Annotated in this window: 55 protein-coding genes and 1 pseudogene (1 of these 56 cut by a window edge); 25 read left to right on the top strand and 31 right to left on the bottom strand. The window is 66.2% G+C overall.

Annotated elements, in window-relative coordinates; translation table 11 throughout:
• The 3 genes in view from IEX33_RS01745 to IEX33_RS01735 are tightly spaced (at most 54 nt apart) and all read right to left on the bottom strand, a layout consistent with a single transcriptional unit that may run on beyond the window.
• Window positions 1-491 carry the 5' portion of a phosphoadenylyl-sulfate reductase gene (locus IEX33_RS01745; protein WP_377090012.1) on the bottom strand. Its footprint begins 268 nt before the window's first position, so only the first 491 of its 759 coding nucleotides appear in the window; its start codon is at window positions 489-491; its stop codon lies beyond the left edge, outside the window.
• A gap of 29 nt (window positions 492-520) precedes the next feature.
• Window positions 521-2266 carry a nitrite/sulfite reductase gene (locus IEX33_RS01740; RefSeq protein WP_188727228.1) on the bottom strand — a complete coding sequence of 582 codons (1746 nt, stop codon included), beginning with the start codon at window positions 2264-2266 and terminating at the stop codon, window positions 521-523.
• 54 nt (window positions 2267-2320) lie between these two features.
• Window positions 2321-3190: a sirohydrochlorin chelatase gene (locus tag IEX33_RS01735; protein ID WP_188727226.1), complete on the bottom strand. Its 870-nt coding sequence runs from the start codon at window positions 3188-3190 to the stop codon at window positions 2321-2323.
• 61 nt (window positions 3191-3251) lie between these two features.
• On the opposite strand from IEX33_RS01735, the gene IEX33_RS01730 reads away from it, so the two are divergent.
• Both IEX33_RS01730 and IEX33_RS01725 read left to right on the top strand, forming a co-directional pair.
• Complete coding sequence (locus IEX33_RS01730; protein WP_188727224.1) at window positions 3252-3908, top strand: trimeric intracellular cation channel family protein; 657 nt, start codon at window positions 3252-3254, stop codon at window positions 3906-3908.
• 63 nt (window positions 3909-3971) lie between these two features.
• Complete coding sequence (locus tag IEX33_RS01725; protein ID WP_066278208.1) at window positions 3972-4397, top strand: hypothetical protein; 426 nt, start codon at window positions 3972-3974, stop codon at window positions 4395-4397.
• Between the two features lie 138 nt (window positions 4398-4535).
• Here the strand turns inward: IEX33_RS01725 and IEX33_RS01720 are convergent, their stop codons facing one another.
• From IEX33_RS01720 to IEX33_RS01705, 4 genes are all read right to left on the bottom strand, one after another.
• Window positions 4536-5357, bottom strand: coding sequence for an endonuclease domain-containing protein (locus tag IEX33_RS01720; protein ID WP_188727223.1), 822 nt, complete (start codon window positions 5355-5357; stop codon window positions 4536-4538).
• A gap of 410 nt (window positions 5358-5767) precedes the next feature.
• Window positions 5768-6868: a polyprenyl synthetase family protein gene (locus IEX33_RS01715; RefSeq protein WP_188727221.1), complete on the bottom strand. Its 1101-nt coding sequence runs from the start codon at window positions 6866-6868 to the stop codon at window positions 5768-5770.
• Window positions 6865-8196 carry a geranylgeranyl reductase family protein gene (locus IEX33_RS01710; protein WP_188727219.1) on the bottom strand — a complete coding sequence of 444 codons (1332 nt, stop codon included), beginning with the start codon at window positions 8194-8196 and terminating at the stop codon, window positions 6865-6867. Before IEX33_RS01710 ends, IEX33_RS01715 begins: the two co-directional genes overlap by 4 nt.
• Window positions 8197-8199: 3 nt before the next feature.
• Window positions 8200-8976, bottom strand: coding sequence for a demethylmenaquinone methyltransferase (locus tag IEX33_RS01705; RefSeq protein WP_229675234.1), 777 nt, complete (start codon window positions 8974-8976; stop codon window positions 8200-8202).
• 115 nt (window positions 8977-9091) lie between these two features.
• Here IEX33_RS01705 and IEX33_RS01700 point away from each other — a divergent pair, with 115 nt between their 5' ends.
• The 5 genes from IEX33_RS01700 to IEX33_RS01680 all read left to right on the top strand — a co-directional run bounded on the left by IEX33_RS01700 (window position 9092) and on the right by IEX33_RS01680 (window position 14717).
• The gene (locus IEX33_RS01700; RefSeq protein WP_188727216.1) at window positions 9092-10495 is read left to right on the top strand and encodes an isochorismate synthase; all 1404 of its coding nucleotides are present in this window, start codon (window positions 9092-9094) and stop codon (window positions 10493-10495) included.
• Window positions 10496-10676: 181 nt separating this feature from the next.
• Window positions 10677-11477, top strand: coding sequence for an ABC transporter substrate-binding protein (locus IEX33_RS01695; RefSeq protein WP_188727214.1), 801 nt, complete (start codon window positions 10677-10679; stop codon window positions 11475-11477).
• A 150-nt stretch (window positions 11478-11627) separates the two neighbouring features.
• A complete protein-coding gene (locus IEX33_RS01690; protein ID WP_104184452.1) occupies window positions 11628-12419 on the top strand; it encodes an amino acid ABC transporter permease in 792 nt (263 codons plus the stop codon).
• A gap of 12 nt (window positions 12420-12431) precedes the next feature.
• Window positions 12432-13235, top strand: a complete 804-nt coding sequence (locus IEX33_RS01685; protein WP_104184453.1) for an amino acid ABC transporter ATP-binding protein — start codon at window positions 12432-12434, stop codon at window positions 13233-13235.
• Between the two features lie 249 nt (window positions 13236-13484).
• Window positions 13485-14717: an aminotransferase class I/II-fold pyridoxal phosphate-dependent enzyme gene (locus IEX33_RS01680; RefSeq protein WP_188727212.1), complete on the top strand. Its 1233-nt coding sequence runs from the start codon at window positions 13485-13487 to the stop codon at window positions 14715-14717.
• 35 nt (window positions 14718-14752) lie between these two features.
• Here IEX33_RS01680 and IEX33_RS01675 read toward each other — a convergent pair whose 3' ends face one another.
• Window positions 14753-15295 carry a YceI family protein gene (locus IEX33_RS01675; RefSeq protein ID WP_188727210.1) on the bottom strand — a complete coding sequence of 181 codons (543 nt, stop codon included), beginning with the start codon at window positions 15293-15295 and terminating at the stop codon, window positions 14753-14755.
• Window positions 15296-15412: 117 nt separating this feature from the next.
• Here IEX33_RS01675 and IEX33_RS01670 point away from each other — a divergent pair, with 117 nt between their 5' ends.
• Window positions 15413-15880 carry a MarR family winged helix-turn-helix transcriptional regulator gene (locus IEX33_RS01670; protein ID WP_188727208.1) on the top strand — a complete coding sequence of 156 codons (468 nt, stop codon included), beginning with the start codon at window positions 15413-15415 and terminating at the stop codon, window positions 15878-15880.
• Here the strand turns inward: IEX33_RS01670 and menD are convergent.
• The 3 genes from menD to IEX33_RS01655 form a co-directional block, all read right to left on the bottom strand.
• Window positions 15877-17655, bottom strand: a complete 1779-nt coding sequence (gene menD, locus IEX33_RS01665) for a 2-succinyl-5-enolpyruvyl-6-hydroxy-3-cyclohexene-1-carboxylic-acid synthase (protein WP_377089716.1) — start codon at window positions 17653-17655, stop codon at window positions 15877-15879. The genes IEX33_RS01670 and menD overlap by 4 nt on opposite strands.
• Before the next feature lie 242 nt (window positions 17656-17897).
• Window positions 17898-19973 (bottom strand): PhoX family protein, encoded by a 2076-nt coding sequence (locus IEX33_RS01660; protein ID WP_188727203.1) that lies wholly within the window; start codon window positions 19971-19973, stop codon window positions 17898-17900.
• Window positions 19974-20193: 220 nt separating this feature from the next.
• Window positions 20194-21195 (bottom strand): o-succinylbenzoate synthase, encoded by a 1002-nt coding sequence (locus IEX33_RS01655; protein WP_188727201.1) that lies wholly within the window; start codon window positions 21193-21195, stop codon window positions 20194-20196.
• A 134-nt stretch (window positions 21196-21329) separates the two neighbouring features.
• Here IEX33_RS01655 and IEX33_RS01650 point away from each other — a divergent pair, with 134 nt between their 5' ends.
• The 3 genes from IEX33_RS01650 to IEX33_RS01640 all read left to right on the top strand — a co-directional run bounded on the left by IEX33_RS01650 (window position 21330) and on the right by IEX33_RS01640 (window position 23160).
• Window positions 21330-21683, top strand: coding sequence for an ArsR/SmtB family transcription factor (locus IEX33_RS01650; protein ID WP_188727199.1), 354 nt, complete (start codon window positions 21330-21332; stop codon window positions 21681-21683).
• The gene (locus IEX33_RS01645) at window positions 21680-22180 is read left to right on the top strand and encodes an SRPBCC family protein (RefSeq protein ID WP_229675191.1); all 501 of its coding nucleotides are present in this window, start codon (window positions 21680-21682) and stop codon (window positions 22178-22180) included. The genes IEX33_RS01650 and IEX33_RS01645 overlap by 4 nt, the downstream gene beginning before the upstream one ends.
• 74 nt (window positions 22181-22254) lie before the next feature.
• Complete coding sequence (locus IEX33_RS01640; protein ID WP_188727196.1) at window positions 22255-23160, top strand: phosphatase PAP2 family protein; 906 nt, start codon at window positions 22255-22257, stop codon at window positions 23158-23160.
• 339 nt (window positions 23161-23499) lie between these two features.
• Here IEX33_RS01640 and IEX33_RS01635 read toward each other — a convergent pair whose 3' ends face one another.
• From IEX33_RS01635 to IEX33_RS01590, 10 genes are all read right to left on the bottom strand, one after another.
• The gene (locus tag IEX33_RS01635; protein WP_188727195.1) at window positions 23500-24192 is read right to left on the bottom strand and encodes a class I SAM-dependent methyltransferase; all 693 of its coding nucleotides are present in this window, start codon (window positions 24190-24192) and stop codon (window positions 23500-23502) included.
• Between the two features lie 5 nt (window positions 24193-24197).
• The gene (locus IEX33_RS01630; protein WP_188727193.1) at window positions 24198-24641 is read right to left on the bottom strand and encodes a DUF302 domain-containing protein; all 444 of its coding nucleotides are present in this window, start codon (window positions 24639-24641) and stop codon (window positions 24198-24200) included.
• Window positions 24642-24746: 105 nt separating this feature from the next.
• Entirely contained in the window at window positions 24747-25232 is a 486-nt protein-coding gene (locus IEX33_RS01625; RefSeq protein ID WP_188727191.1) for a hypothetical protein, read from the bottom strand.
• The gene (locus IEX33_RS01620; RefSeq protein WP_229675190.1) at window positions 25232-25876 is read right to left on the bottom strand and encodes a signal peptidase I; all 645 of its coding nucleotides are present in this window, start codon (window positions 25874-25876) and stop codon (window positions 25232-25234) included. Before IEX33_RS01620 ends, IEX33_RS01625 begins: the two co-directional genes overlap by 1 nt.
• Entirely contained in the window at window positions 25866-26474 is a 609-nt protein-coding gene (locus IEX33_RS01615; protein WP_188727189.1) for a hypothetical protein, read from the bottom strand. The genes IEX33_RS01620 and IEX33_RS01615 overlap by 11 nt, the downstream gene beginning before the upstream one ends.
• Before the next feature lie 88 nt (window positions 26475-26562).
• A complete protein-coding gene (locus IEX33_RS01610) occupies window positions 26563-27102 on the bottom strand; it encodes an alternate-type signal peptide domain-containing protein (protein ID WP_188727187.1) in 540 nt (179 codons plus the stop codon).
• Window positions 27103-27321: 219 nt separating this feature from the next.
• The gene (locus tag IEX33_RS01605; protein ID WP_229675189.1) at window positions 27322-28194 is read right to left on the bottom strand and encodes an LssY C-terminal domain-containing protein; all 873 of its coding nucleotides are present in this window, start codon (window positions 28192-28194) and stop codon (window positions 27322-27324) included.
• A gap of 128 nt (window positions 28195-28322) precedes the next feature.
• Complete coding sequence (locus IEX33_RS01600; RefSeq protein ID WP_188727183.1) at window positions 28323-29027, bottom strand: esterase/lipase family protein; 705 nt, start codon at window positions 29025-29027, stop codon at window positions 28323-28325.
• Window positions 29028-29042: 15 nt separating this feature from the next.
• On the bottom strand, window positions 29043-30260 hold the full coding sequence (locus tag IEX33_RS01595; RefSeq protein ID WP_188727181.1) for an MFS transporter: 1218 nt from the start codon (window positions 30258-30260) through the stop codon (window positions 29043-29045).
• Window positions 30261-30330: 70 nt separating this feature from the next.
• A complete protein-coding gene (locus tag IEX33_RS01590) occupies window positions 30331-30765 on the bottom strand; it encodes a hypothetical protein (protein WP_188727180.1) in 435 nt (144 codons plus the stop codon).
• Window positions 30766-30962: 197 nt separating this feature from the next.
• On the opposite strand from IEX33_RS01590, the gene IEX33_RS01585 reads away from it, so the two are divergent.
• Complete coding sequence (locus tag IEX33_RS01585) at window positions 30963-31307, top strand: hypothetical protein (protein ID WP_104184467.1); 345 nt, start codon at window positions 30963-30965, stop codon at window positions 31305-31307.
• Here IEX33_RS01585 and IEX33_RS01580 read toward each other — a convergent pair.
• Window positions 31229-33175 (bottom strand): hypothetical protein, encoded by a 1947-nt coding sequence (locus IEX33_RS01580; protein WP_188727178.1) that lies wholly within the window; start codon window positions 33173-33175, stop codon window positions 31229-31231. The two genes, IEX33_RS01585 and IEX33_RS01580, sit on opposite strands and share 79 nt — an antisense overlap.
• Before the next feature lie 93 nt (window positions 33176-33268).
• On the opposite strand from IEX33_RS01580, the gene IEX33_RS01575 reads away from it, so the two are divergent.
• From IEX33_RS01575 to IEX33_RS01565, 3 genes and pseudogenes are all read left to right on the top strand, one after another.
• A complete protein-coding gene (locus IEX33_RS01575; RefSeq protein ID WP_308421942.1) occupies window positions 33269-33685 on the top strand; it encodes a hypothetical protein in 417 nt (138 codons plus the stop codon).
• Between the two features lie 155 nt (window positions 33686-33840).
• Complete coding sequence (locus IEX33_RS01570; RefSeq protein ID WP_377089707.1) at window positions 33841-34110, top strand: helix-turn-helix domain-containing protein; 270 nt, start codon at window positions 33841-33843, stop codon at window positions 34108-34110.
• A pseudogene (locus IEX33_RS01565) lies at window positions 34098-34849 on the top strand (cation transporter). The gene IEX33_RS01570 and the pseudogene IEX33_RS01565 overlap by 13 nt, the downstream one beginning before the upstream one ends.
• Before the next feature lie 350 nt (window positions 34850-35199).
• Here IEX33_RS01565 and IEX33_RS01560 read toward each other — a convergent pair.
• The 4 genes from IEX33_RS01560 to IEX33_RS01545 all read right to left on the bottom strand — a co-directional run bounded on the left by IEX33_RS01560 (window position 35200) and on the right by IEX33_RS01545 (window position 37358).
• A complete protein-coding gene (locus IEX33_RS01560; protein ID WP_188727175.1) occupies window positions 35200-35412 on the bottom strand; it encodes a helix-turn-helix domain-containing protein in 213 nt (70 codons plus the stop codon).
• The gene (locus IEX33_RS01555) at window positions 35412-35891 is read right to left on the bottom strand and encodes a DUF2975 domain-containing protein (RefSeq protein ID WP_188727174.1); all 480 of its coding nucleotides are present in this window, start codon (window positions 35889-35891) and stop codon (window positions 35412-35414) included. The genes IEX33_RS01560 and IEX33_RS01555 overlap by 1 nt, the downstream gene beginning before the upstream one ends.
• A 77-nt stretch (window positions 35892-35968) precedes the next feature.
• A complete protein-coding gene (locus IEX33_RS01550) occupies window positions 35969-37159 on the bottom strand; it encodes a type II toxin-antitoxin system HipA family toxin (RefSeq protein WP_188727172.1) in 1191 nt (396 codons plus the stop codon).
• Window positions 37152-37358: a helix-turn-helix transcriptional regulator gene (locus IEX33_RS01545; RefSeq protein ID WP_407681605.1), complete on the bottom strand. Its 207-nt coding sequence runs from the start codon at window positions 37356-37358 to the stop codon at window positions 37152-37154. The genes IEX33_RS01550 and IEX33_RS01545 overlap by 8 nt, the downstream gene beginning before the upstream one ends.
• Window positions 37359-37870: 512 nt before the next feature.
• Between IEX33_RS01545 and IEX33_RS01540 the strand changes: the two genes are divergently transcribed.
• From IEX33_RS01540 to IEX33_RS01525, 4 genes are read left to right on the top strand one after another with little or no spacing between them, the layout of a single operon-like run.
• Entirely contained in the window at window positions 37871-38806 is a 936-nt protein-coding gene (locus IEX33_RS01540; RefSeq protein WP_188727169.1) for an ABC transporter ATP-binding protein, read from the top strand.
• Between the two features lie 5 nt (window positions 38807-38811).
• Window positions 38812-40065, top strand: coding sequence for an ABC transporter permease (locus tag IEX33_RS01535; RefSeq protein ID WP_188727166.1), 1254 nt, complete (start codon window positions 38812-38814; stop codon window positions 40063-40065).
• 34 nt (window positions 40066-40099) lie between these two features.
• Window positions 40100-40864, top strand: a complete 765-nt coding sequence (locus tag IEX33_RS01530; RefSeq protein ID WP_188727165.1) for an SDR family oxidoreductase — start codon at window positions 40100-40102, stop codon at window positions 40862-40864.
• Window positions 40865-40907: 43 nt separating this feature from the next.
• Window positions 40908-42572: a sensor histidine kinase gene (locus tag IEX33_RS01525; protein ID WP_188727163.1), complete on the top strand. Its 1665-nt coding sequence runs from the start codon at window positions 40908-40910 to the stop codon at window positions 42570-42572.
• A gap of 60 nt (window positions 42573-42632) precedes the next feature.
• Here the strand turns inward: IEX33_RS01525 and IEX33_RS01520 are convergent, their stop codons facing one another.
• Complete coding sequence (locus IEX33_RS01520) at window positions 42633-42872, bottom strand: hypothetical protein (RefSeq protein ID WP_188727161.1); 240 nt, start codon at window positions 42870-42872, stop codon at window positions 42633-42635.
• A gap of 234 nt (window positions 42873-43106) precedes the next feature.
• On the opposite strand from IEX33_RS01520, the gene IEX33_RS01515 reads away from it, so the two are divergent.
• Complete coding sequence (locus tag IEX33_RS01515; protein WP_188727159.1) at window positions 43107-43520, top strand: hypothetical protein; 414 nt, start codon at window positions 43107-43109, stop codon at window positions 43518-43520.
• Window positions 43521-43543: 23 nt separating this feature from the next.
• Here the strand turns inward: IEX33_RS01515 and IEX33_RS01510 are convergent, their stop codons facing one another.
• Both IEX33_RS01510 and IEX33_RS01505 read right to left on the bottom strand, forming a co-directional pair.
• Window positions 43544-44335 (bottom strand): TIM barrel protein, encoded by a 792-nt coding sequence (locus IEX33_RS01510; protein ID WP_188727157.1) that lies wholly within the window; start codon window positions 44333-44335, stop codon window positions 43544-43546.
• Window positions 44332-45453: a Gfo/Idh/MocA family oxidoreductase gene (locus IEX33_RS01505; RefSeq protein ID WP_188727155.1), complete on the bottom strand. Its 1122-nt coding sequence runs from the start codon at window positions 45451-45453 to the stop codon at window positions 44332-44334. The genes IEX33_RS01510 and IEX33_RS01505 overlap by 4 nt, the downstream gene beginning before the upstream one ends.
• A 106-nt stretch (window positions 45454-45559) precedes the next feature.
• On the opposite strand from IEX33_RS01505, the gene IEX33_RS01500 reads away from it, so the two are divergent.
• From IEX33_RS01500 to IEX33_RS01490, 3 genes are all read left to right on the top strand, one after another.
• Window positions 45560-46570, top strand: a complete 1011-nt coding sequence (locus tag IEX33_RS01500) for a LacI family DNA-binding transcriptional regulator (protein ID WP_188727153.1) — start codon at window positions 45560-45562, stop codon at window positions 46568-46570.
• A gap of 155 nt (window positions 46571-46725) precedes the next feature.
• Window positions 46726-47982: a glycoside hydrolase family 26 protein gene (locus IEX33_RS01495; protein WP_229675232.1), complete on the top strand. Its 1257-nt coding sequence runs from the start codon at window positions 46726-46728 to the stop codon at window positions 47980-47982.
• A 137-nt stretch (window positions 47983-48119) separates the two neighbouring features.
• Window positions 48120-48866: an ANTAR domain-containing protein gene (locus IEX33_RS01490; RefSeq protein ID WP_229675187.1), complete on the top strand. Its 747-nt coding sequence runs from the start codon at window positions 48120-48122 to the stop codon at window positions 48864-48866.
• Window position 48867: 1 nt separating this feature from the next.
• Here IEX33_RS01490 and IEX33_RS01485 read toward each other — a convergent pair whose 3' ends face one another.
• Window positions 48868-50562, bottom strand: coding sequence for a S8 family peptidase (locus tag IEX33_RS01485; protein WP_188727151.1), 1695 nt, complete (start codon window positions 50560-50562; stop codon window positions 48868-48870).
• A gap of 792 nt (window positions 50563-51354) precedes the next feature.
• Here IEX33_RS01485 and IEX33_RS01480 point away from each other — a divergent pair.
• Together IEX33_RS01480 and IEX33_RS19270 are read left to right on the top strand one after the other, a co-directional pair.
• Window positions 51355-53154, top strand: coding sequence for an S-layer homology domain-containing protein (locus tag IEX33_RS01480; protein ID WP_229675186.1), 1800 nt, complete (start codon window positions 51355-51357; stop codon window positions 53152-53154).
• 202 nt (window positions 53155-53356) lie between these two features.
• Complete coding sequence (locus tag IEX33_RS19270; RefSeq protein ID WP_188727149.1) at window positions 53357-55894, top strand: polysaccharide pyruvyl transferase family protein; 2538 nt, start codon at window positions 53357-53359, stop codon at window positions 55892-55894.
• A gap of 17 nt (window positions 55895-55911) precedes the next feature.
• Here IEX33_RS19270 and IEX33_RS19265 read toward each other — a convergent pair.
• Window positions 55912-56147 (bottom strand): S-layer homology domain-containing protein (locus IEX33_RS19265; RefSeq protein WP_229675185.1); only part of this gene is annotated, 236 nt, incomplete at its 5' end.

Genomic DNA, 56147 nt, shown 5'->3' with positions numbered 1-56147 from the left:
CGGCGTACACCGGTGAACCACAGTTCGTAGCCGGACAGGGTGCGGCGCAGCGGTGCCACCTTGCGGAGGGCGCAGCACTGGGCGGCGTCGCGGGCAAAGAGATCCTTGCCCAGGAGCCGGTCCTGCTGTTCCACGGTGTTCTCTGGAAGCACGTCCACCACGTTGACGCGGAGGTTCGCGGCCACTTCGTCGCGCGTGGCGTAGGTTTCCGGGAAGTGGTAGCCGGTCTCCAGGAACAGGACGTCGACGCCGGGCATCTGGTCTGCCACCAGGGCCGGGAGGACGGCGTCGGCCATGGAGCAGGCGACGGCGACGGCGGGCAGCTCAAAGTTGCGCTCCACCCAGGCGATGACATCGCGGGCGGGGGCGTCCCAGCCAAGCTCGGCGGCACCGGCTTCGGCGATGGCCTTGAGCTCTTCCTTGCTGCGGAGCTTGGGAGCGGCGGTCGCCACCGTGGCCTCAACCTGCGCGGAAGCCTCAGCCGGTGCCACCACGGCGTCTACCCCAAGTGCGTGCTTGCTCACTGGAGTGCCTCCTCATCTGCTGCGTGGGCCCATTCGGCGAAAGTCTGGCCCTCGGCGCGCTGGGCCACGAAGGTGCGGACAACGCGCTCCACGTAATCGGGGAGGTCGTCGACGTAGACCTTGAGGCCGCGGACGGTGCGGCCCAGGCCTGCTTCCTCGCGCTCGTTGGAAGCCAGCCCGCCGCCCAGGTGGACCTGGAAACCCGGGGAGGGGTCGCCGTCGGGCGTTGGCAGCATCATGCCCTTGAGGCCGATGTCCGCGGTCTGGATGCGGGCGCAGGAGTTGGGGCAGCCGTTGATGTGCAGGGACAGCGCGTGGGGCAGCTGGCCGCTGTCAGCGAGGTCGGCCAGGCGGCGTTCCAGCTCTGCCACTGCCGTGGCTGCGGTGTACTTGGTCTCCACGATGGCCAGCTTGCAGTACTCGATGCCGGTGCAGGCGATGGTGCCGCGGCGGAACACGGACGGGCGGGCGGACAGGCCCAGCTCGTCCAGCTCGGCCACGAGGGGCTCCACCTGGTCCTTCTCAACGTCCAGGACAACGAGCTTCTGGTGCGGGGTGGTGCGCAGCCGGAAGGAGCCGCGGGCCTCGAGGGTGTCCGCGAGCATGACCAGCGCGGCACCGGACAGGCGGCCGGCCAGCGGGGTGGCGCCGATGAAGAACTTGCCGTCCTTCTGCTCGTGCACGCCGATGTGGTCTCCCGGGGTGGTGGGCTTGGGCGCGGCGGGGCCGTCAGCCAGCTTGTAGCCGAGGTATTCGTCTTCGAGGATCTGGCGGAACTTCTCCGGACCCCAGTCGGCCATCAGGAACTTCAGGCGGGCCTTGGTGCGCATGCGCCGGTAGCCGTAGTCGCGGAAGATGCTGGTCACGCCGAGCCAGACGTCGGCGGCCTGCTCCGGCGTCACGAACGCACCGAGGCGCTTGCCGAGCATCGGGTTGGTGGACAGCGCGCCGCCGGCCCAGAGGTCGTAGCCGACGCCGAGTTCCGGGTGGCGGACACCCACCAGGGCGAAGTCGTTGATTTCGTGGACCACGTCCTGGCTGGGGTGCCCGGTGATGGCGGTCTTGTACTTGCGCGGCAGGTTGGACAGCAGTGGGTTGCCGATGAACCGCTCCCCCAGCTCCTCGATGAGCGGGGTGGGGTCGATGATCTCGTCCTTGGCGATGCCGGCCACGGGCGAGCCCAGGATCACGCGGGGAACGTCGCCGCAGGCCTCGGTGGTGGACAGGCCAACACCCTCCAGGCGGGTCCAGATCTCGGGGATGTCCTCCACGCGGATCCAGTGCAGCTGGATGTTCTGGCGGTCGGTCAGGTCGGCGGAGTCGCGGGCGAAATCCACGGAGATCTGCCCGATGACGCGCAGCTGTTCGGTGGTGAGGGCGCCGCCGTCGATTCGGACGCGGAGCATGAAGTACTTGTCCTCGAGCTCGTGCGGCTCAAGCGTGGCCGTCTTGCCGCCGTCGATCCCGGGCTTGCGCTGGGTGTACAGGCCCCACCAGCGGAACCGGCCGTGGAGGTCCTGGCCGGGGATGGCGTCAAAGCCTTCCTTGGAGTAGATGGTCTCGATACGCTCGCGCACGTTCAGGCCGTCGTCTTCCTGTTTCCAGGTTTCGTTGGCGTTCAGCGGCGTTTTGCCGTCCACTTTCCACTGACCGTGCGGCTTCGCGGCGGGACGGGACGTGCGGGCCGGGCGCTTTGCGGCAGCGGAATCCGCCGACGCTCCGGCTAGAGCTGTATCAGTCATGCATCGACTGTAGGTCCCGCCCGAAGAGCGTCACAAAGGCCCGGAAACGCTAAGTCACCTAGGGAAATATTTCGTCACGAAACGCCGGACAGCCTTGAAGAAGCCACCCTGCTGTGCATTTGCGGCCGGTTCCGCGGGGGCCTTTTGGGGGGCCTGTGCTGTTGTTTCAGTTGGCGCGTGGGCGGCGGCTTGACGGGCTTTTTCGACGGCGGCGTCATACCTGTCCAGCGCAATCTCGGCGAGCACCGGGGAGGGCAGCAGCGGTTCGGTCACGACGTCGGCCCCGGCCTTGGCCAGCTGGTCGTGGAAGAAGCCCGGCGCCAGGAGGTAGGAGGCAATCACCACGCGGCCGCCGACGTCGACCGCCCCGGCGGACTCACCCGCCCCGGCACCGCCTTCCAGCTCCTCGCGAAGCATGGCGACGGCGTCGGGCACGGAAGGTTTCGCAGAGGCACCATAGGCGGCCACCATCCGGTTGGACCGCAGCTCCCGGAGCTGGCCCAGCAGTTCCTCGACGCTGATGGCGGCGTTGGGGTTGGAGGAGCCTGCCGCGGCGAGCACAATCACGTCGTTATCCGTCACGCCGGCTTCACGCAGCCGCTGGTCCAGCAATGCGGCCAGGCGCGGATCAGGCCCCAGCGGCGCGGCTGCGGCACTGCCCGGGCGGCTCTTCACGGCCCGCGCAATGTCCACCTTCACGTGGTAGCCCACGCTGAGCAGCAGCGGCACCACCACGGCGGCCTCCCCCTCGGGCAGGCCCGCAACCACGTCCACCAGATCAGGCTGCTGGACGTCCACATAGGCCTCCCGGACGTCAAGGCCGGGGCGGAGTTCGGCGATGGCGGCGCGCAGGGCGTTGACCTCCGCGGCTCCCTGTGTGTTGGACGTCCCATGGGCGCAGGCGATCATGATGGGGCTGTTCATACGGGCTAGCGTAACGTTGGAGCCGCCCTGTCCGCCCTCTTTTGAATTGCCGGGACGCTCCATGACATTCGCCTTTGACAACGCGCCGGTGTGGCTGGACCTGCTGGGCGTCTTCTTCTTCGCGGTGTCGGGCTCCCTGCTGGCGGCCCGGAAGCACATCGACATTGTGGGGTCCCTGCTGCTGGCTTCCCTGGTGGGACTGGGCGGCGGCGTGATCCGGGACATCATCCTCAACAGCGGGCCGCCCGCGGCCTTCACCAACCCGGCCTACCTTGTACCGCCGCTGCTGGCCACGGCCCTGGTGTACTTCCTGTTCCCCAGCGTGCAGCGGTACACGTCGCTGCTGACCCTGTTCGACGCAGGCGGGCTTGCCCTGTTCTGCATGACCGGCACGCTCAAGGCACTGGCTGCCGGCATGAACCCGGTGGCGTCGGTCCTGCTGGGAGTCACAACGGCGGTGGGCGGCGGGCTGCTGCGCGACATCACCGCCAACGAGGTTCCTGAACTCTTCAACCCCAAGGACATTTACGCGCTGCCGGCCTTCGTGGGTGCCGCCATGACCGCCGGGCTGTGGGTCCTGGGCGTCTTCAACGTGCTGACGGCCACCGCCATCGCAGCCGTGGTTTTCACTTTCCGCATCCTGGCATGGCGGCGCTCCTGGCAGGCGCCGCTGGCCGTTCACGGGTGGCACCGGCGGGGCAGCAATCCCGCGGCCTGACAAGCCCATCGGTGGCACTCCCGCGTCACTTTGCAGGGCCCGGGATTAGCTAGGATATGAAGCATGACTGACATGTTCCTCGAGAAATTCCGTGCGCTTGTTCCGAAGTATCTCGAAGACGAATGGCAGGCAGAGGACGGGCTGGATCCGGACGAGCTGGACAAGGCCCTGGCCGACCACCAATTCCAGATACCCCTGGTGCTCCGCGAGTTCTACCTGGCTGTCGGTGGCTGCGAGGACCTGATGGAGGCGTACCACTACTTCTGGGATCCCGACGAGCTCGAGGTTGACGACGAAGGCTTCCTGATGTTCCTCGAGGACGAGGAAGAGGAATACACGTGGGGCTTCCGGGTGGGCGACCTCAGCGTCCCCGACCCCATTGTGTACCGGCGCAACAACGCCCGCGGGCAGTGGAAGTCCGAAGAAGGCACGTTCTCCGAGTTCGTGTTCGACATGTTCGAGTGGGCCTTCGAGGACGACGACAACTAGGCTCCCTCTCTTCCGTTACAGCGCGGCGTCGAGATCCTCCGGTGCCCGCTGGGTTTCCTCACCTTTTGGGGTGTGCGACGGTGTGTCCTCCTCCGATGACGGTGTTTCCCCCGGTTCGCCAGCAAAACCTTAGGAATCTCAGCGGATAACCCGGCCCCGGAGGACCTGCCACACCTCTGCCATGATTCTTTCCGGGTGATGCACCACGTCGGCGTACCCGTAACGCAGTACCGCATATCCGGTGAGGGTGCTGGCGTTGTTCCTGGCACGGTCCTTCTTTACCTGCCGGGGCTCAAGGTGGGTGGCGCCGTCAAGCTCGACGATCAGGAATCCTTCCAGCAGGAAGTCCACGATGCCGATGCCGGGGAGCTCCACCTGTGTCTCCGTGAAAATGCCCGCCGCGCGGAAAAGGATCCGGGCAACCACCTCGATGGGCGAATCTGCGGTACCGTCAACGAGTTCCAGCACGCGCCTGGCTGCACCGTTCCGCTTACCGGGTAGCCGCCCGCGCAGGTAGCCGAGGGTGGTTATCCCCTGCCGGGCTGCGCTCTCCACCATGACGGCAGCTTCCATGGCCGGAAGGCAGCGCAGGCTGTGGATCAACACGTCAGTAGTGCTCGCCACGGGTTTTGGTGAATCCGGAGGAATCAGGGTCCCGCGGTGCACGACGGCGTCCGCCGGCCCACGGTGCCGGCACAGGAGGTGAACACTTGACGGTTCCCTCAACAGCCAAAGACGGCGATGTACTGCGGCGGAAGCACAGGTCAGCAGGCCATTGCCCAGGACAGCCGCAGTCATGTCCGCCGGGGCCCCGGGCAGCGCCACCACCCCGTGCCGGAGCCGGCGGATGTCACCCAGCGCCACCGCATTGCGAATGCTCCGGTCTGTGAATCCAGCCTGCAGGAGCGTGGAGGTGCGCGCCACTGAGCCTGCGTACGTGAGAAATCGGGTGAGGTCCATGGAGCCAGCAGACCCAATCTTCGACGGGGAATGCAGTGCCGGGGAGGCCTATGTGGACAAAGCTCCTGCTGATCTTCCCCGGCTTTCGAGCTGCCTGTCGGCGGGTCCCTGCAACTCGCCGGGCTTCCTACCCGGTGCCGGCAGAAAGGTGGGGAAACTCAGCGCCAACAAGTCCGTGACACCACCAGTAAATTAGTAGTTGCATCTTGTGACAAAGCTGTCATAGACTATTCACGGATCCGCTAAACGCCTCCGGCGGGTCTGATGCGAACGGAGAGATAGCCTCGGTTCACAGCGACGTATGACTCGTATCGTTGCTGCGGACCGGGGCTGTCCCGTTTAAGCAACGTTGCTCCGGGGCCGCACACAGCGAAGCCCGGCCCCTGCAGGGAGCCGGGCTTCATGTTGGGTCAGCTGGCGCGGTCCACCACAGCCAGCGCGAAGCTGGACAGCGAATCCTTGACGACGCCCTCGGGCAGCGGCGCGAGGGCGTCGATCGCCTCGTCAGCCCACCGGCGTGCCACCACCCAGGATTCTGCCGTGACGGGATGCTCGCGCAGGCCGGCGACGGCCTCGGCAAGGGCCTCGTCGGAGGTCAGGTCGCCGTCAATAAGCCGGAGAAGCTCGACGGCGGACTGGTCACCGTCAGCAGCGGCCTTGCGCAGGAGCAGCACCGGCAGGGTGGGAACCCCTTCGCGCAGGTCCGTGCCGGGTGACTTGCCGGACTTGACCTTGATGCCCGTGACATCGATGACGTCGTCGGCAAGCTGGAAGGCGACGCCCACCTTTTCGCCGTATTCCACCAGCACGGATTCGTACGCGGGATCGGCACCTGCGAAGATGGCGCCGAGCTGGCCGGAGGCAGCCACGAGCGAACCCGTCTTGTCCGCAATCACCGAAAGATAGTGCTCCACGGGATCCTCATCCGGACGGGGACCCACGGTTTCGTGGAGCTGGCCCAGGCACAGCCGCTCGAATGTGCGTGCCTGGATGCCGAGCGCCCGGGAACCGAGTTCGGACACCAGGATTGAGGCGCGGGCGAAAATCAGGTCGCCGGTAAGGACCGCCACGGAGTTGCCCCAGACCTCGTGGGCGGTAGGTGCACCGCGGCGGAACGGGGCCGAGTCCATGACGTCATCGTGGTAGAGCGTTGCGAGGTGCGTCAGTTCCACCACGACGGCGGCCTGCACCACGGCGGGCAGCGACGCGTCGCCAAGGTGTGCACAGAGCAGGGTCAGCAGCGGCCGGATGCGCTTGCCGCCGGCTTCCACCAGGTGGCGCGACGTGGCGTCAGCGAGCGGATCCGAGTTGGCGATGGCTTCGCGGAGTTTCTTCTCCACCCGGGCCAGGTTGTTGGTGATGGCCGGCCCCAGTTCAGCGTCTCCGGCGATGGCCGCGAAACCCGCGGGCAGCTGCAGGCCCGTTGCGATGGCGGTGGTATTGAGGCTGGGTTCGGAGTCCGGCAGGCCGTGTCCGGCGTGCGTCCAGCTGTGGTCTGCGGGGTTGGTCACGGGTTAACCCTAACTTTTTGTTGCGGATACCGCTGATTCGAGGCCGCCAGCGTATTGGATGTGGCCGGAACCAGCGATTCCAGGACACGGATCACCCGGTCCTCAAAGCCCTCCGCGGACGGGTCCGTGAGGTTGGCCAGGAGCCGGACCACGAACCGCATCAGCACCGGGATGGGCATGCCGGTCCGGAGTGCGAGCTTCATGACCGCAGGCTTGCCGATCAGCACGGCGAACGCGCGGCCCAGGGTGAAGTGGGAGCCCCACTGTTCGCGCACATAGTCCGCGTACCGCGCCAGGTGCGCATCGGCGTCGTACGTTCCGCCGGCCGCCACTGAGCGGGAGGTGGCGTCAATGATGAACTCGGCAGCGAACCGCGCGGACTCCATGGCGTAGGAGATGCCCTCGCCGTTGAACGGGGAGACCATGCCGCCGGCGTCGCCCAGCAGCAGCAGGCCCGGAGAGTAGTGCGGCGTGCGGTTGAAGCCCATGGGCAGCGCCGCGCCGCGGATCTCGCCCACTTGGTTTTCCGGGGTGAAGCCCCATTCGGCGGGCATGCCGCCGGTCCATTCGCGCAGGACCTGCTTGTAGTCGAGCTTGCCGAACTCCTTGGACGAGTTCAGGATGCCCAGGCCCACGTTGGAGGTGCCGTCGCCCACACCGAACACCCAGCCGTAGCCGGGCAGGAGCTTGCCGTCGCGTCCGGGGAGCTCCAGCCAGCCTTCCATCCAGTCGTCGTCCGTGCGGGGCGAGGTGAAGTAGGAGCGGACGGCGACGCCGAGCGGGCGGTCGTCGCGTTTATGCATTCCGAGGGATACAGCGGTGCGCGTGGAATTGCCGTCGGCGGCGAGGACGACGTCGGCGCTGAACTCGCGCGTCTCCCCCGTCTTGCGTCCGGACTCGTCAAGGAGCGCTGCGCGGACACCGGTGACGCGGCCGTCGTCGTTGCGAATGGCATCCGTGACACTGTGCCGCTCAAGGATGGCGGCACCCGCGGATTGGGCGTGCCGGGCCAGTTCCTCGTCGAAGCCAAGCCGGGTGCGGATCAGCCCGTACTGGGGAAAGTCGGAAACCTCGGGCCAGGGCAGTTCGATGGTGCGCCCGCCGGCGATCAGGCGCAGGCCCTTGTTCCGGCGCCAGCCGTCGCCTTCGGGATGGGGCAGGCCGAGCTTCTGGATCTCGCGGACAGCGCGGGGAGTGAGCCCGTCACCGCAGACCTTTTCGCGCGGGAAGCTGGTCTTCTCCAGAACGGTCACGTCCAGCCCGGCCCTGGCAAGGTAGTACGCGGCGGTGGATCCGGCGGGACCGGCGCCGACAATCAGTACCTTCACAGGTCAGCGGACGATGTTGCGGCGCAGCTTGGCTACGGGGCCCTTGTGCGCCGCGATGGCGGCAGCGGCGCTGTCCGGCTTTGATTCTTCGGCTTTGAACGCGCGGTGCACGGCCACGATTCCACCGGTGAGGTTGCGGTAAGTGACCTTCTCCCAACCGGACTCCTGCAGCCAGGCGGCAAGGTGGTCCTGGTCCGGCCACGCGCGGATGGACTCGGCGAGGTAGACGTATGCGTCGGGGTTGGACGCAACCTTCGTGGCAATGGCCGGCAGGGCCCGCATGAGGTATTCGGTGTACATGGTGCGCCAGAGCGGAACCACGGGCTGGGAGAACTCGGCAATGACCAGCCGGCCGCCGGGCTTGGTGACGCGGAGCATCTCCTGCAGTGCCTTCTTGGGTTCGTTGACGTTCCGCAGTCCGAAGGAAATGGTGGTGGCGTCGAAGGAGTTGTCAGCAAACGGCAGGTTGGTGGCATCGCCGGCAACAAAGTTGATGTCCGGGCGGCGGCGCTTGCCCACCTTGAGCATCCCGAGGGAGAAGTCGCAGGCCACAACGTCTATGCCCGCATCGGCATACGGTTCGCTGGAGGTGCCGGTGCCCGCTGCCAGGTCCAGGACACGCTGGCCCTTGCTGGCCTCCATGGCATCCACCACAACCTTGCGCCAGCGGCGCGTCTGCCACAGGGACAGGACGTCATTGACGACGTCGTACTTCGGTGCGACGTCGTCAAACATCGTGGCTACTTCGTCCGGACGCTTATCCAAGGATGCTCGGTTCACCATGTCATTGTCTCAAATGTTCAGGAGCGTCCCGACCAGCCACGATTTGCCCCATTCCGGCTCCGCCCCGGACCGGGGAAGGCCATCGTGTACGCGGGAGTAGTGTTGTCTCATCATGACGAGCACGTTCCGCACCCTCACAGTCCCCCTGGATGGAAAAGATTTCCCCGGGGGGCTTCCTGCGTTTTTGGTACGGGACGATGTCCTCTGCTGGACCCGGAGGGAAGCCGGACTGGCCGGTTTCGGCGAGATTGCGCGTTTCACCGCCACCGGCCCCGAGCGCTTCCTCGAGGCCGACATCTGGTGGCGGCACCTTGTCCTTGAGGCCGAGGTCACCGATTCCGTTGAGCTCCCCGGGACGGGCCCCGTGGCCTTTGGCTCCTTCGCGTTCTCCAAGACTTCCGCCCACGAGTCGCGGCTGATCGTGCCGGAGATCGCGGTGGGCGTGCGGGACGGGCAGGTCTGGCTGACCCAGCTGACGTTCGACGACGGCCCCCTCACCGAGGACACCGCCCGCGCCGCGCTGGACCGCTGGCTCCGGAGCGATGCGGCTCCTGCGGCGGTGCCACCAGGAAGCACGACGGCGGCAGCGGACCCTGCCGGGGACGGCACCTTGGGTGCCGTGGCCACCAAGGGGGGCGGCGCCGTCGTACGCCCCCTCCCCCTCGCCGCAGGGGCAACCCTGCATACAGGATCGCTGAGCGAAGAAGCCTGGATGGCGGCCGTCGAGGCGGGCGTGGCCGAGATCCGGACCGGCGCGCTGGAGAAGCTGGTGCTGGCCCGGGATGTGGTGGCGACTATTCCATCTGGCGTACATGCCGCAGAGGTACTGCGCGAGCTCGCCGCCCGCTACCGCGAGTGCTGGACGTACGGGGTGGACGGGCTGGTGGGGGCCACGCCGGAGATGCTGATCCAGGTGGAAGGACGCACCGCCCAGGCGCGCGTGCTGGCTGGAACGCTGGACCGCCGGGACGCCCACGGCGCGGACGGCCTCCCAATGGATTACGCCACCCGGGTGCTGGCCGGCTCGGAAAAGCAGCGGCACGAGCACGAGATCGCCATCCAGTCCCTGACCACGCAGCTGGCGCCTTTCTCGGAAGCGATGAATGCGCACGACGAGCCGTTCATCCTGGAACTCCCGAATGTGTGGCACCTGGCTTCGGACGTCAAGGCTGAGCTGGCCGAAATCGAGGGCCACGTGCCCACCTGCCTCGCGCTCATCAACGCCCTGCACCCTACGGCCGCCGTCTGCGGAACCCCCACCCAGGTTGCCGGGGCCCTGATCCGGAAGCTGGAACACCTGGACCGGGGGCCATATGCAGGCCCCGTGGGCTGGCTGGACGCAGCGGGCAACGGCGAGTGGGGCATCGCACTTCGTGGAGCGGTCATCGAGTCCCGGGATACTGTCCGACTGTATGCCGGCTGCGGAATAGTTGACGGCTCACAACCCGAGGCCGAGCTCGCGGAAACCTGGGCCAAGTTCCGGCCGATGCTGGAGTCGCTGGGAATCAGCAGCTGACTCCCTCTCTCCCCGGCAGTCCGGGATGGGAGACATCGCCTGCCCGTGCGGGCTTGCTTTCCCCTGTGATTTAGTTATCCAATAGTGAAACTTAGTTTCCTGTGATGCACATCTCATAATCGGCGCTACACTATGAACCGATTTAGTACCGCATACTCCCCGCAACAAAAGGTAAGAAAACATGCAGCTCAAGTCCCTGGCCACGGCCAAAATGACCGCCAAGGCAGCAGCAGTCTTCGCCGCCGGCGCCCTCACCCTCACGGCCTGCGGCGGCAGTTCCACCCCCGCAGCCTCCGAAGGCGGCATCCAGCTCATCAATGCCGGCAAGCTCACGGTCTGCTCGGACATCCCTTACGAGCCGTTCGAGTTCGAGAAGGACGGCGAGACGGTCGGTTTCGACGTGGACATCGCCAAGGAACTCGCCAAGGACTTCGGCGCCGAACTGAGCATCGTTGACAGCTCCTTCGAAGCGATCGAGACCGGCACCGCCCTGACCCAGTGCGACCTGGGCATCTCCTCGATCTCCATCACGGACACCCGCAAGTCCGTTATGGACTTCTCCACCCCGTACCTCGACGACGACCTGGCCCTGGTGGCCAGCGAGGACTCCGGCATCACCGGCCTGGAGGACGCCAAGGGCAAGAAGGTTGGCGTGCAGCAGGCCACCACCGGCGCCGACTACGCCCAGGAGCAGGGCATCGACGCGCAGCAGTTCGAGGACACCGGCCTCCTGGTGCAGGCTCTTGAAGCCGGCACCATCGACGCCGCCCTGGGCAACCAGTCCGTCCTTGGCTACGCCATCAAGGACCAGCCCAAGTTCAAGAGCGTTGAGGACTTCGCAACCGGCGAGCAGCTGGGCATCTCCATCAAGAAGGGCAATACCGCAATGCTGGAGAAGGTCAACGGCACGCTTGAGCGCCTGACCGAGGACGGCTCCTTGGAGAAGTTCAAGACCACCTGGTTCGGCGAGACCGCCAAGTAGCCAACAACCGCCAAGTAGTCGCCGTGCAGGCCCGGGGCTCCCCCGCCCCGGCCCCGCCACGGCCCTGAGAACTACGCAGCCGGGGCCCCGGACGAGCTGTACCGCAGTCCGTCCGGGGCCTCTGCCACGCACAACGAATGTGAGCAACCCATGGCAATGACCGCACGTCAGCGAGCCAGAGTAAGCCTGTATGTCCAGGCCGGAATCTTTGTGGTGGCCATCGCCGCGCTGATCCTGGCCACCGACTGGGAGACCATCGGCAACAGCGTCTTCAACTTCGGCAAGATCGGGCCCATGTTCCCGGGCATCTTCGTCACCGGCCTGACGAACACCCTGATCTACACGTTCCTCGGCTTCATCGTGGGCCTCTCCGGCGGCCTGCTTTTGGCCCTGATGAAGCTCTCCAGCTTCCCCCTGTACCGCTGGATCGCCTCCGGGTACATCGAGTTCTTCCGCGGCATCCCGGCACTGCTGGTGTTCATCGCCTTCGGCTACGGCGTGCCGCTGGCCTTCGGCGTTTCCTGGAACATCACCGTGATCGTCATGGTTTCCCTGGGCATGGTGGCCTCGGCCTACATCGCCGAAACCCTCCGCGCAGGCCTGCAGGCCGTGCCCAAGGGCCAGCTGGAAGCCGCCCGTTCGCTGGGCATGCCGCAGTGGCGGGCGATGATCACCATCGTCATCCCCCAGGCCTTCAAGATCGTCCTGCCGCCCCTGACCAACGAGGTCATCCTGCTCACCAAGGACTCCTCGCTGATCTACGTCCTGGGCCTCACCGCCTCGCAGTACGAGCTCACTAAGTTCGGCCGCGACGGTATCTCGAGCCTGGGCGCAGGCCTCACGCCCCTTCTGGTGGCCGGCGCCTTCTACCTGGTGATCACCATCCCCCTGAGCTTCCTGGCCCGGAAGTTCGAAAGCCGCACTGCGCGGAACAATCGATAGGCAGGGAAGACCATGAACGACGTCGTAAACAACTCCCGCGGCGGAGCTGCCACCATCCAGGCCGCCGGCGTGGCCATCAAGGACCTGCGCAAGTCCTACGGTTCCAACGAGGTCCTCAAGGGCATCAGCCTGGACGTGGCGCCCGGCGAAGTGGTGTGCCTGATCGGACCGTCCGGTTCCGGCAAGTCCACCCTGCTGCGCTGCGTCAACCTGCTGGAGCAGCCCAACCAGGGCAGCATCCACGTGGGCGGCTTCGAGGCCACCGATCCCGATGTGGACATCGACAAGATGCGCCGCAAAGTGGGCATGGTGTTCCAGCAGTTCAACCTGTTCCCGCACCTGGACGCCAAGCGCAACTGCTCCATCGCCCAGACCAAGGTCCTCAAGCGTTCGCAGGCCGAGGCGGACAAGGTGTCCATGCACAATCTGGAACGTGTGGGGCTCGGACACCTCGCGGACCGGTTCCCGGACCAGCTCTCCGGCGGCCAGCAGCAGCGCGTGGCCATCGCCCGCGCGCTCAGCATGGACCCCGAGCTGATGCTCTTCGACGAGCCCACCTCCGCGCTTGACCCCGAGACCGTGGGCGACGTCCTCTCCGTCATGCGGAACCTCGCCAAGGAGGGCATGACCATGCTGGTGGTCACCCACGAGATGGGCTTCGCCCGCGAAGTGGCGGACCGCGTGGTGTTCATGGACGGCGGCGTTGTGGTGGAGGAAGGCGTGGCCGAGCAGGTCATCTCCTCCCCCACGCAGCCCCGCACCAAGGAGTTCCTGCGCCGCGTCCTGGATCCCACGCACATCGACATCGAGGAGTAGGTCTCTTCGCTTTCACTACGCACAATCCCCGGCGCTAGAGATTCTCCGCAGCGCCGGGGATTTTGTGCGTCACGGGGCCATCAGCGCCTCGCTTTTGAACGAGGCGGACGACGGCGGCACGCGCCTCCTGTGCGGGCATTTACTTCCGCGGTGCCTGGGCACAGAATAGGTCACATCACAGCCCTGGCTCAGCAGCGCGCTGCCCGTCCGGCCGCCGTCCCGCGCGGTGGCGCACCCAGGAGCGCAGAGATGAATTTCCAAGCCCCACCACCGCAGGCGGCAGTATCCGAACGCGCCGCGCGGCTGGCATCAGTGCCCTCGTTCCAGCGGGTTGACTCCTTCATCCGGCGGTACCTCAACCGGGGACAGGACCAGCGCACCGTGTGCGACTTCACGTTCGGCAACCCCCACCAGATGCCGCCAGACCGCTACGTCACCACTTTGCGGGATGCCCTGGTTCCCCGTGATGACCAGTGGTTTGCCTACAAGACCAACGTCGAGACGGCGCAGGATGCGGCCGCACAGTCCCTGGAACGGCTGCTGGACATACCCTTCAGGACAGAGGACATCTTCCTCACCACCGGCGGGTTCGCTGCGATCGCCCTGGCGCTGAAGACCGTGGCGGACCCCGGCGACGAGGTGGTCTACAGCCTGCCGCCGTGGTTCCTGTACGAGCCGCTGATCCTCGAAGCCGGCCTGGTCCCGGTCAAGGTGAAGGTCCACACCGCCACGTTCGATCTGGACCTCGCCGCAATCGACGCTGCCATCACGGAGCGGACGCGGGTTGTGATCGTCAATTCGCCCAACAACCCCACCGGTCGGATCTATCCCCAGGAGCTGCTGCTCCGGCTCGCCGGCCTGCTGGAAACTGCGTCTGCAAGGATTGGACGGCGCATCTACCTCATCTCGGACGAGGCCTACAACCGCATTGTGTTCGACGGCGTGCGGTTCCACAGCCCGGCGGAGTTCTACCCGTACACGCTGCTGGCTTACTCCTACGGCAAGACCCATCTTTCCCCGGGCCAGCGGGTGGGGTATCTGGCCCTGCCGCCGGCCATGCCCCGCCGGGAGGAGATGGCGCCGGCCATCAGCGGCCTGCAGGTGGCGATGGGCTGGGTGTACCCCAATGCGCTACTGCAGCACGCGCTTCCCGAGCTGGAGAAGTTCTCCATCGACGTCGGCCAGCTGGAGCGGCGCAGGGACCGCCTGGTGGACGCGCTCGGCAGCATGGGTTACCGGATGCAGCCGCCGGAGGGCACGTTCTACCTGTTCGTCAGCACGCCCGGTCCGGACGACGAAGCCTTCACCGAGTCCCTCGCCCGCCGCGACGTCTTCGTTTTCCCGGGCACGCTGTTCGAGACGCCCGGGTTCTTCCGGATTTCCCTGACAGCCAACGAGGACATGATCGAGCGGAGCCTGCCAACCTTCGAAGCAGCGATCAAGGACAAAGGAGCAGTCGCAGATGCGGTACCCGGGGGCTGATCGTCCGTGGAAGCAGGCTGGCTGCCCGGCGCCGCTTACGTTTCGCTCCGTACGGCGACGATCCGGAAGGCCAGGTCAAAGTAGCGGCCCACCAATCCCCGTGAGCCGGTAATGCCGAACGAATAGCGGTCCAGGTGGGTGGCCTGCGCCGTTACGTGAACCCAACCAGGGGCGGGGGCTTCCCAAGACAGGATCTTGACCTGCACAGCCGTTGCTACATCGTGCATGGCCACGATCCCGGCCAGAACTATTGCGTCCGTCTCCTCGCTGACGCCAGTAGAAGAGAACCGGATCCCCGGGAAGGCTGCCACGTTGAGCAGGCTCCGCCCTTTGACATCCCGGTCGCGGCGTCCACTGGCGGACGTGAAGCTTGCCGCATCGATCGTGGCACTGGCTCTGCACTTTGCCAGTGTTGAAGAGACGTACAAGAGCCCCGAGGAAACGCGGAATGCGGCGCGCACCGTGCCCAGGCCGAACATATGCCGGGAGACGTAGGTGACACCCGAGCGTTCAGGGTCGATACGGTACGCACCCGCGTCTGGTAACTCGCGGATCTGCAGGGCTGGTTCGGCGGTCATGGCGTTTTTCCTTGGGCTTGGCCGGAATCCCCCGCACCGGCAGTTGCTGATGTATCAGCAACATTGCTCCTGTTATGCTGACGTGTCAACAACAATTTGTCGTCTGGAAGGTGGTTTATGGCTCCGAAGACGCGCGGCCTGACGAAGGACGAGGAAGAAGTGTGGTTCGCCTACATCCTCTTCACCCGCCAGTTGGCAGCCGGGATGGAGAGGCAGCTGGCGGGCAGCGGCGTATCGGGCGCCGATTACCAGATGCTCGCCCCACTTGCCGAAGCCGGGCCCTCCGGAATGCGCGCCCGGGACCTGGGGCGCAGTGCCGGTTGGGACCGCAGCAGGCTTGCGCACCAGCTTCGGCGAATGGAGGAACGCGGCCTGATCAACCGGGAACCGGCGGACAATGATGCCCGCGGCGTCATGGTTCATCTCACCGAAGTGGGGCGGGCTGCATTGCGCACGGCATCCCCGGGCCACCTCGCATGGGTCCGGGCAAACTTTCTTGACTTGTTGACGCCTGCGGAACGCCAGCTGTTGATAGGGCTTTCCAGGCGCGTCATGGACAAGTTAGAGCCGGAATCCCGGTCCTAGCGCGTCAGCACTCCCCCAACGGCGGCCGCCACGGCGTCCTTGATCCGCGTATGGAGCTGCCGCAGGGAATGACGGTCGGTGCGGACTTCAATGATGCTGCGCCCCTCAACCGGCTGGGCGAGCGCCTCGGCGAGTGCCGCCGTCGTACTTACCGAGCAATGCCCGACGCCGTACGCCGCGGCGAGTGCCGCGATGTCCACGGAGTGCGGCGTGCCAAAGAGGCGTTCGACGGCGTCGCCGTACGTTCCGGCCTCACGCACCGCGCCGTGTTCCAGCAGGTCGAAGATGGCCCCGCCGGCGTCGTTGAGGACGACGATCCGCAGCGAAGGCTGCTCCTCCCCGGCGCCGAGGAGCAGGCCGCCGACGTCGTGGAGGAACGTGACGTCGCCCAGCAGGACTGTGGTGTCCTGCCGGCCGCCGATGGCGATGCCCGTGGCGGTGGAAATAGTGCCGTCGATCCCGGCGAGGCCGCGGTTGGCGTACACGGTGGCGGCGGGTTCCGGGGCGGGCAGGCCGGCGAGGTCCACGTCGCGGATGCCGTTCGATGAACCTAGGAGGAGCTGGCCGCGGGCATGCTTCCACACCAGCGAGCCCACTGCCGGCCCGCTCGCGGGAGCCTCCGCTGAAAGTATTCCATCCAGGGCATGCTGCGCTGCCGATCCTGCGAGCAGCCAGGTATCCAGCCATTCTGTGGTCCCGCGGCCGGCAAAGCCGGCCAGGTCGCCGAGGTTTTCCAGCGGCAGCTCGGTACGGCGGCCGGGCTCATACCAGGCCACCGGCACGGGCTGGTAGAGCGCAGCCTGGACATCAGCCCTGGCCAGAAGCGCGGCGACCGGGCGGGACAGCGTGGGCCGGCCGAAGAGCACAACACGTTCAATCGGCATGTCCGCGCCGGGGCCGAAGTGCTCCAGCAGCAGCCGGTATGGACCTACCGCGTTGGGCCCGAAGCGGGCGTTGGAGGACGGCTCGGCCAGCAGCGGCAGGCCATGGGCGCGCGCGAACGCCTCGGCGACGGGCCCGGCGTCATGCCCGGCGAGTACGACGGTGCGCCGCTCCGGCAGGTCGGTTGACGCCGGCGGCAGGTTCATGATGAGCGGCTCGGTGCCGATTCGGTAGCGCTGCCGTTCGGCCGCGGGCGGCAGTTCCTCCCCCTTGGACGGAACCAGCGGATCGCGGAATGCGAGGTTCAGCTGGACGGGGCCGGGCGGCAGGTCGGGGAACGCGCCGGTGGCGGCGGACAAGCCTGTCTGGATGGCGCGCCGGGGGTCGGTGCCGGCGGCTATGTCGACGGCGAAGCGCACCTGCTCGCCGAAAAGGTCAGGCTGGACGGTGGTCTGGTTGGCGCCGGTTCCGCGGAGCTCGTCTGGGCGGTCGGCGGACAGCACCACCAGGGGAACCGCAGCATGGTTGGCCTCCATCACGGCTGGCATCAGGTTCCCGACGGCGGTCCCGGACGTTGTGAGGACGGCGGCGGGCGATCCCGTGGCCAAGGCCAGGCCCAGGGCCGTGAACCCGGCTGAGCGCTCGTCGATCCGGACCAGCAGGTCCACCCGGCCCTCGGCTGACGCCTCGGCAAGGGCATACGCCATGGGGGCCGAGCGGGATCCCGGCGAGACAACCACGTGCTGCACGCCGCCGTCGACCAACACCCCGACGGCGATCCGCGCCGCCGCCAAAGCACTCAGCCCAGCCCCGCCGTCAGGCGTGGCGTCCGGAGTAGTGCCGGAATCAGTGTCAGGCGTGGTGTCCGGGGAAGGCTCGTTCAGCGAAGTCACCAATCCAGTCTGCCACCCCCGAACGCTCTCTCATTCGATGTGGGTTTTACCGGAACGCTCTATCATTCGATGTGGGTTTTACCGGAACGCTCTCTCACCTGATGCGGCGTTAACCGGAACGCTCTATCACCTGCCGCCCAAAGCCGGACGAAAAGGTGATAGAGCGTTGCCGAAAACCCGGTGTTAATTGATAGAGCGTCGCCGAAAACCCGGTGTTAAGTGATAGAGCGTCGCCGTCGGGCTTAGGCGTCCGTGCGGAACACCTGGATCACGGACGGGCGGGGAGCGCGCGCCTGGCCGGGTGCCGGCGTCGTGCCTTCCGCGACGTAGTCCGGGAAGAAGGAAACCTGCGCGTCGAAGGTGCCGTCCTCGCCCGGGTGCTGCACCGCAACGAACACTGTACGCTCCTCGTCGTGGATGATGGGGCCGCAGGTCTCACCGTCGCGCGGGACGGCAAGGAACTGCTCCACCTTGCCGCGTTCGGCGCCGTCCAGGGTGACTTTGAACAGGCCGTCCGCCCGGCCGATGCCGGAGGGAGCCCCATCCGTGGAGATCCAGAGGTTGCCCACGGAGTCGAATGCGAGGTTGTCCGGGCAGGAGATGGGCGAGACCTTATCCACCGGGAAGCCGGAGAAGTAGGTGACATCGCCCTGGGCCGGATCGCCGCAGACCATCAGCAGGTTCCAGGTGAAGGTGGTGGAGGTCTGGCCGCCGGTCTCGGTGATCTCCACGATGTGGCCGTCGCGGTTCTGGTTGCGCGGGTTGACCTCGGTTGCGCCTTCGTTTGACCCAACACCGCGGTTGGAGTTGTTGGTGCAGGCCACGTAGACCTTGCCGGTGTGCAGGCTGGGCTCCACGTCCTCACAGCGGTCCATCTTGGTGGGGCCAACCTTGTCGGCGGCCAGGCGGGTGTACACCAGGACCTCCTCGACGGTCATGCCCGGAACGGCCGAAGCCCCGTCCACCACCAGCGGCAGCCACTCGCCGATGCCGTCGAAGGCGCCGTCGGCGGGCACAGCCCCGGTTCCGGTGATTTCGGCAGCCGGCGAGTTGCCCGTGAACCTGGCGACGTAAAGGCTGCCCGCGGACAGCAGTGTCATGTTGTGCTTGCGGTCGCCCTCGCGGTACTTGTCCTTCGAGACGAACTTGTACAGGTAATCGAAGCGCTCATCGTCACCGGAGTAGGCCACAACGTGCCCGGACTCGGCGATGATCACGTTGGCGCCCTCGTGCTTGAAGCGGCCCAGCATGGAGTGCTTCTTGGGCGTGGAGGTGGGGTCGAAGGGGTCAACTTCCACGATCCAACCGAAGCGGTTCGCCTCGTTTTCGTAGCCGGGGTTGCGGGTGTCCCAGCGCGGCTCGTCCAGCTCCCACTGGCGGGCAGTCGGCTTGCTGGTGATGCCGTACCGCTTGTCCCCGGCAGAGGTTCCCGGCGCCACGAAGTAGCTCTGGAAGTTCTCTTCGCCGGAGAGGATGGTGCCCCACGGGGTGGTGCCGCCGGCGCAGTTGCCCAGCGTGCCCTTGATGAAGCGGCCGGCAGGGTCCTCAACAGTCTTGAGAAGCGGCGAGCCGGCGGCCGGGCCGGTCAGTTCGTACACCGTGTTGTTGAGGAAGCGGCGGTTGAGCGGCGCACCCTTCACGTAGGTCCACGGCTTGTTCTTGTTCTTGCGTTCCAGCTCAACCACGGACAGCCCGTGTGCGGCCGCCCCCACAGCGCGCATCTGGTCTGCAGGCATGGTGGGCGGGAACATGATGGCGTCGTTGGTGTACTCGTGGTTGGCGAAGAGCACCGCGCGGCGGCCCTTGCTGCCCGGGATCTCCAGGATGTCCGTGTAGTCGTTGTTGTAGCCGAACTGCTTTTCCTGCGCGGCGGCCGTCTGGTTGTACAGGTCGAACTCCGGTGCGCCGTTGAAGATGGGGTCACCCCAGCGGATGACCGGCTGCCAGGCGAAGCCCTCCGGGACTGTCACGGCGTCCACGGCGGCATCGATCGACGGGATGGCCGTGAACTGCAGCTTGGACTTGCCGAAGCCTTCCTTCGCGGCCTTGGACAGGCCGGCGGCGTTCGCGGAGTCAGGCGAGGTTGCGGCGGATCCGAGGACGACGGCGAGCGCACCTGCGGCGCCAAAGCCCAGGGCGGCGCGGCGGGACATGGTGGCGGAGGCGATGTCACGGAAGTAGCTGTTGGAGCTGGTGTTGCAGACGTCGCCGGCGCAGGCGTTGTCGCACTTCAACGCGCAGGTGACGGCGCTGCGCTTGCCCTTGGTATGGCCGAGCATCGGCAGCAGGGTGAACTTGCGGGCAGTCGTTTCAGACATGGGGGCCTTCCAAGGAATTTCTACGAGGTCCCGCCCACCCTTTCAGCCGGTTTCTACGCGCAGTAGTATGCCGGGTGAAGTTCCGGTTAACCGCGTGTGACCTGCAGAAACGTGAGAGAGGGTGCCAGGAAAACCCGCGTTAAGTGAGAGAGGGTGCCAGGAAAGACCGCGTTAAGTGAGAGAGGGCGCCAGGAAAACCCGCGTTAAGTGAGAGAGGGTGTCAGGGGGCCAGGAGCGCGTGGACGCGGCGCAGCCGGGCCAGCCACCAGTCCCGGCGCTCCCCGGATGCCGCATACCGCTCAAGCAGCCCGGCGTCGGCGGCCGCATCGCGGAGGCGGATGGCGCCGTCGTCGGACACTAAAGGATCCGTGGTGATGTCCGATTCAAACAGGGACACCGTCCCCAGCCCGCAGGCATACGGCAACTTGGGCAGGGCGGCTGCCAGGGCAAGGCCGGCACGGATGCCCACGGAGGTGTCCAGCGCAGAGCTGACGACGGCGGGCAGCCCGGCCTGCGCCACGATGTCCAGGGCGCGCCGTACTCCCCCGAGCGGCGCCACCTTGACCACCAGGAGGTCGGCCGCCCCGGCCCGCGCCACGCGCAGGGGGTCGGACTCCTTGCGGACGCTTTCGTCCGCAGCGATCAGCACCGGGGTGCCCGCGGCCCGGAGCTGGCGGCGGACCTCGGCTAGTCCGTCGATGGTGGGGACGGGCTGCTCGGCATATTCAAGTCCGACGCCGGCAAGCCGGGTGAGAGCCGAGACCGCCCCGGGCACGTCCCAGCCCCCGTTGGCATCCACGCGGATGGCGGCGTCCGGCAGCGCGGCCCGCACGGCGGCAACCCGGGCGGCGTCGTCGTCGAGGGTCTGGCCGCGCTCGGCAACCTTGACCTTCACGGCGTCCACCCGGCCAAACCGCGCCAGCACCTCGGGCACCCGTTCGGCAGGCACGGCAGGAACGGTGGCGTTCACCGGAATAACTGAACGCAACGGCGCGGGGAACCCCTCCCAGGCAGCCTCGATGGCGGCGGCAAGCCAGCGGGACGCCTCACCGTCTGCGTACTCGGGGAACGGGCAGAACTCGCCCCACCCGGCCGGGCCCCGCAGCAGCAGCGACTCGCGCTCCATGATGCCGCGGAACTTGACCCGCATGGGCAGGGACACCACGTGCGCGCCGGCCAGCAGTTCCTCGATCGCGGGCACCTGGGGCGGGACGGTTGGCATGGATTCAACTGTACAAGCGGGGGCCGCCGCCCCGGCGAACACAAAGCCGGCGAACACAAAGCCGGCGAACCCCGCGGAACCTCCCAGCGCCAACAGCCTTCCAATGCATATCCATATGGATATATAATGTGGGCATGGCACGGGCAGCAACAACCACGGACGCTTTCAACGCGGTAGCTGAGCCCCGCCGCCGGGAGATCCTGGACGCCCTCAGCCTTGGCGAACGCCCCGTGAACGAGCTGGTGGACCTGCTTGGCCTGGCCCAGCCGCACGTCTCGCGCCATCTGCGGGTCCTGCGGGAGGTGGGCGTTGTGGATGTCCGGGACGAAGGCCGGCAGCGGCTGTACCGGCTCGATGCGCAGGCCCTCAAGCCCATCCACACCTGGGTTTCCACATATGAGCACCTCTGGGCGGAGCGCTTCGACCTGCTGGATGACGTGCTCGCCGGCCTCCAGGAAGACACCTCGCAAGAAGGAGCAGGGCAATGACTCAGACAAGCACCATGGACGTGACCTATCCCGGCAATCGGGAAATCCTCATCACCAGGACCGTGGAAGCGCCCCGGCACCTTGTGTACAGGGCCTGGACAACACCCGATCTCGTCCGGAAATGGTGGGCCGGGCGCCGCGGCGAGATGACGGTGGTGGAAATGGATTTCCGGGAGGGCGGCGCCTGGCGGTACGTCATGCTGGCGAGCGGCGGGTTTGAGGTGGCCTTCCACGGCACGTACCGGGAGATCGTGCCGAACGAGCGCATCGTCCACACGGAGGTCATGGAGACTGCGGGTGTGGGCCGGGACAGCGAGGAAGGGGCCGTGGTCAATACGGTCACCTTCAGCGATGCCGACGGCGGCGCCACCCTGGTCAGCATCCGCACCGATGCGGGCAGCAAGGAAATCCGGGACATGATTGCGCAGTCCGGCATGGAGGGCGGGGTGCGGGAGCAGTTTGAACTCATCGAGGCACTCGCCCAGGCCCTGGAATAGCCATCGCGGCCGCCTCGATGTGCCCGGCCCCAACCTGCGGCGGGATCCCAGCTTTCTGTGACACCCTTTAAGCGATGACTTTTCAACGGCAGGCAACGAGCAGGACCGCAGCCCGACCCGCAACGGGATCGGGCTTCCTGTTCGTGCTGGCCACGCTGGCGTGTGTGGCCGGGCTGGTGGCCACCTACTACTACTTCGTCCAGACCACCACGGGCCAGTTCATCGACGAGTCCGCACTGGTGGAAGCCGTGGAACTCCATGGGCCGGCCGGCAAGGCAACCACCAAGTTCCTGGACCTGCTGCCCACCGTCTCCCTGGTGATGGCCGCCGTCGTGGTCCTGTTTGTGACCGTGATCCGCAAGCACTGGGCGGAGGCAGGAATTGCCGTGGCCGCCTGCATCGGCGCGAACATCGCCACGCAGGTGCTGAAGGATCTCCTGCCCGCCCGCCCGGACAAGGGCGTGATCACGCTGGAGCTGAACTCGCTGCCCTCCGGCCACACCACATTGGCGGCGTCGGCGGCGGCCGCGGTGTTCCTGATGGCCTCGCCCCGCTGGCGTCCGATGGCCGGATTCGTCGGCGGCACGTTCGCCATCGCATCCGGGGTGTCCACGCTGATCAACCAGTGGCACCGGCCGGCGGACGTGGTGGCGGCGTTCCTGCTGGTGGGCGCGTTCATGATTCCCGCGGGCTGGCTTATTATCCGGCGAGGGTCGTGGAATGCGTGGGACGGCTTTGGCGGGCACATCGGTTCGGCCCGGATCTGGCTGACGCTTCCGGTTGGCATCGGGCTGGCGTCGGCCGCGGTGGCGCTGTACTCGCTGGCGCGCATCGCCCCGAGCCCGTGGCAGGAGACCAGCACCACCCACTATTTCTGGGCCGGAATCTCCCTGATTGTGATCGCCGGCTACCTAGCCACCGTTGCCACTACATCCCTGTTCGCGTACGCCGCACGACGACGGGTCCCGGCAAGGCGCTGAGCCCCCACATGCCAGGGAAACCTTGACCGAACCTTGACGCATTACTGGTGAGTATTTTGATGGGCCCGGTGGATAGTAGTGGCTGTCAGGAGACGGGCGGCGGCAGCAGGCAAGCAACAGGAGGCCATCCAGCCGGATTGGCCTCGCAGCCCATCACTCTCCTGGCGGCGTCTTGAAGTGGGCTCCGCCAGGTATCAACGGCCTCCCGCCCGGCTCCTGGCAGACGTGAGACGGCGAGCACGATAGTCCCCCTGCAAGCGGACGTGTGCTCCTCAAACGTCCCGGCGCCGCCCTTCCCCCCAATGGCGGCGCCGGGATTTCCACGACTTTTGTCCCCGGTCAGGCCCCGGCGGGTGGCCCGGGGTTGACGGCCGTGCCCAGCACATGGGCCAAGGCCGGCGATAACGGAAGGACGGCGAAATTGAAGCGCCGGCTGCCTACCGGAGCAAAGCCAGCCTCCCCGATGGCCGCCACTGTGTCCCGGTTTGGATGGCAGCCGCCGGCGAACCGCTGCCATGCAGGCGCCAGCAGGTCCTCCACTGCCGCGAACAGCCGGTTGTCCGAGCGGACGTGCTCATAGAAAACAAGGATCCCCCCGGGACGCAGGACGCGCCGGATCTCGGCCAGCACCGGCGCCTGCTCGCTGACGCTGCACAGAACCAGGCTGGACACAACAGCATCAACGCTGGCGTCAGCCGCTGGAATGTATTCGGCTGCTCCGGCGCGGACGGTCACGGGTACTGGAGCGGAGGCTGCTTTGGCGGCGGCGATGCTCCTGAGGTCGTCGTCCGGCTCGATGGCCAGCACGTGGGTGACGGCCGGCGGGTACAACGCGAAACCGGAACCGTCCCCGGCGCCGATTTCGACGACGGACCCGCGCAGTCCGGCCAGCAGCTCACGGCGGTGTCCGGTAGCGCCGCGGCGGTTCATCTCCTCGACCGCCCGGGCGTAGGCCCGGGCGAAGCGCGGGTGCTGCAGTTCCGCCGGTCCGCGCTCCCCCGCGGGGCCGCTTCCCTGGCCGCCGCCGGTCACGCGCCTCAGCTCGCCGGGCCGGCGCTGCCGCCCGAGCTAAGGCTGCCACCAAGGCTGGCGAGGGCCGCGCGGAGCCGCATGTCGGCGTCGTCCGCTACTTCCTTGACCGCCGGGTTGTCACTGAGCTGCACCATGGTTTGCGGATCGATCGCCTGGATGGTGGTTTCACTGGCGTCGGTGCTGCGGCGGACCACAACGTTGCAGGGCAGCAGGGCACCCATGTCCGGCTCGGCTGCGAGGGCACGGCTGGCCAGGTTGGGGTTGCAGGCGCCGAGGATGATGTAGTCGCCAACGGATGCGGCGGCCTCAGGCCCCAGCTTCGCCTCGAAGGTGGCCCGGACGTTGATCTCCGAGAGAATGCCGAAGCCCTGTTCGGCCAGGGCGTCCTTGGTCTGCTGCAGCGCCTCGTCCCAGGCAAAGGGAACGGTGATGGTGTGCGTGTAGCTCATGGTGCCTCCTCAGGCGGTTGCTCCTGCTGTGGGTACTTCGCCATCGTATACCCCCGGGGGTGTTATGGCTACGGGAGTCCCAGTCCGCGGGATAGTTCCCAATAGCTATACGCAGTAGAGTTTGCCGTTGTTGGTGCCGACATCCAGCCTCAAAGTTGCCTCAGCGGACGCCTCCGTGCGGTTTTGATAGGTCGCTGTGGCTCTCACCGTCAGCAGGCTCATCGAACGGTTCTCGGCGATGATTTGTGAGTTCTCGGTGAGGATGATGCTTCCAGAAGCTCCGGCGCCCACCACCGTATAGGGCGGCCCGTATGACCCGTCAGGCCTCTTGGCGGAAAGGGTCAGAGCGGCAGGAGCCTCGGGCAGGACATAGTTGAGGGCAACCGTTTTATCCGCGTTGTCCATCCTTGAGCAGGCGAACTGCTGGAACGCAGAACCGGGCCAGTTCGCTGCGACGGTGGCGGTCATGGTCGCCGTCGCGCTTTGTTGCCACAGCGCCGACGCTGCAGGCACGCCAAAGCCCAGCAGCACCGTGACTACAAAAGCTCCTACGGCGGCGGATGCGCCCGGCAAGGCGAGAAAACGCCGCATTACCCGGCCTCAGTCACGGCGGCCGGCTTGCGCGCCCCGCGCACCGATTTGAAGACCAGGATGGTGCCGTACCCGATTAGTCCTAAGGCGGCGAGAGTGGTCCATAGTCCGCGGTCGGCATTGCCGAGTGCGTTGGCAACGAACCCCGCCTGGGGAACGGCGTAAAACAGCTTGCCCTTGACCTGGATTTCACGGACCGGCTCGGCATCGGTGGCGCCGTTGTTATCGCCCTTGGTGATGAGTGTCTTCTCACCGGTCTGGGTGGCCCCGAAGCCCACAATCCGGTGGGTTTCGACATCCGGCCTTTCGGAGTAGAGCTGGAACGTGATGACGTCCCCGTACTTGAGCTCCCCGAAAGGCGCCGGCTTCATCACCAGGAAGGTGCCGGGCGGAAATTTGGGTGCCATGGAGTTGGTGAGCACGGTATACGTGTGCGATCCCGTTGCCACCGGCACCACGATCAGGACCAATGCCGCGAACAGCGCAGTGAGCATTGCAGCCATGCTTGCCGCGCGTCCCACAAAGGCAAGCGCCTGGGCGCCGGCACTCCCTTTCTTCGAGTACGACGGCGATGCGGCCCCGGGCGCGTCCGGAGCCGCCGCGGCGGCGTGGGTCAGCGGGCGTTCAGTCAGGTCAACAGCCACCGGGGACCCCGCAGAGTTGGCGAACGGTGAGGGGCAGGGTGATGGCCACTGCTTGTCCTTTCACGGTGGACGGGGCTGATGGGCTGAGGGTCACCTGGAAACACAACACGGTGGAACCGGACTTGGGAACTGCCGGTGATGCGAGCCCGGAGCCGCCCAAAGGTGCGTATCCGCTGGCAGTGCCGCAGTCTGCTGCCGAGGTTGCGGCCTTCCCGCTGACGCTCAGGTACTGGGAGAGTGTCCCGCCCGACAGATTCGCCATCGCGGGCTGCCCCACCGTGGCCACCGTGTTGAACGTTCCGCCGGCATCGGTGCTGTTGGTGACAACCACACCGCCGTAGACGGATGTTCCGGGCAGCAGGGCCGCGGCCGGCGTCAGAGCCAGGTTGGCCGGCTTGCCGTCCGGGAGGGTCATGGTGGTGGCCTGCCCGGACGGCGTGGCAGTGAGATTGACGGTGAAGGAAGCGGAGGACACGGTCCCCGGCGCTGCAACTGCGGTAGCGCTCCAGAGGGCGTAGGTGCCCTGGACTGCCAGGAGGCCCAGGATCACTGCCGCGGCGATAAGGCCGGCCGCCTGCAGTGTGCGCTTGATGCGCATGAGTCCTCCTCCAGCTTTGTTTACAGCCGCGCCACAGGCGGCAAACGAGTCACCAGTCGCCTACCGCCTGCCAGGTCTGACTGAATGTCTAGGCGGTAACCTGCTGCAGGGTGAACGCTACGTTGTCAAAGTTGAATGTCGTGTTCACATCGTCCCGTCCCGCCGTATCGGCACTGAACGTGAAGGTGATGCTTGCGGTCACCTTTTGAGTATCTTCAGACTCCTTCAACACAGAATTGCTGTAAGTTTCTCCGTTCACTTTGATGGCAGGCCGGGACACTGACACGTTGCTGGAAGTGAGCCCACCATTGTCTGCCCACCCGGTTGTGGAGATCGTGGCAGCCATGTTGTCGCCCTTCAGGGTCACGTCCAGGTTCTGGGTGAAAGTGAGTACGTCGCCCGGAACCACGGTGTACGTGCCGTCTTCAAGCCCTTCGGTCACATCGGCGTCGGCGCTGTTGGTCCAGATCCCCTCTGCTGCAACTACGTCCAGGTCACCGGAAACGATGGAACCAGGCGTCGCCGTGGCTGTGTCGTTCCAGTTAGCGAGGGTTCCGCCGCCGCCCAGGAGCAGCGCTGCGCCTACTGCGATGGCTGCGGTGCCTTTGATCAGAGTGCTGTTCTTCATGGTGTGTCCCCTCAGACTTTGCGTGTGTTTGTGGATCTGGGACCACTCTGCAAGGCAAATCTCAGGACCTGATAAGGGATTTGATCAAGGTTCGCGCAAGAATAAAGCAGCAGGTCAGACGCCGGTAAGCGCTATCCCACAACCTGCTTCAAGCCGTAAGTCGACGCCACACAAATGTGTGACTCGAAGGCCAAACGGGTAGTCCTATTCGGACGCACACTAGGACCCCACCACGCCCGGCCGCCCCGGCTCGTACAAATCGATGATGGGCAAGTGCCCGTCAGTACGGATGGCGTCGCCGCCGCCGTTGCGGTGGTGGTAGCCGCTGGAGTAGTTGAGGATGACGTGGACCGACTCCACCGCGTCGGCTGCCTGCAGCGTGGCGATAATGAAATCGCGCTCCTCGTCCGTGCGGTCGGCGATCTTGTGCGTGATCTGGAAGGTGAACAGGGACAGGCCCACGCTCCGGTCGTACGTTCCGGCGCCCACCCAGTCCACGGACAGGCCGCCGGGCAGCATCCATCCGGGCGGGCACTTCCAGAACCGCACGTGGTGCCGCTTGCGCGGATTCCCGTCGATCTCGCGCTGGAACGCCAGGTCCTGCCGGTTGCCGAACACGTAGAGCGAGCTGACGGGGGCGGCCGGATAACTGCGGCCCAGCACAGTGGAGGTGAGGGTGTGCCAGGCCGTGGCCGGGGTAATGGGGTCGGCCTCCACCCAGCCGGCGGTGCCCATGGCCCGGCGCAGCTCCTCCTGCGTCCCCACCACGGCGAGGTTCACGGGATCGCCAAGGACGCCGTCGCCTGTCCTGGCCCGGCCAATGAAGTAGTCGGGGATGTAGAGGCTGCTCAGGATTTTGTGGACGCGCGGCAGCAGCGCGTAGGCCAGGATCAGCCAGACAGGCAGGAACACCCACGCCTGGTCAGGGCCGCGCGAAAGCCGCGACAGCAGGAAAAAGTACACCGCCCAGCCGACGGCGACAGTAACCACCAGGTACAGCACCCGCTGCAGCACTGCCAGGACGGTGGCCCACCGGCTTTGCCGCCGTTCCACCGCGTTGCTGGAGGGTGAGTGGTCGGGCTCCGCCGGCACGGCCCGCTCCTGGCCAGAGTGCCCGGCACCGCCGCCGTCGGGGCCTGGACGGGAGCCGCTGGCGGGTCGGTGGCCGGGTCGGCGTTCGGGGCCCGAGCCACCCACGCCCGAGTCGCCTACACCAGGGGTCACGGCTCGTCGGGGTTCAGCTGCTCAACGATGATCCGCGCCGTCTCAGGATCACCCAAAATCATGAAGTGCCCGGCAGCGGGCAGCTCGATATTGGTGGCGCCGGGAAGGACGCTGCCCTCCGGGATGTGCGGATCGAACGTGCCGTAAATGGAGGTGATGCGGCTGTTGATGGCCTCCTCGCGGGCGAGCTCCAGCGTCAGGGCATTGCGTGGCGAGAAGATCCTCAGGGTGGGCAGCAGCATGTACCTGGCATAGCGCGATCCCGAAAACGGCGTGCACACGGTGACCATCCGGTCGATCCGCTGCTCGGGGTCCAGCATCAGCATGGTGTATTTGCCGATCAGGCCACCCTTGCTGTGCGCCACGATCGCAGCGTCCTGCAGCCCTGCTTCCTCAATGTGCTGGGCCACCATCCGCGCCGCCACCGGCACCTCAAGTTTGTTCCGCTGCAGCACCGTGACCACATGGACGGGATGGCCGGCGTCGTGGATGCACTGGATGAGCGGCATCATGAACTGCCAGTTTTCGTAAACGCCCGGAATGATCACCACAGGCCGCCGGTGGCCCTGGTGGAAGGATCCTGGCTGGACCCGCGACAACACTCCGCGGACCTGCCATCCCGCGGCATAAAGGTAGTCCTGCAGCCACCACATGGCTTTGCGCAACGGACTTATCCGAGTGCTCACGCCCCGTTCACTCATCTGTCGAGGATATCCCTAGTAGTTGCGTCGGTGCTTCAGGCGGGGAATAACGACGGCGAACACGGCCGCCGCCGCAAAGCCCAGGACGCCCGTGGCTGAGACCCCCGCTCCCAGGGTGGCAACGGCGGTCACCCCGGAGAGGAGCACGGGACCGCCGGTGGACCCGGCATCGGCCATGAACCGCCACAGCCCCAGGAACTGCCCGCGGCCACGGTCCGGCGAAAAGTCCGCCCCGAGGGTCATCACCAGCCCGGAACTGATCCCGTTGCCAAACCCGATCAGGAGCGCAGCCAGCAGCAGCCCCGTGAAGGACCCTGTGAGAGGAATCAGCAGCAGTGCTATCCCCATGATCAGCGTGGAAGGGACGGCCACAAACTGCCGGCCTTTCCGGTCCATGAGCTTGCCCGCGGGATAGAACACCAGCATGTCGATGGCCCCGGAAAGCCCGTAAATCAAGGAAGCCGAGGTCGCGTCCATGCCCAGGTGGTCTGCCCACAGCGGGATGACCACCTGCCGGGATGAACGCAGCGCGCTGAGCAGCAGGATGCCCATGCCCAGGCTGAGGAACACGCCCGCGTGGGACACCGCGACGCTCCGCAGCGTGGGCTCCGGCCCCTTGTGTCCGCCGTCGGGCGCTGGAGCAACGGCCAGGTCCGGAATGGTGAGTGACAGCAGCGCGGCAGCCGCCATGGCCACCACCCCCACCCAGTAGGCGCCGCTGATGCCGGCGAACTGCATCACGGCCGCGCCCAGGAACGGCCCGATGAACACGCCGATCCGGTTCACCCCGCCCAGGGTGGACAGCGCCCGCGCCCGGAACTCCACGGGCACGGCCTCGGTGAGGTACTTCTGCCGGGCCAGCCCAAACACGGCGCCGGACATTCCGACGACGGCCATCGCCGCAGCGAGCAGCCACAGCCCGTCGGGCACCAGCGACGTCAGCCCGGCGGCCGCGAGCGCGAGGCCGGCAGCGACGGCGGCGCCCACGATTGACCAGCGCTCACCGAATTTGAGTGTGACCAGGGAGGCGGGCAGGTTGAAGAACCAGGAGCCCAGCCCGATCAGGGTGACGATCAGGGCAGCCACAGCCACCGACGCTCCCAGATCCCGGGCGGTCAGGGCCACCACCGGCAGGATGGCGCCCGTGCCGATTCCGTAGAGCAGCGTGGGGCCGAACGCTGCCACCGCGATGCCGCGCAGGCTGAAGGGCTGGGGGTCATCGGGGGAAGTCATCAGATTTATTTTATGGCCGCGCCCGTGACGCCGCCGCCCGGCCTGCGCACCGAAGGCCGGCGCCGGGAAACTACTGGCGGGCCCGCTCTCCGAAGCCTGCCAGCGACCTGAACAAGGCCACGATTTCCACCACCATGCCGATGATGGAGCCTACGATGCCCAGCACCAGCAGGACCCTCACCACCACGGGCCAGCCGGACCAGCCGTCCCCGAAGTCGAAGGGGAAGACCTCCCAAAGGCGGAACGTGGCGGCGAGCCCTATTCCCAGGACCACCAGGTTTCCCAGCGCCATAATGCCTCTGTTGCGGATCACCACGAAGATGAGGTTCGCCACGATGCCAGCGGTCAGTGACGCGTTGATGATGCCGAGCACGCGGTCCATATCCGGGGTCAGGAACGGCACCACCTGCCAGCCCGGCCAGATGTTGATCCCCCACATCATCGCGGCGTTAACCAGGACAGACACAACATTGCCGCCGCGGCTGGTCACCGTCTTGTCAGCCATGCAATCTCCCGGAGCCAGTTAACGGCCAAAATCATTGGACGTGCAGCCTGCCAACATCGTCCCCGCGGGAACTCCGGTCCGGAAGGGCCGAAAGGCCCGCAAATGAAGCGAATCGGGGGTCACAAACGCCTCGCGGAAGAGTAGCGTTCGCCTTATGGGGCGCTGATCCGCGCCCGTACAAAAGGGGAGGTCATTCGATGGGTGAAGTGTGGATCCGAACGCTCGGCAACGGGCTGGTCCGGGCAGACAGAATCACCGAAATTTCATCCACCCGCGGGTCCCTCCAGGAGGACCAGGGCTATTCGCTGAAGGTCATCGTGGACGGCAAGGGCCACGTGCTTATTGACGACGACGAGCTGCGGGGCTCGCTGGCCGAGCGGCTGGAATTCGCCCGTCACGTGGAGGACGCCCTGCTGCTTGCCATGGACGAGGCCCGGGACAGCGACACCGCCGTCGTCATCTCCTATGAGCCGGAGCGCGAGCGCTGGTCAGCCGCACCGGTCACGGTGTTAGCCGGAAGGCTGTCCGAAGCAGTGGGGTGAGCCCTTGGCTGTTCGCCGCGTTCGACGGCGGGCGGCAAGTTGCGTACGACGCCGGCCGCCGGCCCGGGTGCCACAGGCTGCGCCTCCTGGAGAACGGTCCGTGCGGGCAGCCCGGTGATGCTGGTCCGCGTGAAGCACAAAGCCCACAGCGCCGAAACCAGCACAACCACCACCACCCAGGGCAGATCCGGCCACGCCAGCAGGAAGGGCACGGCCACCGCCACCACGGTCACGATCAGCAGGTACCACGCCACGTACCACCACGGGTTGGCCGGCGGATTGCGGGTGGGATCGCTCGATTGCGTGAAGGACGGACGGCGCATCCGCTGGAGCCGGTTGTGCAGCACTCCCCACACCGGCCCGTTCAGGAGCCCCACCAGCACGCCGGCAAACACCGCCGTTGCCACTGCCAGCACGCCCCAGTCCTGCCAGTGCGCCCAGTGGTAGGTGGGCCCGGAGCACAGCCAGGCGGACCACCACGGGTCCGGGCCCTCCCCGGGCGCCCCGCACGCGGCCATGTTCCGTGCCCACTCCTGCGATCCCAGCCAGGCCAGCGCAGCCGGAGCGCTGAGTCCCGAGGTGAGGACTGCCAGCAGCCGCGTCACTCCCAGGCTTTTCACCATGACGCGGTGCGGTCGGAGCCGCCGGTCGCCGTCGAGAATCCTCAAGGCCAGCCCGGCGGACCCTGGCGGCGGCGGATCCAGGATCAGCCGTGCCAGCGGGTCCAGCACCTCCACGCGGTTCTGGGAGTAGACAATATGGTCATAGATCAGGGCGGACCTGTTGTACACGGGATGTTCCTCGGGTCCCGGACCGCCGTCGCCCTCGCTGTCCCGGGCGTAGATCTTGCCGAAAACCGGAAGCGGCCCGTTGGCGTGGGTGGAGATGGGCCCGGCCGGCACGAAGTCGAACTTCCCCCAGACGTTGATCCAGCGCGGTCGCTGAGGGTTGGCCAGCCAGTCCGACACCGGGTCCTCGCCCGTTCCCCCGCCCCACTGCGCGTACCCCAGGAGGTCCAGCCCGCTGCCCACGCTGACGAAGTTGGTGGCGCGCGCCTGGTTCTGGAACAGGACCTGCCCGGTGATGGCGGCACCCTGGCTGTGCGCCACCACGGTGACCTCAGTTTCCGGGCAGCGCTTCCAGCGCTGGAGCGTGTCCACCACCCGCTGCCGCATCGCCGCCGCCTGCAGGGGCTTGCGCTTCCACACCTGCGGATCGCCAAGGAAGTCGGCAAACAGGGAAACGAGCTTGCCGATCCACCGGCCCGGACCCGGGATCCACGCCAGGCCGATGATCAGCAGCAGCACCACCAGCACCGCCAGCAGGAGGAAGAACCCGGCAAAGGCAGCCAGCGAGGTCAGGACCAACTGCCGCAGCCAGGCCCCGAACCACCGGATGTTCCTCTGCCGGCCGGGATACAGGTTCCACTTGATCAGCTGGAGGGAGCGCAGGTACACGCGCAGGGCGGTCCGGAGTGCCCAGGAGTACGTGGACGCAGCCGACGCCGGCTCGAAGTCCCTGCCCCAGGACGCCTCCGTCATGAGCACAGTGAGATAGTCCGGCGTGCCGCCCGCGGCGCCGCGGAGGACCTTGACCAGCACCTCCGGCGGATCGCCCACCGCGTTCGCCTGGGTGATAACCAGATGCGGGTGCGTGGTGTCGGGGACCTGGTCCAGGGAGAGATCGTGCAGGCTCAGCATCAGCGGCTGGGCCCATTCCTGCAGGGTGCCGCCTTTGAGGGCGCGTCCCATGCCGTGGACGAACACCACCACATGGTCCGGCTGACCTGGCGGCTCCGGCTGTTCCCGCCGGCCCGTGGCGTTGGCGTCGCCGGCGTCGCCAAGGCTTCCACCTGCGCGCTTGCCCATGGCTACATGATCCACCCGGCCGGGCGCGGGGGAAAGGAAATCCGGGAACCCCAAACGATGTAATAAACACCTTCATGTTGCGTGGATCACATTATGTCCCTACTCTGGATGAGGCTGATGCAAACGGCCATAAGCAAGAAGCTGCAGCGTCGCAGCCAATGCCGGGGAAGGCTTTACAACTTGAATTCCAAGCTGAACATTGTTGTCCGTGTAGATCTCGACCACGCCAAGGCACAGGTGATTGCAAAGGGGCATGTCACCGTCCACAGCGTCAACGCACTGTATGTAGTCGTCAAGCGCGCCAATTCCTTACGAGAAGGACTGGGCGTGGAACTGGATATATCGCATGCGCGGGTGGATCAGGAAGCGCTGGAAATGCTCCATGCCTCTTCCGAAACACACCACCTGCCCGCCATGATTGATCCGCAGCAGGCGCCGTGCACCATCAGCGTCCTGGCGCCGCGCACTGCCTCCCGCAGGGCACACGCACCGGCACTGATCGCCGCATAGGCGCCCAGGCAACGGCACCCAGAGAGCCCAATCGTCGGGCCAGGGCGCCAGCCGCACACTTTTCTTTCCTCCTGATGTCCACGGACTGCGAGCGCAGCTGTATCCGAATAGACGGGTAGCTGCACTCCCGGTTTGCTGACAGCCCGCCATGGGTCATGCCCGTGGGTACAGCTTCTCCTGAATACAGGGGAAGCGGCACGTATCCTTCGGACCTGGCCGACGCCCTTGGCGTGTCCCGGCAGAGCATGTCCAACCACCTGGCCTGCCTGCGCGGCTGCGGCCTGGTGGTGGCAGTACCGTACGGCAGGCGGACCAGGTACGAACTGGCGGACGACCGGCTGGGGCACGCCATCCGTGACCTGCTGGGCGTAGTGCTGGCCGTCGATCCGGCGTGCTGCGCACCGGACGGGACATGCCAGGCGTGACGGACCTCCAAATTTCGCCGGCCCCGGAACGCCGCGCGGTCCTCTCCCGCCGCATCCGCTTCTTCGCCGCAGCCACTACAACGTCATTGAGGCGGCGGTTGCCCTCTGGGCCGGCGGCGTGGCCGGCTCGGCTGCCCTGATCGGTTTCGGCCTGGACTCGGTGATCGAGGTTGCCTCCGCCGTCGCGCTGTCCTGGCAGTTCGCCTCGAAGGATCCGGAACGGCGCGAGCGCCTGACACTGCGAATCATCGCCCTGTCCTTCTTTGCCCTCGCCGCCTTTGTATCCGCCGAGGCCATCCGATCCCTGACCGTCGGGGAAGGGGCCGAGCATTCTGTGCCGGGCATCTTCATTGCAGCCTTAAGCCTGGCCATCATGCCGGTACTGTCCTGGCTGCAGCGCCGGGCCGGCCGCGAACTGGGGTCCAAAACTGCGGTGGCCGACTCCAAGCAGACGCTGCTTTGCACCTACCTGTCGGCCCTCCTGGCCGGCCTGCTGCTGAACGCCACGGTGGGCTGGTGGTGGGCAGACGCTGCCGCCGCGCTGGCCATTGCCGCCATCGCCGTCCGGGAAGGCATCGAGGCCTGGCGCGGCGATGTATGCTGCACGGTTCCGGCCAGGGACGGCACCAATGCCGGGCTGGAGAGCAGTCCGGTTGCCGCCGGCTGCTGCTCGGGCTGCACGGACACCAGTGACGCGCCGCGGCAGGCAGCGGGCCCTGATCAGTACTTCGGCCAGTAGTCCGGATTGAAGCCGCTGGGGGTCGGAGGCCTGGGCGGGTCTTCCCATTGGCCGGCAGGAATTTCGCCCGGCTCAGGCTCCGGCTGCTCAGGCTGTGGCTCAGACTCCTGCTCTGGCCCGTGCTCCCGCTGCGTCTCCTGCTCCGGTTCGGGTTCCCGCTCGGGCGCAGGTTCAGGTCCGGTACTTTCCTGGGGTTGGTTCTTGTCGTGTGCCATGTCGCTCCCTTGGGGCCGGGATAGCCCACTGCCTGAGCACTTCCAGCGTAGGTTCCGGACCGCCCGCCATGTCAAGGTTTCCAGCTCCCCCACTTGCCCCCCTGCCCGGCACGAGCAACGCTTGGTCACTGGCGCCTAAGGTTCGTCTTCCACGAACTCGAGGAGGTCACCAGGCTGGCAGTTCAGCACCCGGCACATGGCCTCGAGGGTGCTGAAGCGTACCGCCTTGGCCCGGCCGTTTTTCAGCACGGCCACATTGGCGGGTGTCAGGCCCACACGCTCGGCGAACTCCCCCACACTCATCTTCTGCCTGGCCAGTTCGACGTCGATGCGCACCACAATGGGCATCAGATCACCGCTTCCATGTCCGCCCGGAGGTCGGCGGCCTGCCGGAGGAGGGCGCGCAGCACCACCACCACCAGGCCAAGGGCGGCGCCGGCCACCAGGATCAGAAACAGCAGGAGCGGGAGCCCGGGATCGTCGGCATGAAGGACGACGACGGCGGAGAGCGCCGCGAGCATGGTCCAGCCGGCGGCGATGGCCCAGACAATGGCGTCCACCCACACCAGGGCTCCGTTGCTGAAGATCCGGTCATGCTTGACGAGCGTCAGCAGCTTCCAGGTGCCCACGATCACCACCTGGACGCAGGCCACCTCCAGGATGAAGAAGATGGTGAGGGGCCACTGAAGGTGGGCACGGTCCGGATTCTCCTGCGCCATGTGCGCGAACTGGCCGGGGATGGACATGACCTGGAACAGGAGCAGCAGGAGGAAGGCCACCACAAGGACCATACGGAGGGCGGTGACTGCCAGGCGGGTTATCTTCATATATCGAGTTTCAGCTACTACCTATCGAAAGTCAATCGATGCGGGAAGCACTCATGTGAAGAGAAGCGTCGAAGGAGTCAGGACGTCAGCTGGTCCCGGCGGAACCGCAGCTCCCGCCGGGTGCCGTTGAGGGGTGATCCCGTGAAGGGCAGGGTGTCCAGCCGGATGCCCTCGGCGGCGGTGAGGGCCAGGGCGTTGGCTGCCGCCGCTGCCCGGGGAAGCAGCCCAATGGCGGCCGCGAACTCCTCCCAGTGCCTGGCCTTGAGTCCTTTGACTTTGCCGGCGAGGGGAAGCGCCATGGTGTCATCACCGTAGAGCAGGGTGCAGGGGATGTCGTACATCGGGGCTACGGCCCAGCTTCCGTTCCTGCCGGCGAGGACGGCGGCGTTCTTGGCGTGCAGGTCCCCGTTGCCGGTGAGCCAGGCGAAGACGAACTGCAGGTAGAGGTTGCGCACGGCCACGGCCCTTGCCTTGCACAGGCCGGCCAGCGCCAGGACCAGCTGTTCGGAACTGACGGCGTATTTCGACGCCGGCGGCAGGTTCATCACCTGCGCCCCGTCCTCGAGTGCCAGGCGCACCAGGCCGTCGGAGTGGGCACGGTCGAACCGCTCCACCAGCAGCCCGGGCATGCCGCGCTTGTCGGTAACCACGCTGTGCCTGGCCACAGGAATCTTCAGGGCTTGGGCTCCGGTGAGGTGGGCTGCCTCGTTCAGGACAAGATGCGGATAGCTGGGCGGATCCAGCTTGAGCAGGTAGCGGCGGTTGGCAAGCGCCAGCGGGGTGGTCATCATTGAGGCGCTTGCCTTGTGCTGCACGCCGGGCAGTCCGTGCGGATCCACCGCGTCTGCAAGGTAGGCGAAATCCAGGTCTTCGGGGCGGGACGTGTCCGCCAGCGGCCGCTGCTCCACCAAGAGTTCGCCGGCCGGAACAACCTGCACGTCGCCCGGCATGTCTGCGCCTACGGCCAGGAGGAGGCTTAGCTCATCACCCAGGCTCGTCTTCACGGCGTCCTTGAGCACGGTGAGCCGGTGGCCCTCCGGCAAGAGCCCCGAAAAGAAGGCCGGCAGCGCACCGCTGGGTGATTCCACGGGGTCCCCGGCAAGGGGCAGTGTTGTTGCCACCGGGCGGGCGCCGGCCGCAAGGTATTCGGCAGTGTAGGAGAAGGCCACGCCGCCGTGGTCCGTGCGGAAGAGGCGCCCGGCCAGGACGCCCGCCTTGTACACGTCTGCGCCGCGGACGAACTTCAGGCGCTGCAGGTCCTCAGTCATCAGCGGCCCGGAGGTGGAGGCCAACCGCGTTGGCCGCGGCGGCCACCGTGCCCAGCGACGGGTTGCCCGTCCCGGTTTCAATGGCATGGATGGTGCGCGAGGACGTGCCGATCAGATCGGCCAGCGTGGTCTGGGTAACGCCGGCCTCTTTACGGGCGCGCCGGATGCTGGCTCCGATGGCCTGAACGTCGTCCATCATTTCCTTCCGCAAAATATTGCTGATTCATGCGCTCCTTTAGGAGAGAATGCCCCACCATCCGACAAATCGCAATATATTGCGGAAAAGAGGGCAAGGGTCCGTCCAGCGGCCGCCCGGTCCCGCTATCGGAAGTATTTTTCAGTTTTGTTGCGTTTCGACGGCGAAGGACCGCACCCAGGGGTAGGTTTCGCGAGGAAACAGAGCCGGTCCTTGGTTGATCTTGAGGCAATCCTCGCCGGTCCTTGATCCGTCCGCCGCACACTGGTGGGAGAGGGGCCTGAAGCGTAAGGCAGCAGCAGCTGGGGTCTGGGCCCGGCAACAGGCCAGGGCCGGCGGCGGAGGCGGCGGAACAGCGTGGTTCCGCAAATAGCCGCCGGCCCTCCTCTCTCACCGGCCGTGGGGCCAACCAGGCAGCGACATCGCTGCCCCGAGTGTCATCCTTGAGAGCGAGCCTCGTTCGGTACCCCTCGATAAACTCGGAGGACACTTACCGGTACTTTTGGGGAACAGCCATGAGCGAAGCACTCGTCCATATCGATCAGTTCAGGATGGATTTCGGGGACAAGACTGTCATCCGCGATTTGTCCTTCGACGTGGAGCGGGGCGAGACGTTCGGCTTCCTGGGCAGCAACGGGTCTGGCAAAACCACCACCATCCGGGCCCTCCTGGGCATCTACCAGCCCACCGCAGGAACCCTGCATATAGACGGCAAGCCATTCCGGCCCGAGGACGGGGGCCGGCTCGGCTACCTCCCGGAGGAGCGCGGCCTGTACAAGAAGGAAAAGGTCATCGACGTCATGACCTACTTCGGCCGGCTCAAGGGCCTGGACCGGCACGCTGCCAAAACCTGGTCTCTGGAGTACCTCGAGCGGGTCGCCCTGGCGGACAAGGCAGGCGTACAGCTGGACAAACTGTCCGGCGGCCAGCAGCAGAAAGTTCAGCTGGGCGTCACCATCATGAATGATCCCGAGCTGCTGATCCTGGATGAACCCACCAAGGGCTTTGATCCCGTCAACCGGCGCCTCCTGATGGACATCATCGACGGGCAAAAGACCAAGGGCGCCACCGTCGTGATGGTCACCCACCAGATGGAGGAGGTGGAACGCCTCTGCGACCGGGTCATCCTGCTCAAGAACGGAACCGCCGAAGCGTACGGAACCATCGACGACATCCAGAACCAGTACGGCGGCCGAATCGTCCGGCTGAAACACTCCGGCCCGGTCCCTTCCTCGCCGCGGTATACGGTCACCGTGAATGAGACGAACTACTCCGAACTGTCCATCGCCGATGACGCGGACGAGGCAGACATCCTCCGGGAACTGGTTGCCGCCGGTGTGTCTGTCCGGTCCTTCACCACCACCAAGATTTCCCTGGAGGAGATCTTCATCCGCGTTTACGGCGACCAGAACAGGGCCGATGCGGCCGCGCTCCAGATGGCAGAGGCATAAGAGGCATGGCACAGCACAACCTCAGCACCGTGGTTACCTTCGAGTTCTTCCGCACCATCGGCAAGAAGCGCTTCTGGGCCGGCACCCTTGCCGTACCGTTCATCATGGCAGTGGTGTTCGGCCTTCTTTTTGCGTCCAACACCGCTACCGATACCGCGGCCAACGCCCAAAAAAGCGCCGAATTCACCATCTCCTACACAGACGCGTCAGGGCTCATCAGCCCCGGGCAGGCTGCGGTGTTTGGAGCAACGACGGCGGCTTCCGCGGACGAGGGGGTGGCCGCGGTCCAGTCCGGCAGCATTGATGCCTTCTTCGACTTTCCCGCGGACCCTGCCACCGAAACCGTCAAGGTCTACGGGGCAGACCAAGGCCTGTTCGAGAACAACAAGTACTCCGCCGTCGCGCAGGCCATGCTGACCCAGGCGGTCAACACCCGCATCGGCTCCGCCGAACTCTCCGCTCTGGCCAGCACTGACGCCACCATCGATATGAAGACCTACCGCGACGGCGTGGAATCCGGCGGCTTCAACTCGGCCGTGCCGCCGCTGTTTTTCCTGGTCATTTTTTACGGGCTGATCATTCTTCTCGGCGGACAGATGTTGAGCTCCACGCTGGAGGAAAAGGAGAACCGGGTGACCGAAATGATCCTGACCACCTTGAAGCCCACCACACTCATCAGCGGCAAGGTCCTTGCACTCTTCGCCATTGGCCTGCTGCAGATGGTCATCTTCGCCTCGCCGGTGGTCATCGGCTACCTCTTCTTCCGCGAGCAGATCAACATCCCGGACCTGGACCTTGAGGCGCTGGTCTTCGAACCGGCACCCATGATCACCGGCTTCCTGATCCTGGTGGGCGGCTTCGCCCTGTTCACCAACACACTGGTTGCGATCGGCGCCATCATGCCCACGGTCAAGGAGGCCGGTAACTACATGGCCGTGATGATCGCGCTGATCTTCATCCCCTTCTACGCAGTGTCATTGATTTTCTCCAACCCGCAGTCACTCATCGTGCAGGTCTTCACCTACTTCCCGTTCTCCGCCCCCGTCACCGCGCTCCTCCGCAATGGACTGGGATCCCTGTCAGTAGTGGAAACAGCTATCGTCCTGGCCATCCTCTACATCGGAGCAGTATTGATGTTCTTCCTGGCAGTCCGGCTTTTCCAGTACGGCTCCATCTCCTACGCCTCAAAGGTCAACATCAAGACGGCGCTCAGTAGCGGCCGCCGCGTACCGGCAGCCACCGGTACCACGCCGCGCTGACACTCCTGCCCCTAACGGGCATAGGATTTGCTGCATGAGGATTGCCGTCGCAGGGGGAACCGGTACTGTTGGCCGCCACGTGGTGGAGGTGGCAAAAGCACGCGGCCATGAGGTGTCCAGCATGAGCCGGGCGGAAGGCGTGGACCTGGTGAACGGCCGCGGCCTCACCCAGGCCCTTCAGGGGGTGGAGGCAGTCATCGACGTCTCCGGCATCCAGACCACGTCCACCAAAAAGGCCGTGGACTTCTTCACCAACGCCACCCAGAACCTGCTGGCAGCCGAAAAGCAGGCGGGGGTCAAGCACCACGTGGCGCTCTCCATTGTGGGGATCGACGGTTCAACGTCCGGCCTCTACGCCGGGAAGCTGGTGCAGGAAGACGAGGTCCGGCACGGCGGCATTCCATGGACCCTGCTGCGGTCCACACAGTTCCACGAGTTCGTGCCCCTGGCGGTGAAGATCGGGACTGTGGGTCCAGTGGTCAGCGTTCCCAAGATGTTCACCCAGCCCGTGGCTGCCCGGGAGGTAGCTGAGGCCCTGGTGACCGCGGCAGAGTCAGGACCCCAGGGAAGGGTCCCAGACCTGGGCGGGCCCCGGACCGAACAACTCGCGGACCTGGTCCGCGCATATCTCGCCAAAACCGGCCAGCGCAAAAGGATCCTTGAGGCAGTGCTGCCCGGCTCGATGGGGAAGGCAATGCGCAGCGGTGCGCTGATCCCGGCGCCGGGTGCCGCCGTCGGACGCCAGACATTCAGCGAGTGGCTGGAAGCTGCCGATGCCGACGGCGGCCGGGATCAATAACGGGGTTCACGCAGCAGACTGGACACTGGTTTAAGGGGGAACCATGCTTTTCGAATCCACGGACCGGTACTTCCGCAAGCTGGGGCTCCGCGGCCGGACAGTGATGTTCCAGCTTCCCCTGTCAATCACGATGCTGCTAGTGACGGTCCTGGTGGCCCTTCTGCACCCCGGGTTCGAGTGGCCCGGGCCGTTCCTCTACAGCCTGGCGGCGCACCTGGTGCTGCTCACGGCCAGCGCCGTGGTGCCCTGGGATCGCCTTCCGGCGCGGGCCGTCTTCGTGATTCCGTTCCTGGACTGCCTGGCCATCGGACTGTCCCGCGAATCGGGCGGCCAACACCTCACCGCCCTAAGCTTCCTGCTCGTTTTTCCGGTCGTCTGGCTGGCGGTCGGACTACGCCCCGGCGGTGTCGCAGCCGCCGTTCTCGCAACTGTCGTCAGCGTGGCGGTGCCGCCTGTCCTCCTCGGCACCGGATTCACCAGTGCCTCCTCCATCCGGATGGTGCTCCTGCCGGTCATCCTGGGGGCGATCGCACTCACCGCGTACGGGGTTGCCAACGGCATCGCCATGCAGCGGCGCCTGCTGCAACAACAGGAAGCGGACCTCCGGGACCTGCTCGCGGCCAGCGAGGACCGCGAACAGTTGCTGAACACGGTGATGGACACTGTCAGTGTGGGTGTGTGCGCCCTCGACGGCCAAGGCCAGGCAGTACTGGTGAACAGGCACCTCGGCAGCCGCCTCGCGGACGCCATCGGCAGTGAACCGACTCCCGGCAATGTGACCGACCTGCCCGTCTACGGCGTGGACAGGAAACACCGGCTTCCCCCCGAACGGCACCCCCGCTTGCGCGCCGCACGGGGTGAACCTTTCACCGACGAACTGATCTGGGTGGGCAGCGGAACCACCCAGCGCGCATACTCCGTGACCTGCCGTCTCACAAAGACGTCCGCTGGAGGGAACTCAGGCGCGGTCCTGGCGTTCACGGACGTCACAGCCCTTGTGACGGCGCTCTCCGCAAAGGACGAATTCCTGGCCAACGTCTCCCACGAACTGAGGACGCCGCTGACGTCCATCCTGGGTTACCTGGATCTGGCCCTTGACGACGAGGGCCTTGAACCTGGGCTGGAAGAGTGCCTGACCGTTGCCCAACGCAACGCCCGGCGGCTGCTGACCCTCGTCGGTGACCTGCTGACCATCGCGTCCGGATCATTGACCATTGCTCCCCGTCCGGCGGACCTCAACGACGTTGCCGCCACCAGCATCGAGGCAGCACAGCCGCACGCCACGGCCGCCGGCATCACCCTTGAACTGGAATCAACGGGTCCGGCCACAGGACGGTTCGACCCCGACCGCCTTGGCCAGGCAATCGACAACCTGGTGTCGAACGCCATCAAGTACACGCCGGACGGCGGAACCGTCACCGTCCGGATCAGCGCCACCGGACAAAGCCTCAGGTGCGAAGTCACTGACACCGGGATCGGAATGACCGAGGATGATCTCGCCCAGGCCTTTACCCGTTTCTTCCGGGCCGCCAATGCGCACTCTTCCGTAATTCCCGGTGCGGGCCTGGGGCTGGCGATCACCAAATCCATCGTCGAGAACCATCGGGGAACCATCAGCCTGTCCAGCAGCCGCGGCAAGGGAACCACAGCGGTCCTGACCCTTCCGGATGCGGACGCTTCACTCCCGTCCCCCGCCTCCGCACGGTAACAGGACCCCGGCGCCGGGCGCCGCCGTCGGACGCCGGACCTTGTATGAGGGGGCCGGACGCTACCCGCGGGCCTTCCCGCCCCTGTGCCGTCCTGCCGGGGCACTGCCCGTGAGCGGGTGCGCGAGCCGCCAGTGCTTGCGGGAGTGGGTGCCGGCACGGCCGGCGGGAGTGGCGGCGGCCGTGGCCACCAGCGACGATCCCCTCCGGCGGCGGCGCAACCGGAGGAGGACGATCACCGTCAAACCAAGCCACACGAAAGATACACCGAAGACAAGGACCAGGGACGGAATCGCATCCATGATCAAGCTTAGGCTCTGAACCGCCGGTATCTGTTACCCGTTTACCTGGGCGCTGACTACGCGCCCCGCAGGTGAGTACCTCCCCGGGCGGCACTGGGTGCCGGCACCGCCGCCGGGCGGTTCAAACCGCTGCATCCGCTCGGGTAGGCTCAATGCACCAAAGCCTGAGGGGGCAGCGCTCTGAAACGGCAAGCCATCATCATTACCGCAATCGGCACTGCGCTGGCAGCCGGTGTGCTGCTCAGTCCGCCGGCGCCAACGCCTCCGCACATCAGCGCGCTGGACCGCGAAGCCACGCCGGCCGATGCCCTTCCCGAAGGCATTCCGCCGCTCCCTGCCGAAGGCCACACCACTCGGCTCCTCGCCACTGCTGATGGCATTCGGTACTTCGTCGGGCAAACCCGGGACGCAACCTCCTCCTGCCTAACCGTCATCCCGGAAGACCGGCCCACCCAATGGACCACCGGATGCGGCCAAGCCACAGACTCCCGCCAGGAGCTCGTCAGAACCGGGGTGCCAGGCGTGGTCACTGCCGTCCTCATCCCGGACAACTACAACCCATCCCGCCTCCTCGCCGAGGGATTCAGCCGCGTCCACGAAAACATCTACTCCGTCAGCACTAACAGGATCCCAGGCTCAGCCCGCTGATTCCTGAGAGGCACTGAGCCCGGCTAGCTTTCAAACGCAGCGCGGAAAGCCGCCAGGGCGGTATCCCCCGCCTCCAGGCCCGCTCCCCCGGCGGCAAACGCTTCGAGACCGACCACTCCTGTGTAGCCGGCTTCGCGGAGGGCGGCTGCAACTGCGCGGTAGTTGATTTCCCCGGTGCCGGGCTCACAACGGCCCGGGACGTCGGCCACCTGGATTTCCCCCACCCAGGGCAACGCGGCCCGGACGAGTTCAATCAGGTTCCCCTCGCCGATCTGGGCATGGTAGAGGTCCAGCATCATCCTGGCGTTGGGGTGGTCAACCGCCGAGACCAGCGCCAGGGTGTCTTTGGCCCGGGCCAAGGGAATGCCGGGGTGGTCCAGGACGGTGTTCAGGTTCTCCAGCGCGAAGGTCACACCGTACTTTTCGCCCAGGACCCCCAGGCGTTCGAGGGTGCTCCGGCCGGTCATCCACATCTCCCCTGTTGACCGGTGCATGGGGCGGACAGCCCGGCCGCCCTCCCCGAGCTCCGCCGGATGCACCACCATCCGCTCGATCCCGAGTTCCAGCGCGGCAGGGATCAGCTTCTCCGCAGACGCCAGCACCTCGTGGGCGCTGCGGGGGTCCGTAAGGCTGCCGCCAAAATAGCCGGTCATCGAAGAGAACCGCGCTCCCGTGGCTGCCAGGGCCGCAATGTCCTGGCCACGGGTATCCCACAGCTCCACCTCAAAGCCTCGCCCGTGGATCCTTTTGACCCGCTCGATCAACGGCAGTTCGCCGTAGACCATCTCCGCGCACACGGCCAGCCGGAAGCTCATGCCTTATTCCCCACGAGGTGGCGTGCAGGTTCTGCCGGACTCAGGACGGCAACCGACGCAACATCAACCGGCAGGCCCGTTTCAGCCGAACGGAAGGCGGCAAGGGCTACAGCCAGGGCGTTCCGCGCATCGGTTCCACCAGGAGCCTGGGCGGCAGGAACCTCAGTGCCGTCACGGCCGGCCTTGACGGCGTCCACAAAGTGGGCGAGTTCAGCCGTATAGGCGTCGTGGAAAAGATCCACGTTCCGCCGGACGGTGGCCGAACCGATGCCGGCAGCGGTGTAGCTCGTGGCGCTGGTTTCCTGTGGCCCTCCCGCCGTCACCATCCCCGCGGAGCCGAAAACTTCCCCGCGCACGTCATAGCCGTAGAGCGCATTGAAGTTCGCCTCGGCCACGGCGATGGCCCCGTTGCTGTACGTCACGGTGACCACTGCGGTATCCAGCAATCCGACCTCTTTTGCCCCCGGAGCCACCAGCGCGTCAGCCACGGCATACACGCTGACCGGAACAGCGCCCGGGTTGAGCCAGTTGAGGGTGTCGAAATCGTGGATGAGGGTTTCCAGGAAGATGGTGCCGGGCGGAATCCGCCCCGGATCGGCAATCCCGTCCGCGGTGCCCGGATCGCGGGTCAAGGACCGCAACAGCTGCGGCGTTCCCACGGCGCCGTCGTCGATCAGCTTGCGGGCAGCGGCGAAGCCGTCCGCAAAGCGGCGGTTGAAGCCGAACTGGACCACCACGCCCGCGGCCTCGGCTGACTTCAGGGCCTCATCGAGCTCCTCCACCGTGCGGCCGCCCGGTTTTTCGCAGAAGGCGTGCTTCCCTGCCCGGGCTGCTGCCGCGATGAGCCCGGAATGAAACCGGGCCGGCGCGGAAATCAGTACAGCGTCGACGTCGGGATCCTCCAGCACGTCTGCGGGGTCCGTACTGATCTTGGCAACGCCCAGGCGGCCGGCCAGTGCTTCAACAGCGGGCAGGGCCGGGTCAGCGATTGCCTCCAGCCGGGCGCCGGGGATGCGCAGCGCTACGGATTCGGCATGGAAACTTCCAATCCAGCCCGCTCCGATCAAGCCGATACGGACCGGACGGTCTTCGCTGACCGGATGCTGAAGGTAACCCATAATTTCTCCTGACGTCGTCGTCTAGATCGTTCTAGTCGAACCATGATGACATGCGGTTCACGTCAGGTCTAGATCGTTCTATAGACTGTTACTCCCAGGAGGAGATATGACGGAACTGCAGCGCCGCCCCACCCTGATGGACGTTGCCAAGGCGGCAGGTGTTTCCCGCGCCCTGGTGTCCATCGTGATGCGGGGCGCACCCGGCGCCGCAGAATCAACCCGGCAAAAAGTCCTGGAGGCGGCCCTCGAGCTGGGCTACCGCGCGGACTCCCGGGCGCGGCTCCTCCGGAGCAGCCGAACCAAGCTCCTGGGCCTCATCTTCTCCAGTTCACAGCCCTTCCATGCGGAAATTGTGGATGCCGCATACGCCGAAGCCTCGGCCAGGGGTTATGAGATAGCGCTGAGCGCCGTGGCCACCGGCAGGCCCGAGGCCCGGGCCATCGAAACACTGCTGGACGTGGGCGCCGAAGCCCTAATCATCATCGCCCCGACCCTCAGCCCCGAGGACCTGGCACTGCACGCGCGCCGGGTGCCGGTGGTGAGCCTCCTGCGCGAGGATGTGGGCGACCTCGTGGATTCGGTCAGCAGTGACGATTACGCCGGCATCCGGATCGCCGTTGAGCACCTCGCCAGCCTGGGCCACGGCCGGATCACCCACGTGGACGGCGGCACAGCCGTCTCCTCGGACCAGCGCCGGGAAGCGTACCGCACGGAAATGCTCCGGCACGGCCTGGAGCCCGTAATTATTCCCGGCGGGCCGGATGAGGAAACCGGCATGCGGGCCGGGCAGGTTCTCCAGGCGGACCTGCCCACGGCCGTAATCGCCTTCAACGACAGATCGGCCCTCGGAATCATGGAGAGCTTCCGGGCTGCGGGCATCAGCATTCCGGCGGACATTTCCGTGCTCGGCTACGACGACAGCCACTTCGCCAGGCTGAGCTACGTCCAGCTTTCCTCCATCAGCCAGGACGCCCCACTCCTTGCGGCCGCAGCCGTTGACCGCGCCGTGGACCGGGTGGAAGGGACGCTGCCGCCAGGCCGCGTTGTCCGGACACCCCACCTGGTCCTCCGCAAGACCACGGGACACGCTGGTGCGCAAAAAGTGGGTCAAAACTAGGCTGATCCTGAGCCGGAATCTCCACTGCGCTGCCCAGGCGGCCTTCAGACTGGAAAAGGGGGCACTCCGGTCACCTCCTTTCTTTGTGCGCCCGTCCCCGCCGTCGCCCTTTCCACCCAGGGTGCGGCGGCACACCACCTGGAGGTCCAGTGAAGCTGTTCAGATACATCCTGTGTTTCGCCGTGCTGCTGGCCTGGGCGCTGCCCGCCGGCGCGGCCCCGGCGCACGCCGCGATGGCAGCCATCACCCTCAGCCCGAACACCGGTCCTGCCGGCACCTCGGTGACCGTCACCGGAACCGGGTTCCCCAAGAAGACCTCTGGGACAGTCAGCGCCGGAACCACCAGCGCCCCTTTCAAAACCAGCGCCTCCGGCTACTTCACGGCTGAACTGGTGATGCCTGAATCAGCCGAGCCCACCGTCACCGTCCGGGCTGCAACGGCGACGGCGAGCGCCTCCGCACCGTTCACCGTCACCTACAGCTCCCCCTCCATCGTCGAAGAGGAACCTGCCGAGCCGGCCCCGGCTCCCGCGCCCACCAGCCCGCCGCCGCCCGCCCCCGCAACCCTGCGCTTCGGCGTCGGCACCCCCGGCGGTCCGCTCGCGGCGGCCGAACTGAATGAGGTCACCGCCATTGCGGGCGAGGCGCCGTCCATCATCCTGTCCTACAAGGACTTCAACCAGGCTCCCCCCATTACGGAACTGGAGGCAGTCCGCACCCGCGGCGCCCTCACCCTGCTGACCTGGGAACCGTGGGCGTGGGGCGGCGGAACAGCGCAGCCCACGTACTCCCTGGACCGGATCACCGCCGGGGACTTCGATCCCTACCTGCGCCAGTGGGGCCAGGCGCTGGCCGGCTGGGGCCACCCGGTGATGCTGCGGTTCGGGCACGAAATGAACGGCAACTGGTATCCATGGTCGGAGCAGGTCAACGGAAACGGTTCCGGCGACTACGCGGCCGCGTGGCAGCACGTGCACGGCGTGGTGACGGCGGCGGGTGCCACCAACATCACCTGGGTGTGGAACCCCAACGTGCCGTACTGGGGGTCGGTGCCGCTGGCCGGCCTGTACCCCGGCGCGGCCTACGTGGATGCCGTGGCGCTGGACGGCTACAACTGGGGCACCTCCGCCTCGTGGAGCTCCTGGGTGTCCCCGTCCCAGCTCTTCGGCGACGGCCTGTCCCAGCTCCGGACCCTGGCCCCGGGCAAGCAGATCCTGATCGCCGAAACATCCTCGGCCGAGCAGGGCGGCTCCAAGGCAGACTGGATCACCGCCCTGGTCAGCTACCTTTCCGCCCAGCCGGACATCACCGCAGTGACCTGGTTCCACTACAACAAGGAAACCGACTGGCGGATCAACAGCAGCACGCCGTCCGCCGACGCCTTCAAAGAGGCACTGGCCGCCCGCCGGTAACGCAAAAGCAAGTGGTCCCCCCGCCGCGCCGGAAAAGTAGAGTACCGGCTACTCGTGCCCTCCGCGGGCTGTACTCATAGATTCGGGGAAAGCCCGCGCGGGTGCGGGGCGGGACCGAAGCTTACGGGGGACGAAGCGTGGCACTACAACCGGCGGACGGAACCATGCGGACAGAGCGCCCGGGGTTCCTGCTGGACCTCATCACGGGTGCGGACACTGACCTGGGTTCGGTGCAGCGGCTGGCGGAGGCCGGCGCGCAGGCCCTCGCCGGGTCCGCCGACTGCGCTGCCCTGCTGATCCGGCCCGGCGGCCCACCCGTCATTGCGGGCAACAGCACTGCCGCCGAGGCCCTGGCCACCTCCGAGGACCGGAACGGCGACGGGCCCCTGACCCATACCGTCGGCACGGCCGAAGTGGTTAAGGTGGACCGCACAACGTCCACCAGGTGGCAGGCATACCGACGGCGGCTCTCGGCTTCCGGATTCGGCGCAGCGTTGGCTCTCCCGCTTGAGCTGGAGGACCGCACCTCCTGCGCGCTGCTGTTCCTTGTCCGCGGCACCACCGGGCTGACGCCGGACCTGGTGGCCGAGGCCCGGTGGTTCGCGGAGGTGGCGGCCCAGAGCATGAAGCTGGCGCTCGAGGTGCGCAGCGTCCGGTCAGCCGGGGACAACCTGAAGACCGTCCTGGAGAGCCGCACCTCCATCGATGTGGCGTGCGGCGTGATCATGGCCCAGAACAGCTGCACTTATGCCGAGGCGTTCAGCAAGCTGGCGGGCGCGTCACGCCAGCGGAACCTGAAGGTGCGCAGCGTTGCCGAGAATGTGGTGAAGTCACTGGCCGCCGGCGCCCCCGCAGCGCGGCTCGATCCGCCGGCCCCGGCGTAGCCTACCCCGCAGGCGCGCTGTCCGGTGAGAACGTGTAAACCCACTCCGTGGTGGCCCCCGCCGCCAGCGAGTACTTGGGAAGGGCACGCGCGGAAACAGTGACGGTGCCGGAGCCGGGATACTCGCCGGCCTTGACGGCTGCTCCGTCCCGCACGTATTCAACGCCCCTGGAGGATGGGACGGTGAAGGTGTCCTTCCTGGTGCCGTCCTTGTCCGTGAACTTCACGGCTTTGGGCAGCACAACGCCGGCCGGCAAATCGTCATTGGAGAGGTCCAGGGCCTCCGCCGCGTCCACCAGTCCGTGGCCGCAGCCTTCGGGGCAGTCAACGGCCAGCGGCCGGGCCGTGGCTTCAAGACGCTTCTCCACCATCTCGGGCGTGTAGCTGCTGCCCACCTCGGACATCAGCAGGGCGGCGATCCCGGAAACGTGGGGGGCCGCCATGGACGTGCCCTGCATAAAGGCGTAGGCCTCGAGCCCGGGGGTGGTGGCACCGAAATTGGAGGTGGAGAGGATGCCTTCGGTGAACTGGCTGGTGATGTCGCCGCCCGGTGCCGTCACATCGACGTCGTCCCCGTAGTTTGAGTAGGAGGCGCGGGCGCCGGTGCGTCCGGAGGCAGCCACCGTAATGACCTTCTTGCAGTTTGCCGGACTCATGCCAGAGGCCGGGCGGTTCGAGTTTCCGGCGGCCACCACCACGGCGGCGCCTGCTTTATGGGCGAGGTTGATGGCGTTCTGCAGCGTGACGGAGCAGGGGCCGTCGCCGCCCACGCTGAGGTTGATCACGCGGGCGGGGTTGGGGTTGACCGGCAGGCCGGCCACCTGCCCGCCGGCGGCCCAGATGATGGAATCGGCCACGTCCGATTCGTAGCCGCCGCAGGCCCCGAGAGCGCGGACGGGAAGCAGCCTGGCTTCGGGCGCCACTCCAGCGACGCCGTCGTTGTTGTTGGCCACCGCGGCGATCGTCCCGGCCACGTGGGTCCCGTGCCAGGAGGACGTACCGCTCTCCCCGCCAATGCCGCACAGTTCCCCGGCGAACCAGTCCCCCTCGTCCTGCGGGTTGGCGTCCCGCCCGTCGCCGTCCCGCGCGTTGGCGGCGTCAACGATCATGTCGTAGCCGGGCAGCACCCGGGGATTCAGTTCGGAGTGGCTGGTGATTCCGGTGTCCACCACCGCCACCACTGTCCCCTCGCCGCGGTTCACGTCCCAGGCGCCGGGGAGCCGGATGCCGGCGGCGTCATCCCACAGGTTCCACTGGGCCGGGTACCCGGGATCGTTGGGGGCCTCGGCTGCCGGGTGCATGATGATGTCCGGCTCGGCATAGGCAACGCCCGGGGCGGATCGCAGTGCTGTCAGGAAGGCCTCGGCTTCGGCGCCAGGAAGGGGGCGGCTGGTTTTAACCACCTGCGCGCCGGCGGACGTGCCTTTGACCTTTTGGGCAGCGATGCCCACCCGGCCCGCTGCCATCCGCGCGGCCTCGGAGGTTGCCGCGGCTTCGGACCCGATGCCTGGACCGCCCTGGATCCCCACAATGAACTGGTCCGTGGCGGGGGACGCAGCGGGCGCCGCACGCTGCGGGGTTGGCCGGATGTTGTCCAGTCCGCCGTCGGCACGGGCAGGAAGGGCCAGGGTTGCGTTCGCCAGGGCAGCAGCCACAGCGAGGGCGACGGCGGTGCGGGGGCTGAAGCGGTGGGTCATGGGCGGGCATCCTTCAAGGACAGGCGCCAAGCGCTGGGTGCCGGCGCGCGGACAGACTCACCCCCGCCCCGATTCTAGCCACAAGCAGGAGGGGGAAGAAGGGGCAGCGGCAAATATCCCGAACCCGTGAAAATGGTCGGCAGAGCGCCTGGGTCCATCTGAGCCGGCATCCCGAATCGCTCCGGACAGGGATTGGCACATAATGCCTGCGGGCACCCACATATTTCCAGTGTTTTGCCTTTTTTGGGAAGCAGCTCTCCATAGGATTCCTGCATGTGGACCAAACAGAGCCAGAGCTTCTGCCCCGCATGCGGCAGGACTACCCATCACGTGACTCACTTTCACAAGGACGACGCCGGCACGCTTGTTGCCAGCGCACGTTGTGCTGAGTGCCCGCAACCGGGTATTCCCGCCGAAAACCACATGCCCGCCCCGCTATGGAAATCCCACGGCGTTCCGGCGGTCTGACATGAGTACCGGAAGCATGATCTCAGTGCCTTACCTCGCAAAGGCGAGTAACGGGTACTCGGGCGGCATGTGTTGCACAAGAGGTTAATAAATCAGCGGGGGCACCAGCTTCCTCAGGGACCTGGACGCGACAGCGTTGGGGCGGAACGTTTAAGGAGTACCGTGAAGAAATCGATCAAACGAGCCCTGGGACAAGGGCTGGCAACAGTCCTTGTCGTCGCCGGGCTAGGAGCATTTGGGGGCCCGGCCAGCGCAGCAGAGCCACCACCGCCTCCCGCCCCGGCCGCACCAATCCATGGAACCGCCGGTTTCAACTACTCCGGTGTGGGAAATCCCCCTACCGCTGACAAGCCGCAGAGCAAGCTGTGGTGGAACGATGGCTCCTGGTGGGCGGATATGTGGACCTCGGGAGGTTGGAAGATCCACAAGCTGGACAGGGCCGCCAAGCAGTGGGTGGACACCGGAGTAGCGGTGGACAACCGTGCCAACACGTCGGCGGACACCCTCTGGGACGGCAAGAATCTTTACATCGCCCACCATGTGGTCACCATCTCCAGTGAGGGCGGACCAAAGGCGTCCCGCCCGGATTCCCCGGCCAAGCTGTACCGCTACAGCTATGCCGACGGAAAATACACGCGGAGCAGCGGGTTTCCAACCACTATCACCACCAACAGCAGCGAATCAATGACCATCGATAAGGACAGCACGGGAGCAATCTGGGCCACGTGGACCCAGGTGTCCGGCGTCCCGACCGGTGGTTACACCAGCAAGGTGATGGTTAACAACTCGGCCTCGGGCGGCACCTCGTGGGGCACCCCGCAAACCCTTACCGGGGAGAACGCCACCGTGGCTCCGGATGACATCTCGTCCGTTGTTGCCTTCGGCAAGAACAAGATCGGGGTTATGTGGTCTGACCATGTAACCGGTTCGGTCTGGTGGGCCAGCCGCACCGACGGCCAATCCCCCACCTCGTGGAACGTGCAGTCCGCCGTCCGCGGGCCGAACCAGGCTGACGACCACCTCAACATCAAGTCACTGCAGGCAGACACCACCGGCCGCGTCTTTGCTGCGGTCAAGACGAGCTTCGATATGAACTCCACGGCACGCAAGTCGGACCCGCAGTTGCAGCTGCTGGTGTTCAAGCCGGCCACGGGAGCCTTCGACAAGTTCACCATCTCCACGATCGGCGACTGCCACACCCGCCCGCAGATTGTGCTGGACCCGGAAAACAACAAGATCCATGCCTTCCAGTCGGGTCCGGCAACAACGGTATCGGGCTGCCCCTACAGCGGGACGTCCGGCGCCATCTACCAAAAGACGGCTTCCATGGATGACCCCGTTTTCGCCGCCGGCCGCGGCACCCCCGTCATCCAGGACTCCACCCCCAGCGTCAACAACGTGACCACCAGCAAGCAGCCCGTTACCAGCAAGAGCGGCATGGTGGTCCTTGCCAGCGACGACGACGACAAGCGCTACTGGTTCGCTGACTTTGGCATCGAGGGTGACGGCGATGACGGTGGCGAGTATGTACCGCCGGCAGTTTCACCCTTCGCTGATGTGGTGACAACACAGCAGTTCTACAAGGAAATCTGCTGGCTCTTCGAGAATGAGATCTCCACCGGCTGGACAGAAAACGGCACCAGGACCTACCGGGCGCTCGAGCCGGTAAACCGTGATGCGATGGCAGCGTTCATGTACCGCCTTGCCGGCAAGCCTGCCTATACTCCGCCGGCAGTGTCGCCCTTCACTGACGTTCCTCCCGGGACCGCCTACTACAAGGAAATCAACTGGCTGGCTGCCCAGGAGATCTCCACAGGGTGGGATGAGGGTAACGGCATCCGGACCTTCCGGCCGCTTTCACCCGTGAACCGTGACGCGATGGCAGCATTCATGTACCGCCTTGCCGGCGAGCCATCCTTCACTCCGCCCGTCGCGTCCCCCTTCACCGATGTTCTTCCCGGCACAGCGTTCTACAAGGAGATCACGTGGCTGGCCGCCCAAGGAATCTCCGAAGGGTGGACAGAAGAGGACGGCAGCAAGACCTACCGGGCCCTGCAGCCGGTAAACCGTGACGCGATGGCAGCGTTCATGTACCGCTTCAACGAAAAGCTGGACTTCATCTAGCACCTGCTCTACCGGGCTGCTCCCCGGAATTTGGACGGATTCCGTTCGAATTCCGGGGAGCAGCCTTTTGCGTTCCCGAACAATGCAGGGCGGGGTACGGACGGCATGGGACGCCCGGTACCCCTACTATGGAGGGGTGTCTCGGCCCGCCGCCTAGCCCAGCGCCCTATTGAGTCTGCAAGTCATTCAAGGAGTCTTCACCTTGTTTTCCCGCGTCGCCGTCATCATTCGTACCAAGGACCGGGGGCGGCTGCTCGGCCGGGCTTTGGACAGCGTCCTCGCCCAGACCTACACCGACTGGCTGATCGTCCTTGTCAACGACGGCGGGAGCCGGGCACAGGTGGATGAGGCGCTGGAACCGCGCATTGCAGACATCGGGGACAGGCTTCTGCGGCTCGACAACCAGACCAGCCTGGGCATGGAAGCGGCGTCCAACCTTGGTATCAGGGCCGTGGACTCGGAGTTCATTGTTGTCCATGATGACGACGATGAGTGGGCTCCTGAATTCCTGGCCATCACTGTCGCCCACTTGGAACAGCATCCCGGTGACGGGGGCGTAAGCGTTGAAACGGAAATTGTCTACGAGCGCCTCACCGCCGAGGGCCGGGACATTGAAGACCGCATCATCTTCGAGCCGGATCTGCGTGAGATTACGCTGGTGGATCTGCTCCACTACAACCGGTTCGTCCCCATCTCGTTCCTCTTCCGCCGCTCGGTGTACAACGAACTGGGAGGTTTCGACGAGAACCTTCCCGTGGTGGGCGACTGGGAGTTCCACCTCCGTTTCCTTGTGCACCACCACATCGGCCTGATCAAGGGGCGGCCCCTCGCCTTCTGGAACCAGCGCCGGTCTGCCCTCAGCAGCGAGGCCAACAGCTTCATAGCACGCACGGAGGAGCACCAGCTTTTTTCCCTGAAGATCCGGGACCGCCTGGTCCGCGAGCATGCCCGGGAGTTTGGCCTCGGCCCCCTCCTGTACCAGCGTGAACTCCTTGCAGTGGAAACGGGCCGCCTCCACCACCGGCTGGAGGAGATCAGCCGCCAGCAGTCCGAGGGGACGGAGCAACTGACCCGGCTGGTGGGGGACGTCGAGCAGATCCAACGCAACGTCCGGGCCGCATCCCAGCCGCTGCCCCTCCGTGCTCTCCGCTCGGTCCGCCGGCGGCTGCGGGAACGGGGAGAGCGCCAGCGCTCGTTGGACCTACACGCGTCGCGGCAGCACGCCGTCGTACATTCCCCGGCGTCCCTCGGCAAGGAGCAACGCGTTGCCGTCTTCGGCGACGTAGGCCAGCACGAATACCACGTGGGTGATGAGGCGATGACGCACGCGGCCATCGCAGCCCTCCGGAAGCGCGGCTACGAAAACTTTGTGGTGCTGACGCATGACGTCGGGCAGACGTCCGGCCTGTATGGCCTGCCAGCTGCCCCAAGGCCGGAGGTCCCGTGGAACCCCTTCGAAAGGCACCAGCTCCTGCAGGAGGTCAAACACCTTCTCGACGGCGGGCCGGCCACCGAACGCGCCGCGGACGTTGTCCGCACGTTCCAGGACGCCTTCAGTGGCTGCAGCACCCTGCTCCTGGCTGGCGGAGGCAACCTCACGTCGCAGTACGGCGGGCTCCTTTTTGAGCGCCTGGCTGCCATCCGGGTGGCCCACTCCATGGGCCTCAAAGTGGTGGTGTCGGGCCAAACCGTGGGACCGGTCCTCACAGGACCGGACCGTGCCGAAGCCGCGGAAGCACTGCGCCTGTGCAATGTGGTCGGTTCCCGCGAGCGGCACACGCATGACCTGCTGACATCCATGGATGTGGAGTCGGTCCTGGTTTTGGACGATGCAGCGTTCCTCGCCCAGGGCGTTGGCTTGGACGCCTCGGCGCTGCCGCCGTCCGGCTATATTGCTGCCACGTTTGCTCCAGGCTCGGGCGCCATGCCCCGCAACGATTACCACCGGCACATGGCACGTTTGCTCGACCTCGCGTATGAGCAGCTGCAGCTTCCCATCCTGCTTCTCCCCCACGTCTCCACCTTCGGAGCACAGGACGGGGACCAGGAGTGCCATGCCGCTATTGCACGTCTCTCCACGGCACCGGATGTCAGGGTGCTGGACCAAAGGCCGGCTGAGGAGACGGCGGCCCTGACGGCCAACGCTGAACTGGTCATCTCCAGCCGCTACCACCCCGTTGTTTTTGGTCTTTCCGCCGGCGTCCCTGTGCTGCCCGTTGCCGTTGACTACTACGGTGAAGTGCGGATCGGTGGAGCGCTGGAAAGCTGGGGCTTGCGGCGCCTGCTGCGCTCACTCCGCCATCTGGGGGACGGAGACGACGCCAAGTGGGTCAATTCCGTCATCGGACAACGGGCAGGGATCCGGGAGCACCTCCAGCACCAGGGGAAGACACTGAACGCGTTCCATGAGGGCTGGTGGGATGCGGTGACGGCCGTCCTGGACGCCGGATCCACACCCGGACCGCTTACCCCGCTTCCTTTGGTGGACAGCAACCCGTCGTTGATCCTGGAACAGGCTGAAAGCCCGGAAGCCACCCGCCTGAACGCCAGCAACGAGATAGCCATCGGTAATCTCGCTCAGCACACCGAATGGCTGCAGGGTGAGCTAAACCAGGTGGCAGCGCGGCCGGACGGCCTTAGGGGAAGCATCGCCGGGATCACCAGCTCCGGTCAGAAGCTGCTCAGCGGGACGCCGTTGCAGGCGGCCGCCGAGCGCTTCCGAACACGGATCTCGCGGTAGGGGTTCTGGAACCGGCGTCACTCCATAACGATGTTCAGGCGGAACAGGAAGGCTGCCATCGCATCACGGCTGATTGCCTGCAGCGGCCGGTACAGCCGGCGGCCATCCTCCACCCAGCCCGTCGAAATACCCTTTTCCGCGAGCCACGCCATCTCCTTGTAGAACTGCTGCCCGGTCACAACATCAGCAAAAGGGGACCCAGCAGGCGCCGTATAGTCGGGCGCCCCTGCCATCCGGTACAGGAACGCGGCCA

The organism is Pseudarthrobacter scleromae (genome assembly GCF_014644515.1).
Taxonomy (GTDB): Bacteria; Actinomycetota; Actinomycetes; order Actinomycetales; family Micrococcaceae; genus Arthrobacter; species Arthrobacter scleromae.
Note: the sequence above shows the minus strand (reverse complement) of the source record. Positions and strands in the feature narration are given on the sequence as shown.

Coding starts and splice junctions, on each gene's coding strand:
- IEX33_RS01555 (WP_188727174.1), bottom strand. CDS start 35,891: ATGAAGATAACCCGCCTGGCAGTCACCGCCCTCCGTATGGTCCTTGTG.
- IEX33_RS01680 (WP_188727212.1), top strand. CDS start 13,485: ATGAATTTCCAAGCCCCACCACCGCAGGCGGCAGTATCCGAACGCGCC.
- IEX33_RS01720 (WP_188727223.1), bottom strand. CDS start 5,357: ATGGACCTCACCCGATTTCTCACGTACGCAGGCTCAGTGGCGCGCACC.
- IEX33_RS01500 (WP_188727153.1), top strand. CDS start 45,560: ATGACGGAACTGCAGCGCCGCCCCACCCTGATGGACGTTGCCAAGGCG.
- IEX33_RS01650 (WP_188727199.1), top strand. CDS start 21,330: ATGGCACGGGCAGCAACAACCACGGACGCTTTCAACGCGGTAGCTGAG.
- IEX33_RS01485 (WP_188727151.1), bottom strand. CDS start 50,562: ATGACCCACCGCTTCAGCCCCCGCACCGCCGTCGCCCTCGCTGTGGCT.
- IEX33_RS01630 (WP_188727193.1), bottom strand. CDS start 24,641: ATGAGCTACACGCACACCATCACCGTTCCCTTTGCCTGGGACGAGGCG.
- IEX33_RS01525 (WP_188727163.1), top strand. CDS start 40,908: ATGCTTTTCGAATCCACGGACCGGTACTTCCGCAAGCTGGGGCTCCGC.
- IEX33_RS01695 (WP_188727214.1), top strand. CDS start 10,677: ATGCAGCTCAAGTCCCTGGCCACGGCCAAAATGACCGCCAAGGCAGCA.
- IEX33_RS01510 (WP_188727157.1), bottom strand. CDS start 44,335: ATGAGCTTCCGGCTGGCCGTGTGCGCGGAGATGGTCTACGGCGAACTG.
- IEX33_RS01645 (WP_229675191.1), top strand. CDS start 21,680: ATGACTCAGACAAGCACCATGGACGTGACCTATCCCGGCAATCGGGAA.
- IEX33_RS01690 (WP_104184452.1), top strand. CDS start 11,628: ATGGCAATGACCGCACGTCAGCGAGCCAGAGTAAGCCTGTATGTCCAG.
- IEX33_RS01670 (WP_188727208.1), top strand. CDS start 15,413: ATGGCTCCGAAGACGCGCGGCCTGACGAAGGACGAGGAAGAAGTGTGG.
- IEX33_RS01575 (WP_308421942.1), top strand. CDS start 33,269: ATGTCCCTACTCTGGATGAGGCTGATGCAAACGGCCATAAGCAAGAAG.
- IEX33_RS01530 (WP_188727165.1), top strand. CDS start 40,100: ATGAGGATTGCCGTCGCAGGGGGAACCGGTACTGTTGGCCGCCACGTG.
- IEX33_RS01540 (WP_188727169.1), top strand. CDS start 37,871: ATGAGCGAAGCACTCGTCCATATCGATCAGTTCAGGATGGATTTCGGG.
- IEX33_RS01595 (WP_188727181.1), bottom strand. CDS start 30,260: ATGACTTCCCCCGATGACCCCCAGCCCTTCAGCCTGCGCGGCATCGCG.
- IEX33_RS01545 (WP_407681605.1), bottom strand. CDS start 37,358: ATGATGGACGACGTTCAGGCCATCGGAGCCAGCATCCGGCGCGCCCGT.
- IEX33_RS01655 (WP_188727201.1), bottom strand. CDS start 21,195: ATGCCAACCGTCCCGCCCCAGGTGCCCGCGATCGAGGAACTGCTGGCC.
- IEX33_RS01685 (WP_104184453.1), top strand. CDS start 12,432: ATGAACGACGTCGTAAACAACTCCCGCGGCGGAGCTGCCACCATCCAG.
- IEX33_RS01550 (WP_188727172.1), bottom strand. CDS start 37,159: ATGACTGAGGACCTGCAGCGCCTGAAGTTCGTCCGCGGCGCAGACGTG.
- IEX33_RS01535 (WP_188727166.1), top strand. CDS start 38,812: ATGGCACAGCACAACCTCAGCACCGTGGTTACCTTCGAGTTCTTCCGC.
- IEX33_RS01730 (WP_188727224.1), top strand. CDS start 3,252: ATGACATTCGCCTTTGACAACGCGCCGGTGTGGCTGGACCTGCTGGGC.
- IEX33_RS01570 (WP_377089707.1), top strand. CDS start 33,841: ATGCCCGTGGGTACAGCTTCTCCTGAATACAGGGGAAGCGGCACGTAT.
- IEX33_RS01675 (WP_188727210.1), bottom strand. CDS start 15,295: ATGACCGCCGAACCAGCCCTGCAGATCCGCGAGTTACCAGACGCGGGT.
- IEX33_RS01585 (WP_104184467.1), top strand. CDS start 30,963: ATGGGTGAAGTGTGGATCCGAACGCTCGGCAACGGGCTGGTCCGGGCA.
- IEX33_RS01505 (WP_188727155.1), bottom strand. CDS start 45,453: ATGGGTTACCTTCAGCATCCGGTCAGCGAAGACCGTCCGGTCCGTATC.
- IEX33_RS01740 (WP_188727228.1), bottom strand. CDS start 2,266: ATGACTGATACAGCTCTAGCCGGAGCGTCGGCGGATTCCGCTGCCGCA.
- IEX33_RS01580 (WP_188727178.1), bottom strand. CDS start 33,175: ATGGGCAAGCGCGCAGGTGGAAGCCTTGGCGACGCCGGCGACGCCAAC.
- IEX33_RS01610 (WP_188727187.1), bottom strand. CDS start 27,102: ATGAAGAACAGCACTCTGATCAAAGGCACCGCAGCCATCGCAGTAGGC.
- IEX33_RS01735 (WP_188727226.1), bottom strand. CDS start 3,190: ATGAACAGCCCCATCATGATCGCCTGCGCCCATGGGACGTCCAACACA.
- IEX33_RS01520 (WP_188727161.1), bottom strand. CDS start 42,872: ATGGATGCGATTCCGTCCCTGGTCCTTGTCTTCGGTGTATCTTTCGTG.
- IEX33_RS01615 (WP_188727189.1), bottom strand. CDS start 26,474: ATGCGCATCAAGCGCACACTGCAGGCGGCCGGCCTTATCGCCGCGGCA.
- IEX33_RS01625 (WP_188727191.1), bottom strand. CDS start 25,232: ATGCGGCGTTTTCTCGCCTTGCCGGGCGCATCCGCCGCCGTAGGAGCT.
- IEX33_RS01590 (WP_188727180.1), bottom strand. CDS start 30,765: ATGGCTGACAAGACGGTGACCAGCCGCGGCGGCAATGTTGTGTCTGTC.
- IEX33_RS01640 (WP_188727196.1), top strand. CDS start 22,255: ATGACTTTTCAACGGCAGGCAACGAGCAGGACCGCAGCCCGACCCGCA.
- IEX33_RS01560 (WP_188727175.1), bottom strand. CDS start 35,412: ATGCCCATTGTGGTGCGCATCGACGTCGAACTGGCCAGGCAGAAGATG.
- IEX33_RS01700 (WP_188727216.1), top strand. CDS start 9,092: ATGACGAGCACGTTCCGCACCCTCACAGTCCCCCTGGATGGAAAAGAT.
- IEX33_RS01725 (WP_066278208.1), top strand. CDS start 3,972: ATGACTGACATGTTCCTCGAGAAATTCCGTGCGCTTGTTCCGAAGTAT.
- IEX33_RS01660 (WP_188727203.1), bottom strand. CDS start 19,973: ATGTCTGAAACGACTGCCCGCAAGTTCACCCTGCTGCCGATGCTCGGC.
- IEX33_RS01600 (WP_188727183.1), bottom strand. CDS start 29,027: ATGAGTGAACGGGGCGTGAGCACTCGGATAAGTCCGTTGCGCAAAGCC.